Below are 57,671 nucleotides of genomic sequence, written 5' to 3'. Positions count from 1 at the left end.
ACCGCGGAGGACCGCCGCCACGGCATCTCCCTGTTCGCCGTCGACACCAAGTCCGAGGGCTACTCCGTCGGCCGCAAGCTGGACAAGCTGGGCCTGCGCACCTCCGACACCGCCGAGCTGGCCTTCGTCGACGTCAAGGTGCCGGTCGAGGACCTGCTCGGCGAGGAGAACAAGGGCTTCTACTACCTCGGCCACAACCTGGCCTCCGAGCGCTGGGGCATCGCCTTCGGCGCCTACGCGCAGGCCAAGGCCGCCGTCCGGTTCGCCAAGCAGTACGTGCAGGAGCGCACCGTCTTCGGCAAGCCGGTCGCCCACTTCCAGAACACCAAGTTCGAGCTGGCCGCCTGCCAGGCCGAGGTGGACGCCGCCGAGGCCGTCGCCGACCGCGCGACCGAGGCCCTGGACGCCGGCGAGCTGACCCCCGCCGAGGCCGCCAGCGCCAAGCTGTTCTGCACCGAGGTCGCGCACCGCGTCATCGACCGCTGCCTCCAGCTGCACGGTGGCTACGGCTACATGAACGAGTACCCGATCGCCCGCCTGTACGCGGACAACCGCGTCAACCGCATCTACGGCGGCACCAGCGAGATCATGAAGACGATCATCGCCAAGGACATGGGCCTGTAAGGTCCACGACATCCCTGGCCTATACAACTGACCCCATGAGTCAGGCACTACAGGAGCTCCTCGATCTGCTCGACCTCGAGCAGATCGAGGAGAACATCTTCCGCGGCCGGTCCCGCCCCGCCGTCGTCCCCCGGGTCTTCGGCGGGCAGGTCGCGGCGCAGGCACTGGTCGCCGCCGGACGCACCGTCCCCGCGGACCGGCCCGCGCACTCCCTGCACGCGTACTTCCTGCGCCCCGGCGACCCCGGCGCGCCGATCGTCTACAGCGTCGACCGGATCCGCGACGGCCGCTCCTTCACCACCCGCCGGGTGGTCGCGGTCCAGCACGGCAAGCCGGTCTTCCACCTCTCGGCGTCCTTCCAGACGTACGAGGAGGGCCTGGACCACCAGGCCCCGATGCCGCCCGCACCGGACCCGGCCACGCTGCCCACCTCCGAGGAACGGCTGCGCGGTTACCCCCACCTCGCCCCCGAGGTCGTGGACCGCTTCCTCCAGGCCCGCGCCGCCGTCGACCTGCGCTACGTCGACGAGCCGCCCTACGGCCGCTTCGGCGAGCCGCGCGAACCCCACTCCCAGGTGTGGTTCCGCACCAACGGCAAGCTCGACAGCGATGTCGACGACCCCCTGCTGCACGTCGTCCTCGCCACGTACGTCTCCGACATGACGCTCCTGGACTCCGTCCTCCTCGCCCACGGGCGCGGCGGCTGGGCCGTCGGCGACGTCGTGGGCGCCTCCCTGGACCACGCGATGTGGTTCCACCGCCCGTTCCGCGCCGACGAATGGCTGCTCTACGACCAGCAGTCCCCGTCGGCCCACGGCGGCCGCGGCCTCGGCCAGGCCCGCATCTACACCCAGGACGGCCGTCTCGCGGTGTCGGTCATCCAGGAGGGCGTGGTCCGGGTCCCCCGGTGACGGGTGTGCGCCCCGGGTCGCCCGGGGTGCTGATGTGAGGGCGCGGGTCTAGGCTGAGTGAGTGAAAGCCGCACGCACGGCACGCCCGGCCGACCAGGTCCGGTAGCACGGACCGAGGCCGCAGCGATCGCCCGCGAACCGCTGGGTGACCTGGAGGCGTCGGCGGTCGAGCCCGTGCTCCTCACACATGTGCGGTGATGCCCGAAGACCCTGCCGCAACGTTCACTTGCGGCTGCGGCCATCAATTCCCGCGCCTCCTCGGCGGGGACGCGGGGGACGATGGAGCGAAAGGTACTCTCATGCGAACACAACGCGCGAAGCGCGTCTTCGCGGCGTCCGCGGCCGGTCTGATGATGGCCGGCGGAGTCGCGCTGGGCACAGCCGGCACCGCTTCGGCGTCCGCGCCCGTCCAGGAGCAGAGTCACAGCAGTTACTGCGGCGACTACTACTACTGGGACGACGACTGTTACGACGGTCGTGGCGGCAACGGCGACCACGACGACCACGACGACCGCGACTGGCGTGGCGACCACGACGACCACGACAACTGGCGTGGCGGCAACGGCGGCAACGGCGACCACGACTACTACGACGACCACGACGACGGCCGCGGCGGCAACGGCGACCACGACGACGGTCGTGGCGGCGACGGCGACCACGACAGGCACTGAGACGAGGACTGATACGACAGCGACGAGAACGCGATGTGCGGCCGCCTCGGTGGCCGCACATCGCGCCGTCCCGAAGGTACGGAGCCGTCAACCGGCCCGTGCCGGCCGGGGACCGGGCTACGCCCGCCCCGCCTCCGTCAGCCCCGCCTCCGCCAGCAGGTACGCCGTCATCGGGTCGTAGTGGCGGGGGCTGACCACGTGGTCGTCGAGGGGGACCGTCACCTGGACGGTGCCCTCCGCCTCCGCGAGGAACAGGGCCGGGTCGTTGCAGTCGGCGTAGCCGACGGAGTCGACGCCGTACTGTCCCGCGGCACCCGCCCAGCCGTGGTCGGCGACGACCAGGTCGGGCAGCGGACGGCCCTCGCGCTCCAGGGCGGTCAGGACGGCCCTCATCGGTTCGCCGGAGTGCGTGTGCCACAGGGTGGCGCCGTGTTCCAGGACCGCCACGTCCGCGAACTGCATCACATAGCCCTCGTCCGTGGTCAGCCCGTCCGGGATGACCACGATCTCGCAGCCGGCCGCCCGCAGCGCGGCGGCCGTGGCGCGGTGCACGTCGAGCAGGCCGCCGGGGTGGCCGGTGGCGAACAGCACCCGCTGCTTCCCGTCCGCCGCCTTGCGCAGCCGCCCGGCCATGCGCTCCAGACCGGCGACGGTCAGCTCGGGGTCGATGGTGTCCTGGCCGTACCGGTGCTCGGGATCGTCGCTGACGCCGACCCGCTCCGCCATCACCGCGAGCACGTCCTGCTCGTCGCTCCAGCGGTCGCCGAGTTCCAGGCCGAGCCAGTAGTGGCGGTCGCCGTTCGCCAGCTTGCGGTAGTGGGAGAGGTTGTTCTCGCGCGGCGTGGCGACATCGCCCGCGATGCGGGTGGCGACGAGGTGGGCGAGGAGTTCGGCGCGGCTGGGCGTCCCGGGTATCGGCATGCCCACCATTGTGGAGCAGCGGCCTGGGGGCGTCCTCGGCATATCGCACGCTGGGACGTGCGTCACCTACTCGGACGACCCGGTACGGATACCCGGAGCGGCAGGCCCGGGCCGTGGGTGCGGCGGCTCAGGTCCGGCGCAGCGCGAACCACAGCTCCATCCGCACGTCCGGGTCGTCCAGGTCGGTCTCCAGCAGGGCCGCGCACCGTGCGATCCGCTGTCGCACGGTGTTGCGGTGCACGGCCAGGGCCACCGCCGTGCGGTCCCAACCGCCGTGCAGGGACAGCCAGGTGCGCAGCGTCTCCGTGAGGGCGGGGGAGGCCGCGATCGGCGCGAGGAGCGCGCGGGCGTGGGCGTGGGCGTCGTGCGGGTCGACGAGGTCGGCGAGGGCGGCGGCGCGGGAGCCGTGCCGGACCAGCGGGGCGCGGGTGGCGCGGGCCCGGGCCAGGGCGCGGGCCGCCTGGGTGTCGGCGGCCGGCCAGTCGCGCGGGGCGACGGCCGCGCTGACGCCCAGGGTCCAGCCGGGCAGTGCCGGAAGGATCCGGTCCGCCGGCACCAGCACCCGTACGACCCCGCCGTGCGGATCCACCAGCGCCGACCCCAGCGCGGCGCCCAGCGCGGAGGCGGCCAGGGAGTCCGGCGCCGCCCCGTCCGGCTCGGCGTGCACCACCCGCCACCGGTCCCCGCCGAGCAGCGGCGCCACGTCCTCGGGCGGACTGCCCAGCAGCAGCCGCACGAGTGCGGAGGAGCGGGCCGCGCCGGTGCCGCTCTGGTGCTCGCCGGTGAGGAGCGAGAGCAGCACGGCGGCCACCGACGCGATGGTGTGGTCCCCCGGACCCCGCTGCGGGGCGGCGACCCCGAGCACGAACCCCTGGCCGCCCCCGAGCGCGTAGGCGGCCAGGCCGGTGCCGGCGGCTGCGTCGGTGGCGGAGGCGGGACGGCCGGTGTCGGGACGCACCACCCTCGCCAGTTCCGCCAGTGCCGCCCGCACCTCCTCGCCCTGGTCCCGCCCCGCCGCCGCGAGCTCCGCCCCCTCCGGGCCGTAGAGCACCGCCCGGCCGCCCAGTCTGCGGGCCAGCTGGTGCAGGACGGACGGGACCGGGTCGGGGCGGGCGGCGGCGGTGGCGAGGCTCTGCTGGGCCTCCGTCACCCGGCGCAGCTCGGCCAGGCGGGCTTGGGCCATCAGCTGCCAGACCGCGCGGGCCACGCCCGAGAAGGTGGTCCGCGGCGGCACCTCCAGCAGCGGCAGTCCGTGCGTCTCGCAGGCCTCGACCAGCGCCGCCGGCACCGTGTCGTGCACCGGTGCCACACCGAAGCCGAGCGCCGCGCCGCCCGCCGCCGCGATCCGGGAGACGTAGGCGTCGAAGTACTCCGCGCCCGCCCCCCGGGGGATGTGCACCCCCGCCGACAGCAGCAGCTCCCCGCCCAGCAGGTACGGGTACGGGTCCGCCATCTCCGAGGTGTGCGCCCCGTGGACGACGATGCCGGGACCGTCCGGCCCGGCGATCCGGCGCAGGCCGAGGTCCTCGCGCGCCAGGAGGGCGTCCAGGGGTACGGGGGGAGTGGGCGGCGTGGACGGGACCGCGGGATCCGGCATGGTGGACGTTTCCTCCATCCCGTTCGTTCGGAATGGATGAAACGTACACTTCGCAGTCGCTTTCCGGCCACCTAGGGTCGGGTCGGACCGGCAGTCCACGGGTACGGGCGGATGTCCCCGTGACGAGCGGCCGGACACCTTCCCCTGCACGACACGCCACTGACAGTGCCCGAAGGAGGCCCCCATGGCCGTCGACTACCTGGTCATCGTCGTCTATCTGGCCGCCATGCTGGCCATGGGCTGGTGGGGCATGCGCCGCGCCAAGTCCAAGAGCGAGTTCCTGGTGGCCGGCCGCCGCCTGGGCCCCGCGATGTACTCCGGCACCATGGCCGCCATCGTCCTCGGCGGCGCCTCCACCATCGGCGGCGTGGGCCTCGGCTACCAGTACGGCCTCTCCGGCGCCTGGATGGTCTTCACCATCGGCCTCGGCCTGCTCGTCCTGAGCGTCTTCTTCTCCGCCCGCATCGCCCGCCTGAAGGTCTACACCGTCTCCGAGATGCTCGACCTGCGCTACGGCGGCCGGGCGGGCGTCATCTCCGGCGTGGTCATGTGGGCGTACACCCTGATGCTCGCGGTCACCTCGACCATCGCCTACGCCACGATCTTCGACGTCCTCTTCGGCATCGACCGCACCCTGGCGATCGTCCTCGGCGGCTCCATCGTCGTCGCGTACTCCACGCTCGGCGGCATGTGGTCCATCACGCTGACCGACATGGTGCAGTTCGTCGTGAAGACGATCGGCGTGCTGCTCCTGCTGCTGCCCATCGCGGTGGTCAAGGCGGGCGGCTTCAGCGAGATGAAGGCGCAGCTGCCCACCGGGTACTTCGACCCGCTGGGCATCGGCGGCGAGACGATCTTCACCTATGTGCTGATCTACACCTTCGGCATGCTGATCGGGCAGGACATCTGGCAGCGCGTGTTCACCGCCCGCAGCGACCGCACCGCCCGGTGGGGCGGCACCGTCGCCGGCACCTACTGCCTCGCCTACGCCGTCGCCGGCGCCGTCGTCGGCACCGCCGCCAAGGTGCTCTACCCGAAGCTCGCCAGCCCCGACGACGCCTTCGCCACCATCGTCAAGGACGAACTGCCCATGGGCGTGCGCGGACTGGTGCTGGCCGCCGCCCTCGCCGCCGTGATGTCGACCTCCTCCGGCGCGCTGATCGCCTGCGCCACCGTCGCCAACAACGACATCTGGTCCCGGCTGCGGGGCATCGTGCGCCCGTCGGGCGAACAGCACGACGAGGTCAGGGGCAACCGCGCCTTCATCCTCCTCATGGGCCTCGCCGTCATCGGCACGGCGATCGCGCTGAACGACGTCGTCCAGGCGCTGACCGTGGCCTACAACCTGCTCGTCGGCGGGCTCCTCGTGCCGATCCTCGGCGGCCTGCTGTGGAAGCGCGGCACCGCGCAGGGCGCCCTCGCCGCCGTCGCCGTCGGCGGGCTGGCCGTCATCGGCCTGATGGCCGGCTACGGCATCCTCGCCAACGAGCCCGTCTACTACGGCCTGCCGGCCTCCCTCGCCGCCTACGTCGCCGTCTCCCTGGCGACCCGGCCCACCGACGAGGCCGTGCTGGCCGCCTGGCGCGAACGCGTCGCCGGACGCGCCCCCGCATCCGAATCCGTGTCCGAACCGGTCTCCGCCGCCCAGTAGCATCACCAGGGCAGGCAGTACATACGCGACGAAGCGTAGGAAAGAAGGCAGCACCCCATGAGCAGCAACGAGACGCCCCGCGGCCCCGTCGACTCCTCCCGCGTCCCGCGGTACGCCGGTCCCGCGACCTTCGCCCGGCTGCCCCGCCTCGACGAGGTCGGCCGCGCCGACGTCGCCGTGGTGGGCGTGCCGTTCGACTCGGGAGTCTCCTACCGGCCGGGCGCCCGCTTCGGCGGCAACGCCATCCGCGAGGCGTCCCGGCTGCTGCGCCCCTACAACCCGGCCCAGGACGCCTCCCCCTTCGCCCTCGCCCAGGTCGCGGACGGCGGCGACATCGCCGTGAACCCGTTCAACATCAACGAGGCCGTGGAGACGGTCGAGGCCGCCGCCGACGACCTGCTCGGCACCGGCGCCCGCCTGATGACCCTCGGCGGCGACCACACCATCGCGCTGCCGCTGCTGCGCTCGGTCGCCAAGAAGCACGGCCCCGTCGCCCTGCTCCACTTCGACGCCCACCTGGACACCTGGGACACCTACTTCGGCGCCGAGTACACCCACGGCACCCCGTTCCGCCGGGCCGTGGAGGAGGGCGTCCTCGACACCTCCGCCCTCTCCCACGTCGGCACGCGCGGCCCGCTGTACGGCAAGCAGGACCTCACCGACGACGAGAAGATGGGCTTCGGCATCGTCACCTCCGCGGACGTCTACCGCCGCGGCGCCGACGAGGTCGCCGACCAGCTCCGCCAGCGCATCGGCGACCGCCCGCTGTACATCTCCATCGACATCGACTGCCTCGACCCGGCCCACGCCCCCGGCACCGGCACCCCCGAGGCCGGCGGCATGACCTCCCGCGAACTGCTGGAGATCCTGCGCGGACTGGCCTCCTGCAACCTGGTCTCCGCGGACGTCGTCGAGGTGGCCCCCGCCTACGACCACGCCGAGATCACCTCGGTGGCCGCGTCCCACACGGCCTACGAGCTGACCACGATCATGTCCCGCCAGATCGCCGCCGCCCGCGGGGGGAACGAGGAGGACGAGGGCAAGTGACCCACGACCACGACCTGGTGCTCCGTCCGACCGCCGCGCAGACGGAGGCGGCGCTCGACCCCCCTCCCGGCCGCAACGGCGGAGACCTGGTCGTGGAGACCCTGGCCGGGCTCGGCGCGACCACCGTCTTCGGCCTGCCCGGCCAGCACGCCCTCGGCATGTTCGACGCCCTGCGCCGCTCCGACCTCAGGTACGTCGGCCTGCGCGTGGAGAACAACGCCGCCTTCGCGGCGGACGCGTACGGCCGCATCACCGGTGAGGCCGCCCCGCTGCTGCTGTCGACCGGGCCGGGCGCGCTGACCTCCCTGGCCGCGCTCCAGGAGGCGGCCGCCGCCTCCGCCCCGGTCCTGGCGATCAGCAGCCAGGTCCCGACGGCGGGCCTGGGCGGGGGCCGTCACGGCTACCTGCACGAACTCCCCGACCAGTCGGCGTCGTTCCGCGGTGTGGTGAAGTCGGTGCACACGGTCCGTACGCACTCCCAGATCCCGTCCGCGATCGCCGCGGCCTGGAAGTCGGCGCTCACCGCGCCGCACGGTCCCGTGTGGGTGGAGATCCCGCAGGACGTGCTGCTCGCGGAGACGGTGCTGCCGGTGGTGACGGCGATGGACGCCACCCCGGACGAGCTGCCCCCGCGCCCCGAACTGACCGCGCTGGCCGCCCACCTGCTGGAGAACGCCGCCCGCCCGGCGGTCATCGCGGGCGGGGGAGTGGTCCGCGCGGACGCCTCCGGCAAGCTGAGGCAGCTCGCCGAGCGGATCCAGGCCCCGGTGGTCACCACCCCCGGGGGCAAGGGCGCGTTCCCCTGGAACCACCCGCTGTCGCTGCAGTCCTGGATGGAGGACCGGCACACGACGGACTTCCTGGAGGACGCGGACGTGCTCCTGGTGGTGGGGTCGGGCCTGGGCGAACTCTCCTCGAACTACCACACGTTCAGGCCGCGCGGCCGGGTGATCCAGATCGAGGCCGACCTCGGCAAGCTGGAGTCCAACCACCCGGGCGTCGGCATCCACGCCGACGCCCGCCTCGCCCTCCAGGCGCTGCTGGAGACGGTGGAACCGCGCGAGGACGCGTCCGCGCCGGAGCGCGTCCGCACGCTGCTGGCGAAGGTCGCCGAACGCATCGCCGCCCAGGAACTCACCCTGGAACAGCGGGTGCTGACGGCGGTCCGCCGCGCCCTGCCCGCCGACTCGCCGTCCTTCTGGGACATGACGATCCTGGCCTACTGGGCCTGGTCCGCCTTCGACGCCAAGGGCCCCAACCGCCTGCACTCCGCGCAGGGCGCCGGCGGCCTCGGCTACGGCTTCCCCGCCGCCCTCGGCGCGGCGGTGGCCGACCCCACCCGTCCGGTGCTCGCGGTCTCCGGGGACGGCGGCGCCCTGTACTCCGTCGCCGAACTGGCCACGGCCCGCCAGTACGGCCTCGACGTCACCTGGCTCATCGTCGACGACGGCGGCTACGGCATCCTGCGCGAGTACATGACCGACGCCTTCGGCGAGCCCACGGCGACGGAACTGACCCGCCCCGACTACGTGGCGCTCGCCGAGTCGTTCGGGGTCCCGGGGGTCCGTACGACCCCCGAGACCCTGGAACGGGACCTCGCGAAGGCCCTGACGACACCGGGCCCGTCCGTCGTCGTGCTCCCGGCGCTCCTGCGGATGTTCGCGCCGACGCACCTGGGCTGAGCCCGGCGGGATCAGCAGCCGCCCGGGCCTACCCCGTCGATCCGCCCGCCGAAGTCACCGAGGTAGCGGGAGCGCCAGTCGCCGTTGAAGACGTCCCGCTTCTCGACCGGCTGCCAGTTCACGAAGCAGGCCCGGGTGCTCGCCACGAACGAGCCGACGTGGTCGTGGAGGCGGGGCGGCATGTCGCGGTAGCCGCTGCGCGCGGTCCACTCCCAGTAGTCGCCGCCGAAGCCCTCCTTGCTCCAGAAGCACACCGACCCGTCGGGGCAGGACGGGGGCGCGGCCGGCGCGGCGGACGCCGCGTGGGCCGGCAGCAGGAGCGCGGTCAGGGCGAGGACGGCGGCGAGGGACCAGGAACGAGTCTTCACGGCACTCTCCGGTGAGGTGTCGGGGAACGGGATCGCCCCGGCGGACGTGCCGGGGCGGTTCCATGCTCGCGGCGGGGCGGGCCGGACCCGCCCGGACCGCCGCCCACACCACCGGATGGAGCGAACCGGAGGCTCGGCGGCGTACTTCCCGCCGAACGCCGGGCCCGGACGCGCGGGGCGTGCGCGCCCGGCGTCGCCGGATCGGCCCGGCTCACCTCGGGTGGCCGGCTTCCCCCCGCGCGCAGCATGCCGATCACTCGACCGGCTGCGGAAGCGGTCCGGTGCGCGAAGGGTTCCCTGAGGCCGCGGGTCTCCCGACCGGGTCGCCGTCGGACGCGGCGACCACCCTGGGCGCGGGGAGGCGGACGGCTTGCCCGGGGATTCCGCGTGGCGGACGTGCGGACCCTGCGTGACGAGCAGGAGCTGTCCTCCCTCGAGCCCCGGGGCGGGCCCGTGTCCGCCCCGGCGGGAAGCACGCCCCGACCGCCTCACCCCGGCAGCTCGCCCGCCACCCGAGGCCCCCGGCTACGCCAAGATCCCGCCGGGGCACCCCGCCCCGGCCGGGAACCGGTGGACGGGCCGCGGTCGCGGTGCCCGGCGGCCTCGCGCCGGGCACCGCGGGGACCGGTCCGTCACCAGATCGCCTCGACCCACTCCGGGTGGTCGATGAACGGGTTCCGGTTGTGCTGGTAGGAGTCGAAGATGACGTCGTTGCGGCGCTTCTCGAAGGAGCTCGGCGGGTCCTGCTCGTGCCACTGCTTCAGCACCGGGAGGCGGCCGTGGTACGGGGCGCTGCCGTTGGTGACGGAGTCGTTGGGCTCCAGGTCGGGCCAGCCGTCGGTGCCCTCGTAGCGCACGGCCATGTAGAGGACCATGCGGGCGACGTCGCCCTTGACCTCGTCGCGGGGCTCGAAGGAGTCCGAGTCGGTGAGGCTGCCGCCGCCGCCGGCGACCGCGCTGCCGCCGTTGTCGAAGTCCTTGTTGCCGCGGATCGAGTTGACCCGGACGTCCTCGGGGCGCAGGTGGTGCAGGTCGGTGCCGGGACCGGTGGACGTGCCGAAGTCGCCGTGGGACTTGGCCCAGACGTGCTCGCGGTTCCAGTCGCCGGTGTCACCGCCGTTGAGGGACTTGCTGCGGGAGACGCCCGAGTACAGCAGGATCACGTTGCCGCTGTTGTCCGGGTCCTGGTCGGTGACCTTCAGGGCGTTCCAGACGGCCGAGTACGACAGCTTCGTCTGGTCGCTGATGATCGTGTGCAGGGAGTCCTTGAGCGCCGGACCGGTCCTGCCGATCGCGTCGGCGTAGTAGGTGTCGTCGTACGCGGTGGTCGCGGCGCCGGCGGAGGGCGCGGTCAGTACGGGAACGGTGAGGCCGACCAGGGCGGCGGACGCGGCCAGGGCGACGGTCTTCCAGCGGCGGCGTATGGGGGTCACGGGCATGTGGGGGACGTCCGATCTACGCGAGTTGAAGGAACAACCGGCAGCAGCGTGACATGGACATGTATGCGCCAGGGTGAAGGCGAGGTGGCGGTCGTGTGTCGGTAAGAGGGGAACGGGCGTCACCGAGCCGCCCTACGGTGACGCCCATGCGCCTGAGAACCCTCCTCACCACCGCCACCGCCGCCCTCGCGGTGGCCGGCTGCCTGACCGCCGCCGCACCCGTGAGCGCCGCACCCGCGGGTGCCGCGCCGCGCCACGCCTGCTCGCCGTCCGTCTCCCTCGACCGCTTCTCCGACGCGCTGGACAAGACGACGCACGAGGGCGCCTTCGTCGGCAACCTCTCCGCGCTCGCCGTCGACGAGGCCGGCTCGCTCGCCGCCCTCTCCGACCGTTCCGCCCTGTTCCGGCTGGACGCCCGGACCCTCGAACCCGAGGGGGTCGTCCCGCTCGCCGACGAGAGCGGCGGCGCGCTCGACGCGGAAGGGCTGGTCGTCGACAGGGACGGCACGTACCTCGTCTCCTCCGAGACCGGGCCCTCGGTGCGCCGCCACTCCCGCGACGGGAAGGTCCTCGACCGGCTCCCCGTGCCCGACGCCCTCCGCACCGCCCCCGAGGGCCCCGCCCGGGCCAACGGCACCTTCGAGGGACTGACCCTCCTCCCCGGCGGCCGCACCCTGCTCGCGTCGATGGAGCACCCCCTCGCCGGGGACCCCGCCGACCTGGTCCGTTTCCAGACCTGGCAGCGCACCGCGCACGGCCGCTTCCGGCTCGGCGCCCAGTACACCTACCGGACCGACCCCGGCCTCGGCGTCTCCGAGGTCACCGCCACCCCCGACGGGCGCCTGCTCGTCCTGGAGCGCGGCTTCGCCTCCGGCGTCGGCAACACCGTCCGCCTCCACCTGGCCCACCGGCACCGCACCACGTTCGACAAGACCCTCCTCGCCGACCTGGCCGACTGCCCCTCCCTGGGCGCCCCCGCGAAGCAGCCCCAGCCCAACCCCCTCCTCGACAACATCGAGGGCATGACGGTCACGGGCCGCGCGAAGGGCCGCCTGAACGTCCTCCTGGTGAGCGACGACAACCAGAACGACGTCCAGACGACCCGCTTCTACGCTCTCCGCGTACGCCTCTGATCATTGCGGAGGGATGAAATCCGTTCCTGATCGCGTTGGTGCCTTCCGGCAGACCAGGTCGAACGGAGGGCACCGCGTGACACCGCAACGGGGATGGGCACGGCGACTGGCCGGATACGCGTGGCGGCACCCCAGGGACGTCGTCCTGGCCCTCGGCTCCTCCCTCGGCGGCATGGCCGTGATGGCGCTGGTCCCGCTGATCACCAAGGTGATCATCGACGACGTGATCGGCGACCACAGCCGCGCCATGGCCCCCTGGGCGGGCGCCCTGATCGGTGCCGCGCTCGTCGTCTACGTCCTCACCTACGTCCGCCGCTACTACGGCGGCCGGCTCGCCCTCGACGTCCAGCACGACCTGCGGACCGAGATGTACGGGACGATCACCCGGCTCGACGGCAGACGCCAGGACGAGCTGTCCACCGGGCAGGTCGTCGGACGGGCCACCAGCGACCTCCAGCTGATCCAGGGCCTGCTCTTCATGCTGCCGATGACCATCGGCAACCTCCTGCTGTTCCTGATCTCCCTGGTGATCATGGCGTGGCTGTCACCGGCGCTCACCCTCGTCGCCCTCGCCGTCGCCCCCGCCCTGTGGTGGATCGCCAGGCGCAGCCGCACCCGGCTGCACCCCTCCACCTGGTACGCGCAGGCCCAGGCGGCCGCCGTGGCCGGCGTGGTCGACGGCGCGGTCAGCGGCGTCCGCGTGGTGAAGGGCTTCGGGCAGGAGGACCAGGAGACCGGCAAGCTGCGCGAGGTCGGCCGGCGGCTGTACGCGGGGCGGCTGCGCACCATCCGGCTGAACTCCCGGTACACCCCCGCCCTCCAGGCCGTCCCCGCCCTCGGCCAGGTGGCGATGCTGGCGCTCGGCGGGTGGCTGGCCGTGCGCGGGAACATCACGCTGGGCACGTTCGTCGCCTTCTCCACCTACCTCGCCCAGCTCGTCGGCCCGGTCCGGATGCTCGCGATGGTCCTCACCGTCGGCCAGCAGGCCCGTGCGAGCACCGAGCGCGTGCTGGAGCTGGTCGACACCGAGCCGTCCCTGACCGACGGCACCAAGGAGCTGCCCGCCGACGCGCCCGCGACCGTCGAGTTCGACGACGTCTCCTTCGGCTACGACCCCGAGCACCCCGTCCTCGACGGCCTCTCCTTCGAGATCCGCCCCGGCGAGACCCTCGCGGTCGTCGGCGCCTCCGGCTCCGGCAAGTCCACCGTCTCCCTGCTCCTGCCGCGCTTCTACGACGTCACGCGCGGCGCGGTCCTCGTCGGCGGCCACGACGTGCGCGAGCTGACCGCCGAGTCCCTGCGGGCGGCGATCGGCCTGGTCCCGGAGGACTCCTTCCTCTTCTCCGACACCGTGCGCGCCAACATCGCCTACGGCCGCCCGGACGCCACCGACGAGCAGATCACCGCCGCCGCCCGCGCGGCGCAGGCCGACCGGTTCATCACCGAGCTGCCCGACGGCTACGACACCACCGTCGGCGAGCACGGCCTGACCCTCTCCGGCGGCCAGCGCCAGCGCATCGCGCTCGCCCGCGCGATCCTCACCGACCCGCGCCTGCTGGTCCTGGACGACGCGACCTCCGCCGTGGACGCGCGCGTCGAGCACGAGATCCACGAGGCGCTGAAGGAGGTCATGCGGGGCCGTACCACCCTGCTGATCGCCCACCGCCGCTCCACCCTCAACCTGGCCGACCGCATCGCCGTCCTCGACGCCGGCCGGCTCGCCGACATCGGCACCCACGACGAGCTCCAGCGGCGCTCGGCCCTCTACCGCCGGCTGCTCACCGACCCCGACGAGCTGGGTGCCGTCTCCCCGGGCCACACCCCGCCCGCCGGACCGCAGGAGGAGGACACCTCCGTCCGCGCGGAGCTGGACGCCGAGTTCGACGCCGAGCGCGGGGTCACGCCCCGGCTGTGGACGGGTGACCGCGAGCCCAAGGACACCGCCCTGTCCGGCACCCCGGCCACCCCGGAACTCCTCGCCCAGGTCGAGGCGCTGCCCCCGGCCACCGACGTCCCCGACGTCGACGAGGCCCGCGCCGTCCGTCCGGAGGACTCCTACGGCCTGCGCCGCCTGCTGCGCGGCTTCGGCCTGCCGCTCCTGGTCAGCCTCGGGCTCGTCGCCGTGGACGCCGGCATGGGCCTGCTGCTGCCGGTGCTGATCCGGCACGGCATCGACCAGGGCGTCACCCAGGCCGCCCTCGGCGCGGTCTGGGCCGCCTCACTGCTCGCCCTGCTCGCCGTGGTCGCCCAGTGGGCGGCGCAGACCGGCGAGATCCGGATGACCGGACGCACCGGCGAGCGCGTCCTGTACGCGCTCCGGCTGAAGATCTTCGCCCAGCTCCAGCGGCTCGGCCTCGACTACTACGAGCGCGAGCTGACCGGCCGGATCATGACCCGGATGACCACCGACGTCGACGCCCTGTCCACGTTCCTGCAGACGGGCCTGGTGACGGCGTTCGTCTCGGTGGTCACCTTCTTCGGCATCATGGTCGCCCTGCTGGTGATCGACGTGCAGCTCGCCCTGGTCGTCTTCGCCACGCTGCCCCCGCTGGTCGTCGCCACGTACTTCTTCCGCCGGGCCAGCGTGAAGGCGTACGAGCTGGCCCGCGAGCGCGTGTCCGTGGTCAACGCCGACCTGCAGGAGTCGGTGGCCGGGCTGCGGATCGTGCAGGCCTTCCGCCGGGAGCGGGACGGCGGCCGCCGGTTCGCCGAGCGCAGCGCGAGCTACCGCGGCGCCCGGGTCCGGGGCCAGTGGCTGATCTCGGTCTACTTCCCGTTCGTGCAGTTCCTGTCCTCGACGGCGGCCGCGGCGGTGCTGATCGTGGGCGGCGCCCGGGTCGACGACGGGACGCTGACGACCGGTGCGCTGGTGGCGTACCTGCTCTACATCGACCTGTTCTTCGCCCCCGTGCAGCAGCTCTCCCAGGTCTTCGACGGCTACCAGCAGGCGTCCGTCTCGCTCGGCCGCATCCAGGAGCTGCTGCGCGAGCCGACCTCCACCAGGACCGCCGACAAACCGCTCGACGTGCCGTCCCTGCGCGGGGAGATCGCCTTCGAGGACGTGCACTTCGCCTACGGGACCGGTGACGAGGCCGAGGAGGCGCTCGGCGGGATCGACCTGCGCATCCCCGCCGGACAGACCGTCGCCTTCGTCGGCGAGACCGGCGCCGGCAAGTCCACCCTGGTCAAGCTGGTGGCCCGGTTCTACGACCCCACCGGCGGCCGGGTCACCGTCGACGGCACGGACGTGCGGGACCTGGACATCACGGCGTACCGGCACCGGCTCGGCGTCGTCCCGCAGGAGGCGTACCTCTTCCCCGGCACCGTCCGCGACGCCATCGCCTACGGCCGCCCGGACGCCACCGACGCGGAGGTGGAGGCGGCGGCCCGCGCGGTCGGCGCGCACGAGATGATCGCCACCCTGGAGGGCGGCTACCTGCACGAGGTCGCCGAGCGCGGCCGCAACCTCTCCGCCGGACAGCGCCAGCTGATCGCGCTGGCCCGCGCCGAGCTCGTCGACCCGGACATCCTGCTGCTCGACGAGGCCACGGCGGCGCTGGATCTGGCCACCGAGGCCCAGGTCAACCAGGCCACCGACCGGCTGGCGGGCCGCCGCACCACGCTGGTCGTCGCCCACCGCCTGACCACCGCCGCCCGCGCCGACCGGGTGGTCGTCATGGACCACGGGCGGGTCGCGGAGGACGGCACGCACGAGGAGCTGCTGGCCCGCGACGGGCGGTACGCCGAGCTGTGGCGGACGTTCATCGGGCAGGCCGAGCCGGAGGAGCCGGTCGGCGCCTCCCGGTGACCTCCGTGCCGGGTGCGCAACCATCCGGCCTACGCCACGCGTCCGTACACCCGTACGCCGTTGGTCGCGGCAGGCGCGGTACGGGAAGGGACGACAGTGGGCAGTGGAGCGATACGCCGGCGACTCGCGCTCGGCCTGGCCGTGCTGACCGCCGCGGGGCTGCTCGCCGTCGCCGCACCGGGCGACGCGCACGCCGCCGCGCACTGCCCCGGACGCAAGGTGCGCACCCTGCCGTTCTCCACCGGCTCGGTGGTCGTCTACAAGCGCGGCGGCTACGTCTGCGCCGTCACCCTCGCCGGGAAGCCCGGCACCCCGCGGAAGATGTCGGTGAGCGTGCGGGCGCGCGGCGGCCGGGCGGTCGTCGACGAGGGCCGCTTCAAGTACCACGCCGGCCCGGTGACCGTGCACGCCGGACGCCGCTGCGTGTGGGTGAAGGGCGGGGTCGGGGGCGGGGCGGTCAGCTCCGGCTGGATCCTGTGCTGAACTCCCCGCCCGCACAGGGTTTTCCCTATGTCCCCTGGTGCTGCGGGGAGTCGGTCCGCTAGCTTCCGGCGCACATCTGTCTCACAGGGGAGTGCGCATGCGCAAGGCGCTCAGATGGCTGCTGGCGCTCGCGGTGCTCATAGGCACCATGAGCACGGCCGGGGCGGCCACCGCCGCCGAGCCGGAGGCCACCGGCACCACCGACATCAAGGAGAGACTGCTCTCCGTTCCGGGCATGAGCCTGATCGAGGAGAAGCCGTACACCGGCTACCGCTTCTTCGTCCTGAACTACACCCAGCCGGTCGACCACCGCAGGCCCTCGAAGGGCACGTTCCAGCAGCGGATCACGGTGCTGCACAAGGACGTCACCCGGCCGACCGTCTTCCACACCGGCGGCTACAGCGTCTCCACCACGCCCCGCCGCAGCGAGCCGACCCAGATCGTGGACGGCAACCAGGTCTCCATGGAGTACCGCTTCTTCACCCCGTCCCGGCCCGACCCGGCCGACTGGTCCAAGCTGGACATCTGGCAGGCCGCCAGCGACCAGCACCGCATCTTCACGGCGCTGAAGAAGATCTACCCCGAGAACTGGATCTCCACCGGCGGCTCCAAGGGCGGCATGACCGCCACCTACTACGAGCGCTTCTACCCGCGCGACATGGACGGCGTCGTCGCCTACGTCGCCCCCAACGACGTGGTGAACAAGGAGGACTCGGCCTACGACCGCTTCTTCGCCCGCGTCGGCACCGAGGAGTGCCGCGACCGGCTGAACGGGGTGCAGCGCGAGGCGCTGGTGCGCCGTGAGCCGCTGAAGGAGAAGTACGAGGCGTACGCCGCCGAGAACGGCTACACCTTCGACACCATCGGCAGCCTGGACCGGGCGTACGAGGCCGTCGTCCTCGACTACGTGTGGGGCTTCTGGCAGTACAGCACCCTGGCCGACTGCGAGCAGATCCCGGCGGACGCGGAGAACGCCACCGACGAGGAGATCTGGGACTCCGTCAACACCGTCTCCGGCTTCTCGTTCTACACCGACCAGGGCCTGAGCCCGTACACGCCGTACTACTACCAGGCGGGTACGCAGCTGGGCGCGCCGACGATCCGCTTCCCGCACATCGAGAAGAAGTACGTCCGCTACGGCTACCAGCCGCCGCGCAACTTCGTCCCCCGCTCGATCCCGATGGAGTTCGAGCCGTCGGCCATGCGGGACGTCGACCGCTGGGTCCGCCACAACGCGCGGCACATGCTGTTCGTCTACGGCGAGAACGACCCGTGGGGCGCCGAGCCGTTCCGCCTGGGACACGGTGCGCGTGACTCCTACGTCCTCACCGCCCCCGGCATGAACCACGGCGCCAACGTGGCCGGTCTGGCCGCGAAGGAGAAGGCGTTCGCCACGGCCCGCATCCTCGACTGGGCGGGCGTCGCCCCGAGCGCGGTCCGGGAGAACCCGGCGGCGGCCAAGCCGCTGGCGAAGTTCGACGCCAAGCTGGACAAGCGCGGCGTGGAGCACGAGCGGACGCTGCGCCCGTAGGGCGCGCCGACCGGGCGGCACTCCACCGGACGGGACTACACCGGGCGGGCGCAGCCCACCGGTGTCGTCCCGCCGAGCCGCACGTAGAGGGCCGTGGACGCCGGGCACTCCGACCGGCTGTCCACGGCCTTCGTCACCTTGTACTGCGGCTTCCGCTCGCCCGTGCCGTCGCACGCCGTCTCGCGGACCTTGCCGTCGCCCAGGTCGTGGACGCAGTCCCCGACGATGGTGCGCGGACCGCCCCCGCCGCCCGGATCGCCCGGGTGCGGCGGCTGGAGGTTGCGCATGCAGGCGTAGCCCTGCGGCACCGCGCCGTCGCCGTCCTCGTCGGAGGAGGGGCGCTGCTCGCTGATGTGCAGCACGAAGTCCGTGGTCGCCGGGCAGCGCGGCCCGTCGCGCACGGTGCCGTCGTGGCGGGCGACGACCCGGGCCGCGGCCCGTTCGCTCGCGCAGGACACCTCGGTGAAGCTGGTCCGGCCGAAGGAGCTGCACTCGTCGATCGCGAGGAACACCGCCCCGTACCCGGACGGCCGGGCCGGTGCCGGCGACGCGGTCGCCGTCCGCCGCTCGCCGGGGCGGTCCTCCCGCCCGGTGCCGCCGCCCGGTGCGCTCTGACAGCCCGTCAGCAGGGCCGCGAGCACGCACACCGCCACCGGATAAGTTCTCACCCGCATCGCCATCCCCCCGAACACCCCCGTCCAGCGTGACCCGCCGCAGCGGGCCACGCCAGACGGACGGGGTGCTTTGCGCATGTTGGGGACGGTGCGCCGGGTGTGCGGCGTACGCGGGCTACGACCGCGTCGGTACGCGCGGCGGGGTCACCGGTACCGCAGCCCGTGCCCGACGGGATACAGCACCGTCGCCGGGTCGTCCGCCCGCTGCACCGGCACCGGCAGCGTCCCGCGCGGATCCACGCGGCCCGCGATCACCCGTGCCGCCGCCCGCAGTTCGACGTCGGTCCAGGAGTACGCCGCGAGGTACGCCGGGACGCCGGGCAGGTGGGCCACGTCGTACGGGTTGCGGATCGCCACCGCCACCACCGGCCGGCCGGTCGCCAGGAGCTGCTCGACCAGCGTCTTCTGGCGGCTGCCCGCCGTGACGTTGTACGTCCCGACGACCACCGCGTCCGCGTCCCGCGCCGCCGCCACCGCCGCGGCGACGGTCGCGGCGGACGGCGCGGTGCCGGTGGACAGGGCGGTGGCGGTGAAGCCCAGCCCGGTCAGCGCGTCCGCGAGCACACCGGTCGGCGGCCCGGTGGTACCGGACGGCGAGGCCGGATCGGCGCCGACCACCAGCAGCTTCGGCTGCCTGCGCCGGGACAGCGGCAGCAGGCCGCCCTCGTTGACCAGCAGGGTGGTGGTGCGTTCGGCGACCCGGTCGGCCGCGGCCAGGTGCGCGCGGGTGCCGACGGCGCGGTCGACGCCGGCGTGGCTGACGTAGGGGTCCTCGAACAGGCCCAGCTTCGCCTTCAGCCGCAGGACGCGCAGGATCGACTCGTCGAGCCGGTCCTCGGTGAGCTCGCCGTCCCGGACGGCCCGCAGCACCGCGTTCCAGGCGACGTCCAGGGAGGGCGGGTTGAGGAGCTGGTCCACGCCCGCCTTCAGGGCCAGCACCGGCACCCGGTCGTCGCCGTACTTGGTGCGCACGCCCTCCATGCCGAGGGAGTCGGTGACCACGACCCCGTCGTAGCCGAGCTCCTCGCGCAGGATGCCGGTGAGGATCGGGCGGGAGAGGGTGGCCGGGTCCTCGGAGCCGTCGAGCGACGGGACGACGATGTGGGCCGTCATGATCGAGTCGATGCCCGCGGCGATCGCGGCCTCGAACGGCGGGGCGTCGAGCCGCTCCCACTCCTCGCGGGTGTGGTGGATGTACGGGAGCTTGGCGTGGCTGTCGTCGACCGTGTCGCCGTGCCCGGGGAAGTGCTTGGCGGTCGCCGCCACCCCCGAGTGCTGGTACCCGGCGACCTCGGCGGCCACCAGCCGCGCCACGGCGCCCGGTTCGGATCCGAAGGACCGGACGCCGATGACCGGGTTGGCCGGGTCGACGTTCACGTCGGCCACCGGGGAGTAGTTCTGGCGGATGCCCAGGGCGCGCAGTTCGCGCCCGGCGATCCGGCCGAGGGTGCGGGCGTCGGACCGCGAACCGCCCGCGCCGACGGCCATCGCGCCGGGGAACAGGGTGGCGGGCTCGCCCACGCGGGCCACGATGCCGTGCTCCTGGTCGGTGGAGACCAGCACCGGCAGCCCGCGCGGCAGACCGAGGGACGCCTTCTGGATGCCGTTGGACAGGTCGGCGATCTGGTGCGGCTCGCGGGTGTTGTGCGCCCAGGCGAAGTAGATGATGCCGCCGACCCGGTACTTCTCGAGCAGTTCGGCGGCCGTGCGGACGCCGATCTCCCGGAGGTTGGCGTCGACGTCGGCCTGGTCCGGGTCGGTGGCGGAGTGGCCGTAGACCCGCATCACGAACAGCTGGCCGACCTTCTCCTCGAGCGTCATCCGGGAGACGAGGGCGCGCAGCCTTCTGTCGTCGGGGGCGGAGGGACCGGCGGCGCGGGCGGTGCCGGCGGCCGCCAGGGCGGTGGTGACGCCCGCCGTCGCGGCGAGGACGGTGCGTCTGGACGGACGTGCGGTGTTTCCCGTGCTTCCCGTGCTGCTGTCGGGCACGTGCGCTCCTTTGGGAGGTGATCCGCGGGGACCGGGGATCCACTGAAGGAAACTGCCAGGAGGTCACCAATATCCGGGAAGTTTCTGCCAGTCAAGGGAATGCACAGTAACCGGGGAGGGGCCGTCATCGGCGCAGTCGGAGGGGGGCGCGCCGATGACGGCGTGCTGCCGGCCGCGGCACGGCGGAGAGGGTAGGTCAGCGATCGCAGCCAGCAGCGAGGGCCGACACCGCACCACGGAGACTCATCCGGCAGCCTGCACATGGGACGGGCGGGGGCCCGGACGGGTTCCCCGCTCCCGGCGGATTTCCCGAAGTCGGGACCGGGGGTTCGGCTGGGGTCAGCGGGGCGTGTGCGCCGAGACCTCGGGCCAGTGCGCGCGCAGCGTGCGGACCGTCTCCGCGATCGCCGGGCGGCGGGCCGCGCCCGTGCGCCACAGCGCGTACAGCCGCCGTACGGGCAGGGGGTCGAGCGGCACCTCCACCACCCCCTCGGGCAGCGGGCCGCGCCCCAGCCGGGGGATCAGCGCGACGCCGAGCCCGGCCGCGACCAGGGCGACCAGGGTCGGGTTCTCGTCGGCCTGGTGGACGATCTCGGGTTCGTGCCCGGCGGTGCGCAGGGTGCGCACCAGCCACTCGTGACAGACCCGCCCCGGCGGCTGGCAGATCCACCGCTCGCCTCCCAGCTCCTCCCGCCGCACCGCCGTGCGCCCCGCGAACGGGTGCCCCTCGGGCACCAGCAGGTCGCACAGGTCGTCCCCGATGACCGCCTGCTCCACGCCCGCCGGGGCCGGCAGCGGGGCGATGTCCCAGTCGTGCGCGACGACCAGGTCGACCGCGCCCTTGGCCACCAGGTCCACGGAGAGGTGCGGGTCGATCTCGGTGAGCCGGGTGTCGAGCGCGGGGTGCCGCCGGGCCAGGTCGGCCAGCACCGGCGGCATGAGGCCGCGCGCCGCCGACGCGAACGCCGCGACGGTCAGCCGCCCGGCCGGCACCCCGCGCCGCTCCTCCAGCTCGGTCTCCGCCCGCTCCACGATCGCCAGCAGCTCCCGCGCGGCCGCGACGAGCTGGTGCGCCTCGTCGGTCAGCCGCACGCCCCGGCCCTCCCGCTCCAGCAGGACGGTCCGGGTCTCCCGCTCCAGCTTGGCGATCTGCTGGGAGACGGCGGAGGAGGTGTACCCGAGCGCCACCGCGGCGGCGCCGACGGTGCCGTGGACGGAGACGGCGTGCAGGGCGCGCAGACGCTGGAGGTCGAGCATGGACGGCTCCCCGATCGAGCAATCGATTAGCGGTGCTTCATCCAACCATGCAGGAATCGTCGCTGGTGCTGAAGCGTCGCGGGCGGCGACCCTCGACGCATGCGACCTTCCCACCTGCTGCTCGCCGTCCTCGTCAGCGCCGTCTGGGGCGTGAACTTCACCGTCATCGAGATCGGGCTCGACCACTTCCCGCCGCTGCTCTTCTCCGCCCTGCGCTTCCTGGTGGCGGCGCTGCCCGCGGTGTTCCTCGTGGGGCGGCCCAAGGTGGCGTGGAAGTGGGTCGTCGGGGTGGGACTGGCGCTGGGGGTGGCCAAGTTCGGGCTGCTGTTCGTCGGCATGGACGCGGGGATGCCGGGCGGGCTGTCCTCCCTGGTGCTCCAGGTCCAGGCGGTGTTCACGGCCCTGTTCGCCTTCGCCCTCCTCGGCGAACGCCCCTCCCGCGTCCGCCTGGTGGGCATGGCGGTGGCGCTGGCGGGGATCGGCGTCGCGGCGGTCGACGAGGGCGCCTCGGGCCCGCTCGGCGGCTTCGCCCTGGTCGTCGCGGCGGCGGCCTGCTGGGGCGTCTCGAACATCCTGACCCGCAGGGCGGCGCCCCCGGACGCCCTGAACTTCATGATCTGGGTGAGTACGGTGCCGGTGCTCCCGCTGCTGGCCCTGTCGCTCCTGCTGGAGGGCCCCGAACGGGACCTCGAGGCGCTGGCCGGCCTGGACTGGCGGGGCGCGGGCACGGTGCTCTTCGTCGCCTGGATCGCCACGGTGTTCGGCTTCGGCGCCTGGGGGTGGCTGCTGCGCCGCCACCCCGCCTCCACGGTCGCGCCCTTCTCCCTGCTGGTGCCGGTCTTCGGGATGTCGTCGGCCGCGCTGTTCCTGGGCGAGGCGGTGACCCCGCTCCGGTGGTGCGCGGCGGCGCTGCTGGTGGGCGGCGTGGCGATGGCGTCGGTGACGCGGCGCCCCCCGGCCCCTTCGGTCCCCGCCGCGGACGCCCCGGCGCCGGAGGCGGCCGCCGGCCGGTCGTGAGGGGCGCGTGCGGCGCCGGGAAACCCGTTCGACGGCGCGGGGCGGGTACGGAAGACTTCCCGGCGTTCCACGAAGGCCGGCCCGGGTGGCCGCGGAGGGAGGGCACACGGTGGGTTTCGTCCTGGAAGGTCCCGTTCTCCAGGGGGCGTCGGTGCGGCTGGAGCCGCTGGAGCACCGGCACGCGGCCGACCTGGCCCTGGCGGCGGAGGAGGACCGGGACACCTACGCGTACACCTGGGTGCCGAGGGCCGGCGAGGTCGGCGCCTACGTCGACGCGCAGCTCGCCCGCGCGGCGACCGGCCGGCTGGCCCCCTACGCGCAGGTCTCGCTCGCCACGGGCCGGGCGGTGGGCGCCACGTCGTACTGGGAGCCCCGCTCCTGGCGGGACGACGACCGGCTCGACGCGATCGAGGTCGGCTTCACCTGGCTGGCCCGGTCCGCCCAGGGCACGGGCCTGAACGCCGAGTCCAAGCTCCTCCTCTTCGGCCACGCCTTCGAGCAGTGGGGCGTCGCGCGCGTCGACCTGAAGACGGACGCCCGCAACACCCGTTCCCGCACGGCGATCGAGCGCACGGGCGCCCGCCTCGAGGGCGTGCTGCGCAACTGGTCCCGCTCCTGGGCGCCGGGCGAGGAGGGCCGGCTGCGCGACTCCGCGATCTACTCGATCACGGCCGGGGAGTGGCCGGAGTGCCGGCGCCGGCTGGAGGAGCGGGTGACTGCGGGCACGGCGAGAACGGCGTGACCCGGGGCGCCGCGCACCCCGGCCGGGCAAGGGGCGCCCGACGCGCCGGCCACGGACCCGGGGCGTGGTGTTTCCGGTGGCGGGCCGGGACTGTGGTGCTCCCGCCGGGGAGCCGGGGGGCGTGGTGCGCCCCGGTGGTGGGCCGAGGGTGCGGTGCTCCCGGCGGGGAACCGAGGGCCGTGGGGCTTCCCGGAGGTGGGCCGGGGGCTGTGGTGTGCCCCGGAGGTGGGCCGGGGCCGTGATCCTCCCGGCGGGAACCGGAGCCGTGGTGCTTTCGGCGGCGGGGCGGCGTGTGGTCGCCCTACGGTGACGGCCCGTGGGGGGCGGTCGATGCGGTGCGGCCGGTCAGTGCTCTTCCGGCGCGGGCGCGCCGTCGCGCAACTCCGGCGTGCTCGCGCCGACGTGGAACACCGCGAGCAGGCACAGCAGCCCGCCGACCACCAGGGCCGTCGCGCCCGAGGTCGCGCCGGCCACCAGCCCCGCACGCACGTTGCCCAGGTGGGGACCGGCCTGTCCGACGATCGTCTCGGCGGCCGTGACCCGGCCCAGCAGGGCGTCGGGTGTGCGGGTCTGCACGATCGTGGTGCGGGAGAGCACCGACAGGGCGTCGGCCGCGCCGGCCAGGACCAGCAGCCCCAGGCCCGCCCACGGGCTGCTCGTGAGGCCGAACGCGGCCAGCGCGGCACCCCAGGCGCCCGCGCCCCAGAGCATGACGAGGCCGGGCCGGCCCCGGTGGGTCACCGCACCGGAGAGCGCGGACGCCAGGACGCCGCCGACCGCGAGTGCCGACAGGAACAGGCCGAGCGTGCGCGGATCGCCGCCGAAACGCTCCTCGTTGACCAGCGGGAAGAGACTGGTGGGCATCGACAGGACCGTCGCGGCGAGGTCGGTGGCGAGCGCGCCGCGCACCACCCGGTGGCCGGCCATGAAGCGCAGGCCGTCCAGCACCCCGTGCAGACCGGCCCGTGACGGCTCCCCCTCGGGCGGCAGCGCGGGCAGACCGAACGCGCCGTAGAAGGAGAGGAGGAAGCTCAGCGCGTCGATCAGGTAGCAGACGCCGATGCCGAACCAGCCGAGCAGCAGGCCCCCGAGCGCGGGGCCGACGAGCATCATCGCCTGGCCGGTGACCTGGTTGAGCGCGAGCCCGGCGGCCACCTGCTCCTTGGGCAGCAGGCGCGGGACGAACACCCCGGCCGCGGGAGCGCCGACCGCCGCGCAGGCGGACTGCGCCGCGACCAGCGCGAGCACCCCGGCCACCGGTACGTGCCCGGTGAAGCCCTGGACCGCGAGCAGCAGCGAGCAGACCGCCTGGCCGACCGTCGCGCCCAGGTAGATCCGGCGCCGGTCGCCCCGGTCGGCCCAGGCCCCGGCGAACAGCCCGAAGCAGACCATCGGCAGCGCCTGCGCGAGGCCCACCGCACCGCTCCAGGCCGCGCTGTGCGTCATCTCCCAGACCTGGTACATGACGGTGACCATGGTCATGAAGCTGCCGAGCACGGACACCGTCCGCCCGATCAGCAGCCGCCGGAAGACCGGGGACGTGCGCAGGGGCCGCACGTCGAGCAGGGTGCGGGTGAGGCTCATGACGGGACGGCGGGGAGGGGCGCGGGCTGAGGCACGCGCGGACGCTACCCGCTCGTGCGCGGCCCGGGCGAGTGAATTTCCGGCGCGGGTCCCGCCCGGCGGTCCGCTCCGGCGGCGCCGGTGTGTCAGACCGACTCGTTGAGGAGGCGGGCGAGGTGTTCGCGGCCGGGGGCGAGGAGGCCGGGGAGCGGGGCGGCGTCGGCGTACCAGCGCTTCTCGTACTCCCAGCACAGCCAGCCGTCCCAGTCGTGGCGGGAGAGGACCTCCACGCAGTCGGCCAGGGGGAGGACGCCGGCCCCGAGGGGGAGCGGGGTCGTGTCGTCGGCGGAGGCGATGTCCTTGACCTGGACGTAGCCGAGGTGGGGGGAGAGGGCCGCGAAGCTCTCCACGGGCTGCTCGCCGCCGAGCCAGGTGTGCATCACGTCCCACAGGGCCCCCACCCGGCGGTGGCCGACCAGGCCGAGGACCCGCATCGCGTCGGCGGCGGTGCGGTGCGAGTCGTGGGTCTCCAGCAGGATGCGGACGTCGAGGTCGGCGGCGTACTCGGCGGCCGTGCCCAGCCGGCGGGCGGCCGTCGCGTCCGCCTCCTCGGGGCTCTGCCCGGGGGCGCCGCCCGGGAAGACGCGGACGAAGGGGGCGCCGAGGTCGCGGGCGAGGTCGAGCAGGGCGCGGACCTCGGTGAGGACCGGGTCGTCGTCGCCCGGCGCGGCCACCCGGGCGTACCCGGCGACGCCCAGCACCTCGACCCCGGCCGCCTCGAACGCGGCGGCGGCGTCGGCGCGTTCCGCGGGGGTGAGGCCGGGGTGCACCGGTTCCTCGGGGTGGGCGCGCAGTTCGACGCCGTGGTAGCCGTGTTCGGTCGCGAGGCGGAGCACGTCGGCCAGGGGCAGGCCGGGGACACCGAGGGTGGAGAACGCCAGCTTCATGGGGACGAACCTACCCGCGTCCCCCGGGGCGACTCCCCCTCGTCCCGCGGATGTCGCGCGCGGGCCCGGGCGGAGGAGCGACACCGTGACCGGTGCGCCCGTCCCGCCGGCGCCCCCGTCCCGCCGGTGCGTCCGGGCGGCCGCGTGTCCTGCCGCGAGCGGGTGCTTCGTGGTCGCGCCGTGCCGCCGACGTGCTCAGGGCGGCTGTCACGCCCCTCTCGCCGCCGTGCCCACTCCGCGGGCGCGCCCGCGAGGCCGCCGTGCCCGCCGCCGTGGCGCCACCGCCGGCACCCCGCCGCCTGTGCACCGCCGCCGGCGCGAGGCGGTGGACCGGCGGGCACGGCACCGCGGCGGACGTGGTGCGGCGGCGGGACGTGTGCGGCGGCCGACGCAGCGCCGGGCGCGACGCGTCCCCCGGCGGTGCCGGGCGCGGCCTACGCCCGCGGCGCCCCGCTGGACCCCCGCACCATCAACTCCCCCCGCACCGATGCGACCCCGCCCGGCGGCGGCTCCTCGCGGCCCATGGCGATGCGCCCCGCCCGGGCCCCCGCCTCCGCCAGCGGCAGCCGTACCGTCGTCAGTGCCGGCACCGCGTCGATGCTGAACGGGAGGTCGTCGAAGCCGGCGACCGAGACGTCCCGGGGAATGCTCAGGCCGGAGTCCCGCAGGGCGGCGCACGCACCCAGCGCGACGGTGTCGTTCGCGGCGACGACGGCCGTCAACGACGGGTCCCGGCGCAGGAGTTCCAGCGTGGCCTCGTAACCGGACCGGCGGTCGTAGCGGCCGTGGACGGTCCAGCGCGGGTCCTCCTCGATGCCGTGCGCGGCGAGTGCGGCCCGGTGTCCCTCGAGGCGGTGACGCGTGGTCGTGCGCTCCTCGGGACCCGCGATGTAGCCGAGCCGACGGTGGCCGAGGCCGATCAGGTGCTCGGTCAGTTCCCGGCCGCCCCCGCGGTTGTCGAAGGTCAGCGCGATCGCCCCGGCCTCCGGCGCCGGCGGCCGGCCGCACAGCACCACCCGGGTCCCCGCGTCCGCCAGCTTGCGCAGCTTCGCGTCCATGGCCGCCTTGTGCGGCGCGTCCTCGATCGCACCGCCGGTCAGCACGACCGCCGCCGCCCGCTGCCGCTGGAGCAGGGTGAGGTAGGTCAGTTCGCGCTCCGGGGAGCCGCCCGTGTTGCAGACGACCGCGAGTCTCTCCCCGCCCGCGCGCCCGCCCGGCCCCCCGATCTCGGACTGGATCGCGCTCGCCATGATCCCGAAGAACGGGTCGGCGATGTCGTTCACCAGGATGCCCACCAGGTCGGAGGTGGCGGCGGCCAGGGCGCTCGCGGGGCCGTTGAGCACGTAGTCCAGTTCGTCCACGGCCTTCAGCACCCGCTCGCGGGTGGAGGCGGCCACCGGGTAGTTCCCGTTGAGCACGCGGGACACCGTCGCGGGGGAGACCTGCGCGCGAGCCGCCACGTCCGCCAGGGTCACCGTCATGTCCTCGTCCTCCGCCTCGCGCGTCCCGCCGTACGCCGTCGTGTGCCGTCCTACGCCGCCGTACACACCCACACCCACACCCGTGGTTCCGAACGGACCCACACCCGTGTTCCGAGCAGACCTTACGGCCATACGCCCGATCGTTCGCCCCCTCGAACAAGTCCGGACCGCCGCGGTCTTGTCCGGACCGGCGTTCAGAGGCTAGCTTCTGTCTACATAGAAAGCGCTTGCTGTCACGTTCACCAGTCACCGCGCACCCTTGCCGGGCGCCGGAGGGGCGGCTGGACGTACGCGGCGCGCGAACCGCGTACGAAGGGAACGACGTGACACGCAAAACGGTGCGTATCGCCATGAACGGTGTGACCGGACGCATGGGCTACCGCCAGCACCTCGTCCGCTCCATCCTGGCCCTGCGCGAACAGGGCGGCCTCGACCTCGGCGACGGCACCGTGCTGTGGCCCGAGCCGATCCTGGTCGGCCGCCGCGAGCACGCGCTGCGGGCGCTGGCCGAGCGGCACGGCCTCGACCACGTCTCCACCGACCTGGACGCGGTCCTCGCCGACGACACGGTGGACGTCTACTTCGACGCCCAGGTCACCTCCGCCCGCGAGGACGCCCTCAAGAAGGCGATCGCCGCGGGCAAGCACGTCTACACCGAGAAGCCCACCGCCACCGGCCTCGACGGCGCCCTGGAACTCGCCCGCCTGGCGAACGCGGCCGGCATCAAGCACGGCGTCGTCCAGGACAAGCTGTTCCTCCCCGGCCTGCTCAAGCTCAAGCGCCTCATCGACGGCGGCTTCTTCGGCCGGATCCTCTCCGTGCGGGGCGAGTTCGGCTACTGGGTCTTCGAGGGCGACTGGCAGGACGCCCAGCGCCCGTCCTGGAACTACCGCGCCGAGGACGGCGGCGGCATCGTCGTCGACATGTTCCCGCACTGGGAGTACGTCCTGCACGAGCTGTTCGGCCGCGTGAAGTCCGTCCAGGCCCTCACCGCCACCCACATCCCGCAGCGCTGGGACGAGAACGGCAAGCCCTACGACGCCACCGCCGACGACGCCGCCTACGGCGTCTTCGAACTCGACGGCGGCGCCATCGCCCAGATCAACTCCTCCTGGGCGGTCCGCGTCAACCGCGACGAGCTGGTGGAGTTCCAGGTCGACGGCACCGAGGGCTCCGCGGTCGCCGGGCTGCGCAACTGCCGCGTCCAGCACCGCTCCGCCACCCCCAAGCCCGTCTGGAACCCGGACATCCCCGCCACCGAGGTCTTCCGCGACCAGTGGCAGGAGGTCCCCGACAACGGCGAGTTCGACAACGGCTTCAAGGCCCAGTGGGAGCTGTTCCTCAAGCACGTCTACGCCGACGCCCCCTACCACTGGGACCTGCTGGCCGGCGCCCGCGGCGTCCAGCTCGCCGAACTGGGCCTGAGGTCCTCGGCCGAGGGCCGCCGCCTCGACGTACCGGAGATCGCGCTGTGACCATCCGACTGCCCGACGAGCACGGCCGGCTGCGGACCTACGAACCCCGCACCGAACCCCTCGCCCTCACCCCCGGTGCCCCCTTCACCTCCCGTACGGTCTTCTCGGCCGCGCACGTCGTCGCCGACCCGTACGCCGACACCACCCCCGACTCGCCCGCCGCCGTCGACTGGGACGCCACCCTCGCCTTCCGCCGCCACCTGTGGTCCCACGGCCTGGGCGTCGCCGAGGCCATGGACACCGCCCAGCGCGGCATGGGCCTGGACTGGGCGGGCGCGGCCGAGCTGATCCGCCGCTCCGCCGCCGAGGCGAAGGCGACCGGCGGCCGGATCGCCTGCGGCGTCGGCACCGACCAGATCACCTCCGGCACGCTCGCCGAGGTGCGGGCGGCCTACGAGGAGCAGCTCGCCCTCGTCGAGGAGTCGGGCGCGCAGGCCATCCTGATGGCGTCCCGCGCGCTCGCCGCGACGGCGAAGGGCCCCGAGGACTACCTGGAGGTCTACGGACACCTGCTCCGCCAGGCCACCGAGCCGGTGATCCTGCACTGGCTCGGCCCGATGTTCGACCCGGCGCTCGAGGGCTACTGGGGCTCGTCCGACCTCGACGCCGCCACCGGCACCTTCCTGGAGGTCATCGCCGCCCACCCCGACAAGGTCGACGGCATCAAGGTCTCGCTGCTGGACGCCCGACGGGAGGTCGACCTGCGCCGCCGCCTGCCGAACGGGGTGCGCTGCTACACCGGCGACGACTTCAACTACCCGGAACTGATCGCCGGCGACGAACAGGGCTTCAGCCACGCCCTGCTCGGCGTCTTCGACCCGCTCGGCCCGCTGGCCGCCGAGGCGGTCCGCGTGCTGGACACGGGCGACACCGACGGCTTCCGCACCCTCCTCGACCCCACCGTGGAGCTCTCCCGCCACCTCTTCCAGGCCCCCACCCGCTTCTACAAGACGGGCGTGGTCCTCCTGGCCTGGCTGGCGGGACACCAGAGCCACTTCACGATGGTCGGCGGCCTGCAGTCGGCCCGCTCCCTGCCGCACTTCGCCCGCGCCTACGAACTCGCCGACGGCCTCGGCCTGTTCCCCGACCCCAAGCTCGCCGAGGAACGGATGAGGACCTTGCTGCACCTGTACGGAGTGACCCCGTGACCGCCGACCTCGCGCGCTTCAGCATCAACCAGATGACGGTCAGGCAGCTGTCGCTGCCGGACCTCGTCGCCGCCTGCCGGGACCTGGGCGTCCCGGGCGTGGGCCTGTGGCGCGAGCCCGTCCAGGCGTACGGCGTCGAGGAGGCGGCCGAGCTCGTGCGCGACGCGGGCCTGGCGGTGACCACCCTGTGCCGGGGCGGCTTCCTCACCGCCGTCGACCCCGGCGAGCGGGCCGCCGCCCTGGCCGACAACCGCCGAGCCGTCGACGAGGCGGCCACGCTCGGCACCGACACCCTGGTCCTGGTCTCGGGCGGCCTGCCGGCCGGCTCCAAGGACCTGCGCGGCGCCCGGGAACGCATCGCGGACGCGCTCACCGAACTCGGCCCCTACGCCGAGGAGCACGGGGTGAGACTGGCCATCGAGCCCCTCCACCCCATGTTCGCCTCCGACCGCTGCGTGGTCTCCACCCTCGCCCAGGCCCTCGACCTCGCCGAGCGCTTCCCCGCCCACCAGGTCGGCGTCACCGTCGACACGTACCACATCTGGTGGGACGACACCGCGCCCGCGCAGATCGCCCGCGCGGGCGCCCAGGGCCGCATCCACACCTTCCAGCTCGCCGACTGGACCACCCCGCTGCCCGAGGGCGTCCTCAACGGCCGCGGCCAGATCGGCGACGGCGCGATCGACATGCGGGAGTGGAAGGGGTGCGTGGAGGCCGCCGGGTACACCGGCGCCATCGAGGTCGAGCTGTTCAACGACGCGCTGTGGGCCCGGGACGGGCGCGAGGTGCTCGCCGAGACGGCGGCGCGGTTCGTGGAGCACGCGGCGTAGCGACCGCGCGGAGAGCCCCCGGGAGGCGCCCGTACGGAGGCCTGTGCGGAGGCCCGTGCGTACGGAGCGCAAGCCGTGCGGTGCCGGACCGGACGCCGACGTTCGCCGGCACCGCACGATGCTTCCCCCCTGTTCCCCGCGGTGCACAGCCCCCACTGTGCACGCGCACCAGCATGCGGCACCCGGGCGTCCGCATCCTTGACGGTCCGTGCAGGGATCTTGTCGATTCCCGCAGGACCCGGCGTCACGGGGGGTACCGGCCCGTGTGGTGGTGCCGGTGGTCCGTCGGCGTCATCCCGTACGCGCGGCGGAAGACGCGGCTGAAGGTGGCCGGGTCGGTGAAGCCCCACCGCGCGGCGATGGACCGGACGGAGCGGCCCCGCAGCCGGGGGTCGGCGAGGTCGCGGCGGCAGCGCTCCAGGCGGCGGCGGCGGATCCAGCCGGCCGGGGCCTCCCCCTCCGCCGCGAACAGCTGCTGCAGGTGGCGCACCGAGATGCCGTGCGCCGCCGCGACGGTGGCCGGGGACAGCGACGGGTCGCCCAGGTTCCGGTCGATGAAGTCCCGGATCCGGGCGTGCAGGGCCCTCCGGCGGGACTCCGGGGGCAGCGCGTCCTCGGAGTCCAGGCAGCCGCCGAGCACGGAGGCGAGCAGGTCCGTGGTCACCGAGGCCAGCGCGGGTGCGTCGTCCTGCGTGAACTCGTCGGCCCGCCGGGCGGTGTCGGCCAGCCAGCGGTACAGCGTGCCGCCCATGCCCCGGTCCACCGGGACCGGCACGGCCAGCAGCCGCCGGACCGCGCGGGGCGGCAGCGGTAACCGGGCCCGGGGAACGCTGACGACCACCGTGGTGGACCGCTCCGACGTCCTGTTGATCCGGACGTCGTAGGGGAGGCTGCTGTCGGCCACCATGAGGTGACCCGCCCCGAACACCGACTCCTTGCCGTCCTGCGCCATCCCGCCGTCGCCGGTGAGATGACAGTTGATCTGGTAGACCTCGGGGTCGAACCGCCGGATGGTCCGCGGGGTGCGCACGGTGTCCAGCTGCGGCAGGTCCAGCTCGGCGATCTGCAGCTCGCCGAGCGGCAGGACCCGCATCACGGCCCGGAAGTCGTCGCTGCGCTCACTGCGCAGCAGGTTGGGGACGTGCGTCCGGGTGGCGACGTCCTGCCACAGGTCCCACCGCTCGGCGGGCGGCACGGTCTCGGTCCGGAACTCCTGCACCAGCATCGCCCACGGCCCTCCACGCGTACCGGACGGCTGTTTCCTGCCCGGAGGACATCGTAGGGAACCGGGCCGGAAAAAATCCGGAGAGACCGTGCAACCCTCCGCGCACTTCGCCGGTCGTACTGTGCGTCAGGACTTCTGGAGGGGGACCCGGGGGGGCTTGAGGGGTTCTGACGGGGGAGGGAACCGAGGGGGCCCGGTCGACGGACCGGCCCCCTCGAAGTTTCAGGGTTTCAGAAGAAGACGCCGCAGCGCAGCAGCACGTTCGCGTACGGCCGTGCCTCGCCGGTGCGGACGACGAGCCGCGCGCCGGCCGTCAGCTCCTTGAGCCGCTCGTGCGGCACCAGCTCCAGCCCGGGGAAGTGCCCCGCCAGCAGGTCCGCCGCCGCCGGATTGGCCTGCCGCACCTCGGCCGCCGCCGTGGCGCCCTCGACCACCAGCTCCTCCAGCAGCCCTTCGACCACCTCGGCGAAGGACGGCACCCCGGCCCGGAAGGCCAGGTCCACCACCTGCGGCCCGTCGGGTACCGGCAGGCCGACGTCGCACACCACCACCCCGTCGCCGTGCCCGAGCCCGGCCAGCGCGCCGGAGAGGTGGCGGTTGAGGATTCCGCGCTTCTTCACAGCGCCGCGACCTCCTGCGCGGTCGGGAAGGAGGCCTGCGCGCCCTCCTTGGTGACGGTCGCCGCCCCGACCCGGGCCGCGTACGCCGCCGCCTCGGCCAGGGACGCGCCCGCGCCGAGCCGCCAGGCCAGCGCGGCGGTGAACGCGTCACCCGCACCGGTGGTGTCCACGGCGCGCACCTTCACGGACGCCACGCGCGAGACCCCGTCCGACGAGGCCACCAGGGCGCCCTCCCCGCCCAGCGTCACCACCACCGAGCGCGGGCCCTTCGCCAGCAGCAGCCGCGCCCAGTCCTCCGGCTCCTCGCCCCCGCGCGCCTCGCCCAGGATCACCCTGGCCTCGTGCTCGTTGACGATCAGCGGGTCGCAGGCCGCCAGCACCTCGGACGGCAGCGGGCGCGGCGGCGAGGGGTTCAGCACGAACCGGCTGCCCGGAGCCAGGTTCCGCACCACCTCCACCACCGTCTCCAGCGGGATCTCCAGCTGCGCGGAGACCACCCGGGAGGCGTGGAAGAGGCTCGCCGCCGCGCGCACGTCCGCCGGCGCCAGCCGGCCGTTGGCGCCCGGTGAGACGACGATGCTGTTGTCCCCCGACGGGTCCACGGTGATCAGCGCGACCCCGGTCGGCGCCCCGCCCACCAGCACGCCCACCGTGTCCACCCCGGCCGCCCGCTGCGAGTCCAGCAGCAGCCGCCCGTGCCCGTCGTCGCCGACCCGGGCCAGCAGGGCCGTACGGGCCCCGAGCCGGGCGGCCGCGACCGCCTGGTTCGCTCCCTTGCCGCCCGGGTGGACGGCCAGGTCGGAGCCCAGCACCGTCTCCCCGGCGCCCGGCCGGCGCTCGACGCCGATCACCAGGTCGGCGTTGGCCGATCCGACGACCAGGAGGTCGTAGTCGTTCATGAAGTGGCTCCCCACGTGAATCGTGCGGGGGCGGGCGGTCGCCGTGACCGCCCGCCCCCGGTCCTGTCGCCGGTGTCAGCCGCCGAAGCCGGCCACGTTCTCCTTCGTGACCACCTTCACCGGGACCTTCACCGTCTCGCTGACCTTCTCGCCCTCCGCCGCGCGCAGCGCGTTGTCCACCGCGATCCTGCCGAGTTCCCTCGGCACCTGCGCGACGGACGCGTACAGCGTGCCCTCCTGGACCGCCCTGAGGCCGTCCGGCGTGCCGTCGAACCCGACGACCTGGACCGACTTGCCGGCCTTGGAGCCGAGCGCCTTGATCGCGCCGAGCGCCATCTCGTCGTTCTCGGCGAACACGCCGTCGACGTCCGGGTGGGCCTGGAGCAGGTTGGTCATCACGTCGAGGCCCTTGGTGCGGTCGAAGTCGGCGGGCTGCTTGGCGACCACCTCGATGCCCGGGTAGTCCTTCAGGCCCTCGGCGAAGCCCGCGCCGCGCTCCCGGCTGGCGGAGGTGCCGGCCTGGCCCTGGAGGATCACGATGGTGCCCTCGCCGCCCAGCTTCTCGGCGAGCGCCTTCGCGCCCAGCCGGCCGCCGGCGACGTTGTCGGAGGCGACCAGGGCGGCCGTCTCGGCCCCGTTGACGCCCCGGTCCACGGCGATCACGGGGATGTCGGAGTTGTTGGCGGAGCGCACCGAGGGGCCGGCCGCGTCCGAGTCCACCGGGTTGACGACGATCGCGCCGAGGCTCCCGCTGGTGAAGTTCTGCAGGTGGTTGGCCTGCTGGGAGGCGTCGTTCTGCGCGTCCGTGACGGTCAGGTCCACGCCCCGCTTCTTCGCCTCAGCCTCCGCGCCGTCCCGGATCTGCACGAAGAACGGGTTGTTCAGGGTCGACAGGGACAGGCCGATCCTCTCGTTCCTCGCCGCCGGGGAGCCGTTGTGCAGGAAGGACATCGCGCCGACGACCGCCGCCGCGACCACCGCGGCCAGGACGTAGGTCGCCGCCTGCTTCCCGCGGTTCCCCCCGCCGGACGTGCCGGCCGCCGCCGGGGTGGCCCCCGCCTTGCGGCGCAGCGTGTCGAGGAGCACCGCCAGCGCGATCACGACGCCGATGACGACCTGCTGCCAGAACGCCGACACCGACAGCAGGTTCAGGCCGTTGCGCAGCACCGCCAGGATCAGCGCGCCGATCAGCGTCCCGGACGCCTTGCCGGTGCCGCCCGCCAGCGAGGCGCCGCCGATGACGACCGCGGCGATCGCGTCCAGCTCGTAGCCCTGCGCGGCCTGCGGCTGCGCGGAGGACAGCCGGGCGGCGAGCACGATGCCCGCGGCGGCGGCGAACAGGCCGGACAGCGCGTAGATGGCGAGCTTCTGCTTCTTCACCCGCAGCCCGGACAGCCGGGCCGCCTCCTCGTTGCCGCCGATGGCGTACATGGAGCGGCCGATGTACGTCCGGCCCAGGACGAACGCCGTGAGCAGCCCCAGGGCGACCATCACCAGCACCGGTACCGGCAGCCAGCCGCCGAGGGTGTCGCCGAGGTGCGAGACGGAGTCCGGGAAGGCGATCGGGGAGCCCTGCGAGATCACCAGGGACAGACCGCGCGCCACCGACAGCATGGCCAGCGTCGCGATGAACGACGGCAGTTTCCCGTACGAGACCAGGAAGCCGTTGACCAGGCCGCAGGCGATGCCGGTGGCGACGGCCAGGAGCACCGCGAGGACGACCGGGACGCCCTGTGAGGTGGCGCTCCAGGCCAGCACGGTGGCCGAGAGGGCGGCGACCGAGCCGACCGACAGGTCGATGCCCGCGGAGACGATCACGAAGGTGACGCCGAAGGCGAGGATCGCGGTGACCGCCGCCTGCACACCGATGTTGAGCAGGTTGTCGGCCGTCAGGAAGTCGCCGGACAGCGCCGACATGGCGATGACCAGGACGATGAGCGCGGTGAGCGCCCCGTTGTCGAGGAGCAGGCGGCGCAGGCCGCCGCCCGAGGCGCCACCCGCGCCCGTCGAGCTCTTGAGCGTGTCAGCGGCCACGGGGGGCCTCCTTGTCGGTCGTGCCGTCGTCGGTGTCGTCGGTGTCGGCGGTGTCGGTGGTGTCGGCGGGGGTGCCGACGGCGAGCGCCATCACGGCGTCCTGGGTCGCCTGTTCGGCGGGGAGCTCGCCCGCGATCCGCCCCTGGGCCATCACCAGCACCCGGTCGCTCATGCCGAGCACCTCGGGCAGGTCGCTGGAGATCATCAGGACGGCGGCGCCGGCGGCGGTGAGCTCGTTGACGAGCTGGTAGATCTCGACCTTGGCGCCGACGTCGATGCCGCGCGTGGGCTCGTCGAGGATGAGCACCTTGGTGTCCGCCAGCAGCCACTTGCCGATGACGACCTTCTGCTGGTTGCCGCCGGAGAGCGTGCGCACGTGCTGCCCGAGGCCCGCCATCCGCACGCCGAGCTGTTCGGCGATCCGGGCCGCCGCCGCGCGCTGCCCCTTGAGGTCGACGAGCCCCGCGCGGGTGGCGGACCGGAGGGTGACCAGCCCGAGGTTCTCCTCGACGGAGGCGTCCAGGACGAGTCCCTGGCCCTTGCGGTCCTCGGGGACCAGCCCGATGCCCGCCGCCATGGCGGCGTTCACGTCGTGGCGGCGCAGCGCGCCGCCCGCGACCTCCACGCTCCCCCGGTCGTAGGGGTCGGCGCCGAACACGGCCCGCACGACCTCGGTGCGGCCGGCCCCGACCAGGCCCGCGATGCCGACCACCTCCCCGGCGTGCACCTCGAAGCTCACGTCGTGGAACACGCCGTCGCGGGTGAGTCCCTCGACCCGCAGCAGCGCCTCGCCGGTCTCCGGCCGCATCCGCGGGTACTGCTGCTCGATCGACCGCCCGACCATGAGCCGGACGAGCTCGTCCTCGGGCGTGGAGGCGGGCACCTGCCCGACGCTGCGGCCGTCCCGGATGACGGTGACGCGGTCGCCCAGGGCGGCGATCTCCTCCAGGTGGTGCGTGATGAACACGATGCCGACGCCGTCCTCGCGCAGCCTGCGCACGATGGCGAACAGCTTCTCGACCTCCTCGGAGGTCAGCACGGCGGTCGGCTCGTCCATGATCAGCACGCGCGCGTCCAGGCTGAGGGCCTTGGCGATCTCGACCATCTGCAGGCGCGCGATGCCCAGTTCGCGCACCCGCGCGCGGGGCGGGACGTTGACGCCGACGCGCTCCAGGAGGACGGCGGCCTCGGCCTCCATCGTCTTCCGGTCGATCATCCCGAAGCGGCGCGGCTGCCGCCCCAGGAAGATGTTCTCGGCGACCGTCAGGTCGGGGACGAGGTTGAACTCCTGGTAGATGGTGGCGATCCCGAGCCGCTCGGAGTCCTGCGCACCGTCGATGCGCACCTCCTCGCCGCCGGCCAGGATCCGGCCGGCGTCGGGCGTGTAGGCGCCGGAGAGCATCTTGATCAGGGTGCTCTTGCCCGCGCCGTTCTCGCCGAGCAGCACGTGCACCTCGCCCCGGCGCAGGTCGAAGTCGACGCCGTCGAGGGCGACCACGCCCGGGAAGGTCTTGCGGATGCCCTCGATGCGCAGCAACTCGTCCGGGTCGCTCACGACGTACTCCTTCGTACGGGGGACGGGGGTGGTGCGGGATCCGGCTCGCCGCACGAGCGGCGGACGACGAGCCGGGCGGGGAGGGTGACGGACTCGCCGGGCCGGCCCTCGACGCGGTCGACCAGCGCGCGCACGGCGGCCCGCCCCAGCTCACCCGTGGGCTGGGCGATCGCGGTGACCGGAGGGTCGGTGTGCACGAACCAGCGGATGTCGTCGAACGCGGCCAGCGCGATGTCGTCGGGCACCCGCAGCCCGCGCGCGCGGACGGCGTCCAGCGCGCCGAGCGCCATCAGGTTGTCGGCGGCGAAGACCACCTCGGGCGGCTCGGGCAGGTCGAGGAACCCCTCGGTGACCCGGCGCCCGCTCTCGGCCTGGAAGTCGCCCTGGCCGATGTAGGCCTCGGGGAGTTCCAGTCCGTGCTCGCGCAGCGCCGCGCGGAAGGCGTCCACGCGTTCCCGGCCGGTCGTGGTGGCCGCCGGGCCCGCGATGATCGCCAGCCGCCGGTGCCCGAGCCGGTGCAGGTGCGTCACGAGGTCCCGCACGGCCGCCTGCCCGTCCGACCGTACGACCGGCACGTCCACGCCCGGGATCCACCGGTCGACGAACACCATCGGCGTGCCCGCGCGGGCGGCGTCCAGCATGCGCGGCGAGCCGCCGTCGGTGGGGGAGACGAGCAGTCCGTCGATGCGCCGGTCCAGCAGGGTGGTGACGTGGTGGTCCTGGAGGTCGGGCCGCTCGTCGGCGTTGCCGATGATCACGCTGTAGCCGAGCGCGCGGGCCTCCTCCTCGACGGAGCGGGCCAGCTCGGTGAAGTACGGGTTCATGACGTCGCTGATGACCAGCCCGAGGGTGCGGGTCTGGTCGGTGCGCAGCGACCGGGCGACGGCGTTCGGGCGGTAGCCCAGCGCCTCGACGGCGGCCAGCACGCGCGTACGGGCGTCCGGGCTGACCGACGGGTGGTCGTTCAGGACACGCGACACCGTGGCGACGGACAGCCCGGCCGCGGCGGCGACGTCCTTGATGCTCGCCATCGCCGTTCCACCTCCTCGTGGAATCGATTACACGAGGGATTGGAAACGATTACACGGAGGATGGCAAGGGGCTGAGGGATGGCCGAAACCGAATCGTGACCGGGGTGGGTCGCGCCTCCGACGCCCTGAGCGGCACCCGCCTCGCACCACACGTACTCGCCCCGGTTGCCCTCCCTCGCCAGCGGCTGCCGGCCCCACACGTCGGCGCAGGCCCGCACCAGGGCCAGGCCCCGGCCCTCCTCCAGTTCCTCCACCCGCTCGAACGACGCCGGCGGTTCCGGCGGTTCGGGGTCCGCGTCCCACGCCCCGATCCGCAGCGTGCCCGGTGGCGACCAGCTCACGCGGAGGGCGGCGGGACCCTTGGTGTGGCGCACGGCGTTGGAGACCAGCTCCGCCGCGAGCAGTTCGGCGACGTCGACGAGGCGGATCAGTCCGTGGACGGTCAGGATCAGGTGCAGGGTGCGGCGACTGACGGTGACGGCGCGGAGGTCGTGGGGGGTGCGGAGGGAGTACTCCCACGGTTCGTTTTCGGGCATGCGTAACTCCGTTTCGAGCAGGGAGAGTCGGGAGTGGCCCCGGTGTCATTGCCGCAGTCGTCGTGGCAGGACGGAGCGGTGCGCTTCCGGTGCCCCGGTGTTTCGCACGGTGTGCGTCGCATCACTGACGGTAGGGATAAATATTTAAGTTCCGCAAGCCGGTCGCGTACTCTGACCCTCGAACGAGTCGCTCCGAAGGGCGCGTTGGGAGAAGCGGACGATGGTGCTGAGGAGCGAGCCGACAGGGCGCCAGATGCGCCTGGCGGTCGAACTGCGCAGGCTTCGTGACGCGGCAGGCCTCACCGCCCGTGAGGCGGCGGCACTGCTCGGGGTGAGCGCCCCGCAGATCAGCCAGATCGAGGCCGGTCTCGCGGGCCTGAGCGAGAAGCGCCTGCGCCGCCTCGCGGCTCACTACGTCTGCGCGGACGAGGCGTTCGTGGACGCCCTCGTGGCGATGGCGACGGATCGGACGCGCGGCTGGTGGGAGGAGTACCGGGGCCTGTTGCCCACGCCGTTCCTCGACCTCGCCGAACTGGAGCACCACGCCACGTTCCTGCGTGAGGTCCAATTCCTGTACATCCCCGGTCCGCTCCAGACGGAGGACTACGCTCGCGCTGTCTTCGCCTACCGGATTCCCGAACTCCCGCAAGAAGAGCTCGAGGCGCGGGTCCGGCACCGGATGCAGCGGAAGACCATCTTCGAAGGGCCCGCTCCGATGCCGTACGAAGCAGTCGTCCACGAGGCCGCGTTGCGCATCATGGTGAACGACCGGGCCACTTCACGGGCCCAACTTGCCCATCTCCTTGAGTTCTCCGCATCCGAGCACGTCACCGTCCGTGTCATCCCCTTCGATCTGGAGGGCTTCGCCGGCGCCGCGAGCGCCATGACGTACGCGGGAGGTTCCGTGCCCAGACTGGACACTGTGGTACGCGACGGCCCGCATGGTGCGGCCTTCATCGACTCGGAAGCTCAGCTCACCGCGTTTCGAACGCTCTTTCATAAAGTGGAGGCCGTGTCGCTCGCCCCGGAACGGTCGCGCGACTTCATCCACAGGTTGGCGAAGGAGCTGTGAGGCACTCCATGGACATCCCCGAGAACTGGCGGAAGTCGTCCTACTCCGGCCCCGGCGACGGTGACTCCTGCGTGGAAATCGCGTGCAGTCCCGTCCGTATAGCCATACGTGACTCGAAGGACCCCCACAGAGCCACCCTCACCTTCCCCATCCCCACCTTCACCCTCTTCCTCGAAGCCCTCAAGAAGCACCCCCGCCCCTGAGGTCCCCGAGGCCCCACCCCCTGTCACACCCCACCGGTACCGTCGGATCATGACCACGCAGTCCGCAGCGGCCCCCGGCGAACGCCGGCTCGCCGTGCTCGAAGGCGTCCTGGAACGGATCACGTACGCCAACGAGGAGAACGGCTACACGGTCGCGCGCGTCGACACCGGCCGGGGCGCGGGCGACCTCCTCACGGTCGTCGGCGCGCTGCTCGGCGCCCAGGTCGGCGAGTCCCTGCGGATGGAGGGCCGCTGGGGCTCCCACCCGCAGTACGGCAAGCAGTTCCACGTGGAGAACTACACGACCGTCCTGCCGGCCACCGTCCAGGGCATCCGCCGCTACCTCGGCTCGGGCCTGGTCAAGGGCATCGGACCGGTCTTCGCCGACCGCATCACCCAGCACTTCGGCCTGGACACGCTGAAGATCATCGAGGAGGAGCCCGAGCGGCTCATCGAGGTCCCCGGCCTCGGCCCCAAGCGCACCAAGAAGATCGCCGACGCCTGGGAGGAGCAGAAGGCGATCAAGGAGGTCATGCTCTTCCTCCAGACCGTCGAGGTCTCCACCTCCATCGCGGTGCGCATCTACAAGAAGTACGGCGACGCCTCGATCTCGGTCGTCAGGAACCAGCCGTACCGGCTGGCCGCCGACGTCTGGGGCATCGGCTTCCTCACCGCCGACAAGATCGCCCGGTCGGTGGGCATCCCGCACGACAGCCCGGACCGGGTGAAGGCGGGCCTGCAGTACGCCCTGTCGCAGGCCACCGACCAGGGCCACTGCTACCTCCCGGAGGAGAAGCTGATCGCCGACGCGGTCAAGCTGCTCCAGGTGGACACCGGCCTGGTCATCGAGTGCCTCGCCGAGCTGGCCGCCGACCCCGGGGACGGCGAGGACCCCGGGGTCGTCCGGGAGAAGGTCCCCGACCCGGAGGGCGGCGACCCCGTCACCGCCGTCTACCTCGTGCCGTTCCACCGCGCCGAGCTGTCCCTCTCCGCCCAGCTGCTGCGCCTCCTCCGCTCCGACGAGGACCGGATGCCGGGCTTCCGTGACGTGGCCTGGGACAAGGCGCTCGACTGGCTGAAGGGGCGGACGGGAGCCGACCTCGCCCCCGAGCAGGAGGAGGCCGTCAGGCTCGCGCTGACCGAGAAGGTCGCCGTGCTCACCGGCGGGCCCGGCTGCGGCAAGTCGTTCACGGTCCGCTCGATCGTGGAGCTGGCCCGCGCGAAGAAGGCGAAGGTCGTGCTGGCCGCCCCGACCGGCCGCGCCGCCAAGCGCCTGGCGGAGCTGACCGGTGCCGAGGCCTCCACCGTCCACCGCCTGCTGGAGCTCAGGCCCGGCGGCGACGCCGCCTACGACCGGGACCGCCCGCTGGACGCCGACCTGGTGGTGGTCGACGAGGCCTCCATGCTGGACCTGCTGCTCGCCAACAAGCTGGTCAAGGCGGTGCCGCCGGGCGCTCACCTGCTCTTCGTCGGCGACGTCGACCAGCTGCCCAGCGTCGGTGCGGGCGAGGTGCTCCGCGACCTGCTCGCCGACGGCAGCCCCGTCCCCGCCGTCCGCCTCACCCGCGTGTTCCGCCAGGCCCAGCAGTCGGGCGTGGTGACCAACGCGCACCGGATCAACGCCGGGCGGCCCCCGGTCACCGACGGCATGAAGGACTTCTTCCTCTTCGTCGAGGACGACACCGAGGAGGCCGGCCGGCTCACGGTGGACGTCGCGGCCCGGCGCATCCCGGCGAAGTTCGGCCTGGACCCGCGCCGGGACGTGCAGGTCCTCGCCCCCATGCACCGGGGCCCGGCCGGCGCGGGCACCCTGAACGGACTGCTCCAGCAGGCCATCACCCCTGCTCGCCCGGACCTCGCCGAGAAGCGGTTCGGCGGCCGGGTCTTCCGCGTCGGCGACAAGGTGACCCAGATCCGCAACAATTACGAGAAGGGGGAGAACGGGGTCTTCAACGGCACCGTGGGCGTGGTCACCTCACTCGACCCGGTCGAGCAGCGTCTGACGGTGCTGACCGACGAGGACGAGGAGGTGCCGTACGAGTTCGACGAGCTGGACGAGCTGGCGCACGCCTACGCCGTGACCATCCACCGTTCCCAGGGCAGCGAGTACCCGGCGGTCGTCATCCCGGTGACCACGGGCGCCTGGATGATGCTCCAGCGCAACCTGCTGTACACGGCGGTCACGCGGGCCAAGCGGCTGGTCGTCCTGGTCGGCTCCCGCAAGGCGATCGGGCAGGCGGTGCGCACGGTCTCGGCGGGCCGCCGGTGCACGGCCCTGGACTTCCGCCTCGCCGGTCCCCGGCCCTCCGGTTCCCGTCCCCCCGCCGCACGCCTCTCCGGGGCCGGGGCCACCGCTGTGAGCGGTCCGTCACCAAAAAATGATCGATCAAATGAGTCGTGAAGGTCACAGAGCCCTTCCGGATGACGGACAGAGGGGGCAGGATGGGCAAGTTGGCGGCACTGAGTGCCGCCGATAGGCCCGATGGTCGACCCCGAGTGCACTCTCCTGAGCCAAGTGGGGGATGGTAGAGACAGTCAGGGCACCTCGAAGATGAGGCACAACGTCGGTGAGGGAAGACGTGAGCGACAACTCTGTAGTACTGCGGTACGACGGCGGCGAGTACACCTACCCGGTGGTCGACAGCACCGTCGGTGACAAGGGCTTCGACATCGGAAAGCTCCGCGCTCAGACCGGTCTGGTGACGCTGGACAGCGGCTACGGCAACACCGCCGCCTACAAATCCGCGATCACCTACCTGGACGGCGAGGCCGGCATCCTCCGGTACCGCGGCTACCCCATCGAGCAGCTGGCCGAGCGCTCCACCTTCCTGGAGGTCGCCTACCTGCTGATCAACGGCGAGCTGCCGACGGTCGACCAGCTCACCACGTTCAAGAACGACATCACGCAGCACACCCTGCTGCACGAGGACGTCAAGAACTTCTACAAGGGCTTCCCGCGCGACGCCCACCCGATGGCCATGCTGTCGTCGGTCGTCTCGGCGCTGTCCACCTTCTACCAGGACAGCCACAACCCGTTCGACGAGCAGCAGCGCAACCTCTCCACCATCCGCCTGCTCGCCAAGCTCCCGACGATCGCGGCCTACGCGTACAAGAAGTCGGTCGGCCACCCGTTCGTCTACCCGCGCAACGACCTCGGCTACGTCGAGAACTTCCTGCGCATGACCTTCTCGGTGCCCGCGCAGGAGTACGAGCTCGACCCGGTCGTGGTCTCCGCGCTGGACAAGCTGCTGATCCTGCACGCGGACCACGAGCAGAACTGCTCGACCTCCACGGTCCGCCTGGTCGGCTCCTCGCAGGCGAACATGTTCGCCTCGATCTCCGCCGGCATCAACGCCCTGTGGGGCCCGCTGCACGGCGGCGCCAACCAGTCGGTGCTGGAGATGCTGGAGGGCATCCGCGACTCCGGCGGCGACGTCGACTCCTTCATCCGCAAGGTGAAGAACAAGGAGGACGGCGTCCGCCTGATGGGCTTCGGCCACCGGGTCTACAAGAACTTCGACCCGCGTGCCAAGATCATCAAGGCCGCCGCGCACGAGGTGCTGTCCGCCCTCGGCAAGTCCGACGAGCTGCTGGACATCGCGCTGAAGCTGGAGGAGCACGCGCTCTCCGACGACTACTTCGTCTCGCGCAGCCTCTACCCGAACGTCGACTTCTACACCGGTCTGATCTACCGGGCCATGGGCTTCCCGACCGAGATGTTCACGGTCCTGTTCGCCCTCGGCCGCCTTCCGGGCTGGATCGCCCAGTGGCACGAGATGATCAAGGAGCCGGGTTCCCGCATCGGCCGCCCGCGCCAGATCTACACGGGTGTGGTCGAGCGCGACTTCGTCCCGGTCGAGGAGCGCTGACCCCAGCGCCGCGAGCCGCATCGCCGGGCCCCGTGCACGCAGGTCGTGTGCGGGGCCTTCCGCATGGGCGGGAAGGCGGAAGGGCCGGAGAGGACCGGAGGGCCGGAAGAAGGCCGAAGAAGCGGAAGGCGCCCCGGCTGCCGGTCCCCCCACGGGCCGACGACCAGGGCGCCTTCCCATGTCCCGGTGCGGATTCCCCCCACGGGATCCGGCCGGGCGTCTGTGAGGACAGCGCCTGAATCGCTGTGTGAGCGCGTACGGGTAGCCCCCGCCGCCCACGACGGTGTGCGGTCTGCCGGGACAGCACACGTTCGGGAGGGCCGCTCAAAGCTCCCCGGCGGGTACATGCCCCGGCAACGCAATCTCTGGGAAAGTCCCCCAAGACATCCCCAGATGCCAGGAAGCGCCCCCCAAGACGCTGCCCGACATCGCCAACTTAGACCTTCGAACCCCTTCGATGGTTACGTTCAGATCACTGTGATCTGCGTCTCTTGCATATGTCCGTTAAGTGCGCAAGAGCCCAGATGCCACTCACGGGACTCAAGCGTAAGGATGATGCGCGAGCCTTGTGAAGAGCTTATGTGAGGGGCGTACCGGACTCCAGGGGTACGTCCCAACTTGAGACCTCAATGAAATGACCGCAGCCGCAGGCTGTTCGTCACCACGAAGACCGAGGAGAACGCCATCGCCGCCCCGGCGATCATCGGGTTCAGCAGCCCGGCCGCGGCCAGCGGCAGCGCGGCGACGTTGTAGCCGAAGGCCCACACGAGGTTGCCCTTGATCGTGGCGAGGGTCCGGCGGGACAGCCGGATCGCGTCCGCGGCCGCCCGCAGATCACCGCGCACCAGGGTCAGGTCGCCCGCCTCGATCGCCGCGTCCGTGCCGGTGCCCAGGGCGAGACCCAGATCGGCGACGGCGAGCGCGGCCGCGTCGTTGACGCCGTCACCCACCATGGCGACGACGCGCCCCTCGGCCTGCAGCCGCCGTACGACGTCGGCCTTGTCCTCGGGCAGCACCTCGGCGATCACCTCGTCGACGCCCACGGCCCGGGCCACCGCCCGGGCCACCGCCCGGTTGTCCCCGGTCAGCAGCACCGGGGCGAGCCCCAGTGCGCGCAGCTCGCGCACCGCCTCGGCGCTGGTCTCCTTGACCGTGTCGGCGACGGCGAGGACACCGCGCGCCGCCCCGTCCCAGCCGACCACGACGGCCGTGCGCCCGCCGCCCTCGGCCTCCTCCACCGCCCGGGCCAGCTCCGGCGGCAGGTCCGCGAAGAGCCGCCCCACGGCCACCTCGTGGCCCTCCACGCGCCCGCGCACGCCCCGGCCGGGGACGTTCTCGAAGGACTCGACGGCCGGCAGCGCCCCGGCGCGTTCCTCCGCGCCGGCGGCGACCGCCCGGGCGATCGGGTGCTCGGAGGCGTGCTCCAGCGCGCCGGCGAGGCGCAGCACCTGCTTCTCGTCGGCGCCCCCGGCGACGTACACCTCCTGCAGGGTCATGCGTCCGGTGGTGACGGTGCCGGTCTTGTCCAGGACGACGGTGTCGACGCGGCGGGTGGACTCCAGGACCTCCGGGCCCTTGATGAGGATGCCGAGCTGGGCGCCGCGTCCGGTGCCGACCATCAGCGCGGTCGGGGTGGCGAGTCCGAGGGCGCAGGGGCAGGCGATGATCAGGACGGCGACGGCCGCGGTGAACGCGGCCACGGTGTCGCCCGTGGAGCCGAGCCACACCCCGAAGGTGCCGACCGCGATCAGCAGCACCACGGGGACGAAGACGGCGGAGACGCGGTCGGCCAGCCGCTGCACCCGGGCCTTGCCGTTCTGCGCGTCCTCGACCAGCTTCGCCATCCGCGCGAGCCGGGTGTCGGCGCCGACCCGGGTGGCCTCGACGACCAGACGGCCGCCCGCGTTGACCGTGGCGCCGGTGACGGTGTCGCCGACGGTGACGTCCACGGGGACGGACTCGCCGGTCAGCATGGACGCGTCCACGGCGGAGGAGCCCTCCACCACCGTGCCGTCGGTGGCGATCCTCTCCCCGGGCCGTACGACGAACCGGTCGCCGACCCCGAGCCGCTGGGCCGGGACCCGCACCTCGCGCCCGTCGCGCAGGACGGCCACGTCCTTGGCGCCCAGCTCCGTCAGCGCCCGCAGGGCCGCTCCCGCGCGCCGCTTGGAGCGGGCCTCCAGGTAGCGGCCGAGCAGGAGGAAGGCGGTGACGCCGGCGGCGACCTCGAGGTAGACGGTGGAGGCGCCGTCGGTGCGCGAGACGGTGAGGTCGAAGGGGTGCCGCATCCCGGGCATCCCCGCGTCCCCGAGGAACAGCGCCCACAGGGACCAGCCGAACGCGGCGAGCGTGCCGACGGAGACCAGCGTGTCCATGGTGGCCGCGCCGTGCCGGAGGTTGGTCCAGGCGGCCCGGTGGAAGGGCAGCGCGCCCCAGACCACGACGGGCGCGGCGAGGGTGAGCGAGAGCCACTGCCAGTTGTCGAACTGCAGGGGCGGGACCATGGCCAGCAGGACGACGGGGAGGGCGAGGAGCGCGGAGACGGACAGGCGCCGGCGCAGGGCGGCCGACTCGGCGTCCTCCTGCGCGGCGGGCGGCCCGCCCTGCGGGGCGGGTGGTTCCTCCGCCGGGGGCGCGGGCTCCTCGGCGGTGTAGCCGGTCTTCACCACGGTGGCGATCAGGTCGGCGACCTCGACGCCCGGCGGGTAGGTGATCCGGGCCTTCTCCGTCGCGTAGTTCACCGTGGCGGTGACGCCGTCCATGCGGTTGAGCTTCTTCTCGACGCGGGCCGCGCAGGAGGCGCAGGTCATCCCGCCGATGAGCAGCTCGACCTCCGGGTCCGCCGGCTGTCCGCCGGCCGGGGCCTCAGTGGCGGTGGTGGTGCTGGTCACGTCCGTCGCTCCGGGGAAGGTGGTGTCCGGGACTCGGGGCTCCGGGCCGGCGGCGTGCCGGACCGCGAGGGCCGGGTGGCCGGCACGGCCCGGTGCCCGCCGTACGGTGCCCCGGTCCGGTCTCAGGCCTCGCCGACGAGTTCAAATCCGGCCTCGTCCACGGCGGCGCGTACCGCCGCCTCGTCGAGCGGGGCCGCGGAGACGACGGTCACCTCGCCGGTGGAGGCGATCGCCTTCACCGAGCTGACACCGGGGATCTCGGAGATCTCGCCGGAGACGGCGCCCTCGCAGTGGCCGCAGCTCATCCCGCTCACCTTGTAGACGGTGGTGACGGAACCCTGGGTGTCGGTCGGGGAAGTCATGGCGTTGCTCCTCATCGAGGCGTCGAGGCGTAGGGGGTCGAGGGGCCCTCGGGGGTGCCAGGGGCCATGCATACCAGATTATACCCCTAGGGGGTATTAATCCACGACCAGCGGGTCGAGGTAGCGGAAGAGGACGTTCTTCAGCTCCCGGACGTACGCCTCGCGCTCGGCGCCCTCGTGGGCGAGGACCAGTTCCAGGCCGGCCTTGTAGATCCCCACGCACACCTGGGCGGTGCGGCGCACGTCGGCGGGCGGCGTGTCCGGCAGGAACGGGGTGAGGAGTGCCTCGACCCGGGCGATCAGGGTGGCGTGCAGCGCGTCGTGCTCCTCGGCCATGCGGCCGGGGATGTCCGGGCCGTGCATCAGGGTGAAGAAGACCGGGTGGCGGCAGTTGAAGTCGATGAACCGGTCGACGGCCGCCGCGACGGCGTCCTCGAGAGGGGTGGTGGGGTCGATCGGGGCGAGGGCCTCGCCGTAGGTCTCCCGCATCTCGTGCATCAGCCGGCTGCCGAGCTCGATCGCGATCGCTTCCTTGTTGGGGAAGAACTGGTACAGCGTGCCCGGCGAGACGCCCGCCTCGCGGGCTATGGCGTTGGTGCTGGCGGCCGTGTAGCCGGTCGAGCAGAAGACGGAGGCGGCCGCCTCGAGCAGCTGGGTGATGCGGCGCTCGCCGCGCGCCTGCCGGCGGACGGGTCGCTCGTCGGCCGCCTGCTGCTTCCCGGGTTTCCCTGTCTTCTCGGGCACGCGTCATCCCCAGCTCTCGGCACGCGATTGACAAACGCGAGCGGTCGCTCACATTCTGGTGGAACGCGAGCGATCTCTCGTGTTTGCCAGTCTATGGCAACGGCACAGCCGTGCCTCCTGCCCGCGCGCCCCGGAACACGGACCCGGGGCGCGCGGGCAGGAGGCACGGTCCACGGTGAAGGGGACAGCGCAGGATGGCCGAAGTCAACACTCCACCCCGTCCCGGGGGCTGGACCCGCTTCGTCACCGCCCGGCCACGGCTCACCCTGCTGGCGGCCCTCGTGCTCACCGTGCTCGCCGTGCTGGCCGGCAGCGGGGTCGCCGACCGCATGGGCAGCGGCGGCTGGGAGGACCCGGACGCCGAGTCCTCCTACGCGACCCGGGCGCTCGAGCGCGAGTTCCCCGACTCCCAGCCCAACCTCCTGCTGCTCGTGGACGCGGGGGACGCCTCGGTGGACGATCCGGCCGTCGCCGCCGAGGCCGGGCGGCTCACCGAGCGCCTGGCCGCCGAGCGGGGGGTCGCCGGCGTCGGCTCCTACTGGCGGTCCGGCTCGCCCGCCCTGCGCGCCGAGGACGGGCACGAGGCACTGATCGCCGCCCGCCTCACGGGCGACGAGACGGCCGTGAACCAGACCCTGGAGCGCATCACACCCTCCTTCCGCGGCGAGCACGGCGTGGTCGAGGTCAGTGTCGGCGGCCCGGTCGCCGTGCGGCACGAGATGCAGACGATCATCCAGGAGGACCTGCTGCGGGCCGAGCTGATCGCCCTGCCGGTCACCCTCGTCCTGCTGGTGATGGTCTTCGGCAGCGCCGTGGCGGCCCTGCTGCCGCTCGGCATCGGCATCGTCGCGATCCTCGGCACCAACGCCGTCCTGCGCGGACTCACCGAGTTCACCGACGTCTCGGTCTTCGCGATGAACCTCACCACCGCCCTCGGGCTCGGCCTGGCGATCGACTACGCGCTCTTCCTCGTCCGCCGCTTCCGCGAGGAACTGTCCACCGGCGCCGACCCCCGGACGGCCGTCGGCACCACGCTGCGCACGGCCGGCCGCACCGTGCTGTTCTCCGCCCTCACGGTCGCGGTGTCCCTGGCGGCGATGCTGCTCTTCCCGCAGTACTTCCTGCGGTCCTTCGCCTACGCGGGGATCGCCGTGGTGCTGCTGGCCGCGGCGGCCGCGCTGATCCTGCTCCCGGCCGCGCTGGTGCTCCTCGGCCACCGGGTGAACTCCCTCGACCTGCGGCGCCCGTTCCGCCGCGGCCGGCCCGCGCGGCCCGCCGCCGAGGAGGGTGCCGGCTGGGGACGCACGGCGGCGCTGGTGATGCGCCGCGCCCCGTCCTTCGCCCTGGGCACCACGGCCGTGCTGGTCCTGCTCGGTCTGCCCTTCCTGGGCGTGAGGTTCGGTACGGCGGACGACCGCCAGCTGCCCTCCACCGCCGAGTCGCGCGTGGTGCAGCAGCACATCCGCGACGGCTTCCCGGGCAGCCCCGGCGGCGGCCTCGAGGTGCTCGCCGAGGGGCGCGCGACCCGGGCGCAGTACGCCGCCTACGAGGAGCGCGTCGCCGGCCTGCCCGAGGTGGTGCGGGTCGACGGGCCGGTGGTGAAGGGCGACACCGCCTACTTCACGGTGCTGCCCAGGGGTGAGGCCGTCGACGAACCCGCCCAGCGCCTGGTGGACGACCTCCGTGCGGTGGACGCCCCCTTCGACACCGAGGTGACGGGCGCGGCGGCCGTGCTGGTCGACTCCAAGGACGCCATCGGCGAACGCCTCCCCGCGGCGGCCGTCTTCATCGTGATCGTCACCCTGCTCCTGGTGTTCCTGCTCACCGGCAGCGTGCTGATACCGGTCCAGGCGGTGGTGCTCAACGCCCTCAGCCTGACCGCGATGTTCGGCGCCGTGGTCTGGGTCTTCCAGGACGGCCACCTCTCCGGCCTGCTCGGCTTCACCAGTCCCGGCTCCATCGAGACGACCCTCCCGGTCCTGATGTTCTGCGTGGCCTTCGGCCTCTCCATGGACTACGGCGTGTTCCTGCTCTCCCGCATCAAGGAGGAGTACGATCACACCGGCGACCACGAGCAGGCGGTCCGGCACGGGGTGCGGCGCACGGGCGGGCTGATCACCGCGGCGGCGGTCATCCTGGCGGTGGTCATGGTGGCGATCGGCACCTCGCGCGTCACCAACACCAAGATGCTGGGTCTGGGCATCGCGCTGGCGGTGCTGATGGACGCGATGATCGTCCGCAGCCTCCTGGTCCCCTCGGTCATGCGCCTCACCGGCCGCGCGACCTGGTGGGCGCCGGGCCCGCTCCGGCGGTTCCACGAGCGGTTCGGGCTGAGCGAGGGGGAGTCCGTGCGCGGGGCGGGCCAGACCGCTGGAACCGAGGACTCCGCCGTGGCCGGGGAGGCCGTCGCGGCCGGGGAGGCCGCCGCGGACGAGGCCGCCCGCGACAAGGCGGAGGCCCGGGGATAGCGTTCCGCCGACAGCGGTGGGCGCAGGGAGAGGAACCGGCCATGCGGGCGGTGGTGTTCGAGCGGTACGGGGAACCGGCCGAGGTACGGGAGGTCGCGGACCCGGAAGCCGCGGAGCACGGAGTCGTGGTCCGCGTCGAGGCCACCGGCCTGTGCCGCAGCGACTGGCACGGCTGGCAGGGCCACGACCCGGACATCACGCTGCCGCACGTCCCCGGCCACGAACTCGCCGGCACCGTCGAGGCGGTCGGCGCGCGGGTCACCCGGTGGCGCCCCGGCGACCGGGTCACCGTCCCGTTCGTCTGCGCCTGCGGCGGCTGCCCGGCCTGCGCGGCCGGCGACCAGCAGGTGTGCGAGCGGCAGACCCAGCCCGGCTTCACCCACTGGGGCTCCTTCGCCCAGTACGTGGCGCTGGACCACGCCGACGTGAACCTGGTCGCCGTCCCGGAGGACCTGTCCTTCGCGACGGCCGCCTCCCTCGGCTGCCGCTTCGCCACCGCCTACCGCGCGGTCGTGCAGCAGGGCCGGGTGGCGGCGGGGGAGTGGGTGGCGGTGCACGGCTGCGGCGGGGTGGGCCTGTCCGCGGTGATGATCGCGGCGGCGTCCGGCGCGCGGGTCGTCGCGGTGGACGTGTCCCCGCAGGCCCTGGACCTGGCCCGGACGTTCGGCGCGGCGGAGTGCGTGGACGCGGCGGCGGCGCGGGACACGGCGGCGGCCGTCCGCGACCTCACCGGCGGCGGCGCCCACCTCTCCCTGGACGCCCTCGGCTCACCCGCCACCTGCGCCGCCTCCGTGGACGGCCTGCGCCGCCGGGGCCGCCACGTCCAGGTCGGCCTGCTGCCCTCGCCCACGGGCACCACCCCGGTCCCGATGGCCCGCGCCATCGCCCTCGAACTCGAGCTCCTCGGCAGCCACGGCATGGCCGCGCACGCCTACCCGCCGATGCTGGACCTGGTCCGTGCGGGCGCGGTCCGCCCCGACCTCCTGGTGACGCGGACCATCGGCCTGGACGCGGCCCCGGCGGCCCTGACGGCCCTGGGCACGGCCCCCGGCGCGGGCGTGACGGTCATCGAGCCGTGGCGCTGAGGGCGGCCCACTCCCGGTCGAGGATCGCCATGAGCACCTCGTCGGTCCACTTCCCGTCCCGGAACGCGGCCTCCCGCCGGACGCCCTCGACCACGAAGCCGATCTTCTCGTAGACGTGCAGGGCGCGCGGGTTGTCGCCGTAGGCCTCCAGCTGGATGCGGCGCAGCCCGAGGCGCTCGAAGCCGTGGCCGACGATGAGCCGGGTGGCCTCGGTGCCCAGCCCCCGGCCGCGGCCGCGCGGCCCGATGAGGGTGCGGAAGGTGCAGCTGCGCGCGTCCGGGTCCCACTCGTTGAGGACGACCTCGCCGACGAGCTCCCCGGTGGCCCGGTCGGTGACGGCGAGGTCGAGCCGGTCGGGCTGCGCGGACCGGGAGCCGTACCAGGAGCGCAGCGACTCCGGGGTGATGACGACGGAGGGGTCGAAGGTGAAGCGGACGACCTCCGGGTCCTGGATGATCTTCCCCATCGTGTCGGCGTCGGCCTCCGTGAAGGGGCGCAGCACGGTCCGGTCCCCGATGAGGGTGGGTTTGTCGGCGAAGTCCATGGCCGCACTGTGCCCCACCCGGGCGGTGGGGCACAGCCGTTTTTCCAGGGGGTCCGCCGGGACCCGGGGGTCAGCCGCCCCCGCGGCCCCGGTTGCCGGGCCGGGAGGCCACCCAGGCCCGGACCGTGTCCGCGTACCAGTAGGGCCTGCCGCCCTCGACGTGGTCCGGCGGGGGCAACAGGCCGTGCTTGCGGTAGGAGCGCACGGTGTCCGGCTGCACCCTGATGTGCGCCGCGATGTCCTTGTAGGACCACAGCCGTCGGTCGGTCATGGGTCGCACCTCCTCGCGCGCACCGCGGCGACGGCCGGGGGTGGCCGTCAGGGGGAGCCGGGTGCCGCGCCGGCGATCACAAGCGTCGTGCCCGGTGAACGACGCCGGACGGGAGCGGGGCGGGGGATGTGCGCGGCTGTGACGGAAGGCCCGTCCACCCGTGACACGCGTGACGGAACCGGGGTGTTTGTGACACCGCCGGGACGGCGGCACCATAATCTGGTCCGTATGTCCGGACAAAACATTGACAGGGTTTCACGTCCGGGCTAGAACCGGGGAGAGCCGTGTGGTTCGCGCGGTCCGTACGGAAAGGAGCGTGTCGGCTCCCGGGCGGAGGTGCGTTTCGTGTTGATCGGTGATGTCGTGTACGCGCCCCGGAACGTCCCGGCCCAGATCGCCTCCGGCGCGGGAGGCCGCTTTGCTTTGGCAGGAGCGAAGTGCGAGCGACGACTCCCCGCCCGCTACGGCCCCGCGCCGGAGGTCCCGTCCCCGCCACTCCCGCATGTGTCTACGCGGAGACCGAAACGACCGACACTGTGTCGGGCGCGCCCGGAGGCCCGGGCCTGGTGGGATGTGTCCGTGGCCGGGACCGTGGCACGGCCGTCGCGGTCACGGCGCACGAGCTGTACGAACGGCACGTCCCCACCCGTCGCCGCCATCTTCAGAAGGAGCTCTCGGTCATGACGAAGATCGTCAACCACTGGATCGGCGGGAAGACCGCCGAAGGCGCCTCGGGTACCTACGGTCCGGTGACGAACCCGGCGACCGGCGAGGTCACCACGAAGGTCGCGTTCGCCTCCGTCGAGGAGGTGGACGCCGCGGTCGCCGCCGCCAAGGAGGCGTACGCGTCCTGGGGCCAGTCCTCCCTGGCCCAGCGCACCTCGATCCTCTTCAGGTTCCGCGCGCTGCTCGACGCGCACCGCGACGAGATCGCCGGGCTGATCACCGCCGAGCACGGCAAGGTGCACTCCGACGCCCTCGGCGAGGTCGCGCGCGGCCTGGAGATCGTCGACCTGGCCTGCGGCATCAACGTGCAGCTGAAGGGCGAGCTGTCCACCCAGGTGGCCAGCCGCGTCGACGTGGCGTCCGTCCGCCAGCCGCTCGGCGTGGTCGCGGGCATCACGCCGTTCAACTTCCCGGCCATGGTGCCGATGTGGATGTTCCCCCTCGCCATCGCCTGCGGCAACACCTTCGTGCTGAAGCCGAGCGAGAAGGACCCGTCGGCCTCGGTGCGCCTCGCCGAGCTGCTGGCCGAGGCCGGGCTGCCCGACGGCGTGTTCAACGTCGTGCACGGCGACAAGGTGGCCGTCGACCGCCTCCTGGAGCACCCCGACGTCAAGGCCGTCTCCTTCGTCGGCTCCACCCCGATCGCCCGCCACATCCACACCACCGCCTCCGCCAACGGCAAGCGCGTCCAGGCCCTCGGCGGCGCCAAGAACCACATGCTGGTCCTCCCGGACGCCGACCTGGACGCGGCGGCCGACGCGGCCGTCTCCGCCGCCTACGGCTCGGCGGGCGAGCGCTGCATGGCGATCTCCGCGGTGGTCGCCGTCGGCGCGATCGGCGACGAGCTGGTGGAGAAGATCCGCGAGCGCGCCGAGAAGATCAAGATCGGCCCCGGCGACGACCCGACGTCCGAGATGGGCCCGCTGATCACCAAGGCCCACCGCGACAAGGTCGCCTCCTACGTGCGGGGCGCGGCGGACGAGGGCTGCGAGGTCGTCCTGGACGGCACCGGCCACACCGTCGAGGGGTACGAGGACGGCCACTGGATCGGCCTCTCCCTGCTCGACAGGGTGCCGACGACCGCCAAGGCCTACCAGGACGAGATCTTCGGCCCGGTGCTGTGCGTGCTGCGCACCGAGACGTACGAGGAGGCCCTGGACATCGTCAACGCCTCGCCGTTCGGCAACGGCACCGCGATCTTCACCCGGGACGGCGGCGCCGCCCGCCGCTTCCAGCTGGAGGTCGAGGCCGGCATGGTCGGCGTGAACGTCCCGATCCCGGTCCCCGTCGGCTACCACTCCTTCGGCGGCTGGAAGGACTCCCTCTTCGGCGACCACCACGTCTACGGCAACGACGGCACGCACTTCTACACCCGCGGCAAGGTCGTCACCACCCGCTGGCCCGACCCGGCGGACGCCCCGGCCGGCGTCGACCTGGGCTTCCCGCGCAACCACTGAGCGTCACCGAACTCCCTCAGGGGGCCGTCCGTTATGCGGACGGCCCCCTTTTTTTGCGGGTCCCCCCTGCGGTTACCGCAGGAAGACAAAGCCGCTTCCTCAGCGCCCTGTTGTGTCCTGATGGTCATGAACAAGGCTTGCGAGCAACGAATTCCGTAGGCAAAGACCCATTGACGTCACGGTTTCCGTCGGATTCCATTCTGCGCAACCGGGAGCGGACACACGACGTACGACCTGATCCGCCGGAGGCGATAGCGCTCCCGGCCGTCACCTCTTGTCGCACGAGTCGATCGGAACCACCGCATGACCGACACGCTCCGCCCCGCCGAGACCGCCGTCCCCCCGGCCCCGGCGGACCCGGACAGTCCCCGGAAGCTCAAACGGTCCATCGGGGTCGTCGGCGGCACCCTCCTCACCCTCTCGTGCGTGACGCCGGCCTCGACGCTGTTCGTGGTCGTCCCCGACCTGTTCGGCTCCCTGGGCACCGCCACCGCCCTCACCATCGCCGTCGGCTCGCTGCTCTGCGTCGCCGTGGCGTTCTGCTACTCGGAGCTGGGCACCCTCGTCCCCAGCGCGGGCGGCGAGTACGCGATGGTCTCCACGCTCGCCGGCCGGCTGGCGGGCTGGCTGGTCTTCGTGCTGTCCCTGCTGGTGGTGATGATCGTCCCGCCGGTGATCGCGATGGGCACGGCCGACTACCTCGCCCCCATCGCCCACCTCGACCCGTCCTGGACCGGCGCCGCCGTCATGCTGCTCGCCACCCTCGCCGGCCTGCTGGACCTGCGCGCCAACGCCTGGATCACCGGCGTCTTCCTGGTCCTGGAGGTCATCGCGGCGGCCGTGGTGGCGGTGCTGGGCTTCGCCCACGGCGAGCGCGGCCTCGACAGCCTCGCCTCCATGGAGGTCGCCGGCGCCGACGGCCGCCCGGACGCCGTGACCGCCCTGCTGGTCGTCTCCGGGCTCGCCATCGCCCTGTTCATCACCCAGGGCTTCTCCACGGCCGTCTACCTCTCCGAGGAACTGGAGAACCCGCGCCGCAACGTCGCCCGCACGGTGCTGGCCACCCTCGGCATCTCCGCCGTCATCATCCTGGTCCCGGTCGTCGCCATCACCCTGGGCGCCTCCGACCTCGCCGCGCTGACCGGCGGCGACATCTCCGCCATGGTCACCGCCTGGTCCAACTCCGCCGTCGGCACCTTCGTCAGCCTCTGCGTGGCGCTCGCGATCGTCAACGCCGGCATCGTCATGGTCATCCAGAACTCGCGCGTCCTGTTCGCCTCCGCCCGCGACAAGGCCTGGCCGGAGCCGGTGAACGCCGTCTTCTCCCGGCTCGGCCGCTTCGGCTCCCCCTGGGTCGCCACCCTCGCGGTCGGCGTCCCCGGCGCGGTCCTGTGCTTCGTGAACCTGGACACCCTGTACGGGGTCACGGGCGTCTCCGTCACCGGCATGTACCTGCTCGTCGCCGCCGCCGCCCTGCTCTCCCGCCGCGGCGCCCACCGCCACGCCCGCGCCTGGCGCATGCCGCTGTGGCCCGCCGTACCGGCCCTGCTGATCGTGGTCCTGGGCTACGTCCTCACCCAGCAGGAGCCGGAGCACCTGCTGTGGACCGGCGGCATCACCGCGGTCGCCACCCTCTACTGGGCCCTCTACCTCCGCCCCCGCGCCACCACCCGCTGGCTGGTGACCCTGCCGGAGGACGCGCGGTCGTAGGCGCCGCCGTACCACGGACGCGGTACACGGCGGCGGCTCCGTACGCCGCCGGGAGGGGACCGGGTTCGGTCTCCGGTCGGCATCACCCCGACAGGTTCGCCCCGTACGGTTGACGCATGGATCTTCGACTGCCCGGAGCGCGGTGGCCGCGGTCACGGCGGCCGCGACGGATCACGGCCGCCGCGGCCGCCGTCGTCGTGCTCGCCGGTGCCGGTACCTGGACCGCCGTCGCCTCGGACGACCCGCCCGCGGTCCACCGCGCCGACCGGGTCATGAGCGTGGGCGACGGGGTGCGGATCGACACCTCGTACTTCACCGCCGGACCCGACGGCCGCCGCCCCGCCGTCCTGCTCGGGCACGGCTTCGGCGGCAGCAAGGACGACGTGCGGCAGCAGGCCGAGGACCTCGCGCGCGACGGGTACGCCGTCCTCACCTGGTCCGCGCGCGGCTTCGGGAAGTCCACCGGGAAGATCGGGCTGAACGACCCGGAGGGCGAGGTCGCCGACGTCTCCCGGCTCCTCGACTGGCTGGCGGACCGGCCCGAGGTCGAGCTCGACGGACCCGGCGACCCGCGCGTCGGCATGGCCGGCGCCTCGTACGGCGGCGCCGTCGCCCTCCTCGCCGCCGGGCACGACGACCGGGTCGACGCCGTCGCCCCGGCGATCACCTACTTCGACCTCGCCGACGCGCTCTTCCCGAACGGCGTCTTCAAGAAGCTGTGGGCGGGCGTCTTCGTCGCCTCCGGCGGCGGCTGCGAGCGGTTCGAGCCCGCGCTGTGCGCGATGTACGAGCGGGTCGCCGAGTCCGGCACCCCGGACGCGCGGGCCCGTGAGCTGCTGGAGGAACGCTCGCCGTCCGCCGTCGCCGACCGCATCGACGTGCCGGCCCTCCTCGTGCAGGGCCAGTCCGACTCCCTCTTCCCGCTCGGCCAGGCCGACGCCGCCGCGCAGGCGATCCGTGCGGGCGGAGCCCCCGTCGGCGTCGACTGGATCGCGGGCGGGCACGACGGCGGCGACCCGGAGACGAGCCGCGTGCAGCAGCGCGTGCGCGCCTGGTTCGACCGGTACCTGAAGGACGACGAGGGCGCCGACACCGGCCCCGCCTTCCGCGTCACCCGCACCGGGGGCGTCGACTCCACCGACGGCGAGGCACAGCTGCGCGGCGCGAGCGCGGACCGCTACCCGGGCCTGGGGGACGGCGGCAGGTCCTTCCCCCTCACTGGACGCGAGCAGAGCTTCGCCAACCCGGCCGGCGCCAGTCCGCCCGCCGTCTCCGCGCTCCCCGGCCTCGGCGGCTCCGGCGGCCTGGCCCAGCTGTCCTCCCTCGGCGTCGGGGTGTCCCTCGACTTCCCCGGCCAGCACGCCCGCTTCGAGTCCGCCC

The 57,671-nt window shown here is 73.3% G+C and carries 45 protein-coding genes and 2 pseudogenes (2 of these 47 cut by a window edge); 25 read left to right on the top strand and 22 right to left on the bottom strand.

What is annotated here, in order from left to right:
• From FHS37_RS25000 to FHS37_RS24990, 3 genes are all read left to right on the top strand, one after another.
• On the top strand, window positions 1–624 hold the 3' portion of the coding sequence (locus FHS37_RS25000; protein ID WP_184825071.1) for an acyl-CoA dehydrogenase family protein. It extends 534 nt beyond the left edge of the window; only the last 624 of its 1,158 coding nucleotides appear in the window; its start codon lies off the left edge, out of view; its stop codon occupies window positions 622–624.
• 35 nt (window positions 625–659) lie between these two features.
• A complete protein-coding gene (locus FHS37_RS24995) occupies window positions 660–1,535 on the top strand; it encodes an acyl-CoA thioesterase (protein WP_184825068.1) in 876 nt (291 codons plus the stop codon).
• Between the two features lie 299 nt (window positions 1,536–1,834).
• Window positions 1,835–2,206: a hypothetical protein gene (locus tag FHS37_RS24990; RefSeq protein WP_184825066.1), complete on the top strand. Its 372-nt coding sequence runs from the start codon at window positions 1,835–1,837 to the stop codon at window positions 2,204–2,206.
• 117 nt (window positions 2,207–2,323) lie between these two features.
• Here the strand turns inward: FHS37_RS24990 and FHS37_RS24985 are convergent, their stop codons facing one another.
• Window positions 2,324–3,127, bottom strand: coding sequence for a phosphatase (locus FHS37_RS24985; RefSeq protein ID WP_184825064.1), 804 nt, complete (start codon window positions 3,125–3,127; stop codon window positions 2,324–2,326).
• A gap of 127 nt (window positions 3,128–3,254) precedes the next feature.
• On the bottom strand, window positions 3,255–4,724 hold the full coding sequence (locus FHS37_RS24980) for a PucR family transcriptional regulator (protein WP_184825062.1): 1,470 nt from the start codon (window positions 4,722–4,724) through the stop codon (window positions 3,255–3,257).
• Between the two features lie 184 nt (window positions 4,725–4,908).
• Here FHS37_RS24980 and FHS37_RS24975 point away from each other — a divergent pair, with 184 nt between their 5' ends.
• From FHS37_RS24975 to FHS37_RS24965, 3 genes are read left to right on the top strand one after another with little or no spacing between them, the layout of a single operon-like run.
• Window positions 4,909–6,375: a sodium:solute symporter family protein gene (locus FHS37_RS24975; protein ID WP_184825060.1), complete on the top strand. Its 1,467-nt coding sequence runs from the start codon at window positions 4,909–4,911 to the stop codon at window positions 6,373–6,375.
• Between the two features lie 57 nt (window positions 6,376–6,432).
• A complete protein-coding gene (gene speB, locus FHS37_RS24970; RefSeq protein WP_184825058.1) occupies window positions 6,433–7,422 on the top strand; it encodes an agmatinase in 990 nt (329 codons plus the stop codon).
• A complete protein-coding gene (locus FHS37_RS24965; protein ID WP_184825056.1) occupies window positions 7,419–9,104 on the top strand; it encodes a thiamine pyrophosphate-binding protein in 1,686 nt (561 codons plus the stop codon). The genes speB and FHS37_RS24965 overlap by 4 nt, the downstream gene beginning before the upstream one ends.
• Window positions 9,105–9,115: 11 nt before the next feature.
• Here the strand turns inward: FHS37_RS24965 and FHS37_RS24960 are convergent, their stop codons facing one another.
• Window positions 9,116–9,472 carry a peptidase inhibitor family I36 protein gene (locus tag FHS37_RS24960; protein WP_184825054.1) on the bottom strand — a complete coding sequence of 119 codons (357 nt, stop codon included), beginning with the start codon at window positions 9,470–9,472 and terminating at the stop codon, window positions 9,116–9,118.
• A 632-nt stretch (window positions 9,473–10,104) separates the two neighbouring features.
• Window positions 10,105–10,911 (bottom strand): endonuclease I family protein, encoded by an 807-nt coding sequence (locus FHS37_RS24955; protein ID WP_184825052.1) that lies wholly within the window; start codon window positions 10,909–10,911, stop codon window positions 10,105–10,107.
• Between the two features lie 146 nt (window positions 10,912–11,057).
• Between FHS37_RS24955 and FHS37_RS24950 the strand changes: the two genes are divergently transcribed.
• The 4 genes from FHS37_RS24950 (at window position 11,058) to FHS37_RS24935 (ending at window position 17,866) form a co-directional block, all read left to right on the top strand.
• Complete coding sequence (locus FHS37_RS24950) at window positions 11,058–12,044, top strand: esterase-like activity of phytase family protein (RefSeq protein WP_184825050.1); 987 nt, start codon at window positions 11,058–11,060, stop codon at window positions 12,042–12,044.
• A gap of 76 nt (window positions 12,045–12,120) precedes the next feature.
• Window positions 12,121–15,852: an ABC transporter ATP-binding protein gene (locus tag FHS37_RS24945; protein WP_184825048.1), complete on the top strand. Its 3,732-nt coding sequence runs from the start codon at window positions 12,121–12,123 to the stop codon at window positions 15,850–15,852.
• 96 nt (window positions 15,853–15,948) lie between these two features.
• The gene (locus FHS37_RS24940) at window positions 15,949–16,335 is read left to right on the top strand and encodes a hypothetical protein (RefSeq protein ID WP_184825046.1); all 387 of its coding nucleotides are present in this window, start codon (window positions 15,949–15,951) and stop codon (window positions 16,333–16,335) included.
• A gap of 97 nt (window positions 16,336–16,432) precedes the next feature.
• Window positions 16,433–17,866, top strand: a complete 1,434-nt coding sequence (locus FHS37_RS24935; protein ID WP_184825044.1) for a S28 family serine protease — start codon at window positions 16,433–16,435, stop codon at window positions 17,864–17,866.
• Between the two features lie 35 nt (window positions 17,867–17,901).
• Here FHS37_RS24935 and FHS37_RS24930 read toward each other — a convergent pair whose 3' ends face one another.
• From FHS37_RS24930 to FHS37_RS24920, 3 genes are all read right to left on the bottom strand, one after another.
• The gene (locus FHS37_RS24930) at window positions 17,902–18,540 is read right to left on the bottom strand and encodes a hypothetical protein (protein WP_373304200.1); all 639 of its coding nucleotides are present in this window, start codon (window positions 18,538–18,540) and stop codon (window positions 17,902–17,904) included.
• Window positions 18,541–18,684: 144 nt separating this feature from the next.
• Window positions 18,685–20,529 carry a glycoside hydrolase family 3 protein gene (locus tag FHS37_RS24925; protein WP_184825040.1) on the bottom strand — a complete coding sequence of 615 codons (1,845 nt, stop codon included), beginning with the start codon at window positions 20,527–20,529 and terminating at the stop codon, window positions 18,685–18,687.
• A gap of 339 nt (window positions 20,530–20,868) precedes the next feature.
• Window positions 20,869–21,786, bottom strand: a complete 918-nt coding sequence (locus tag FHS37_RS24920; protein ID WP_184825038.1) for a LysR family transcriptional regulator — start codon at window positions 21,784–21,786, stop codon at window positions 20,869–20,871.
• A gap of 99 nt (window positions 21,787–21,885) precedes the next feature.
• Here FHS37_RS24920 and FHS37_RS24915 point away from each other — a divergent pair, with 99 nt between their 5' ends.
• Both FHS37_RS24915 and FHS37_RS24910 read left to right on the top strand, forming a co-directional pair.
• On the top strand, window positions 21,886–22,803 hold the full coding sequence (locus FHS37_RS24915; RefSeq protein ID WP_184825037.1) for an EamA family transporter: 918 nt from the start codon (window positions 21,886–21,888) through the stop codon (window positions 22,801–22,803).
• A gap of 109 nt (window positions 22,804–22,912) precedes the next feature.
• Window positions 22,913–23,545, top strand: a complete 633-nt coding sequence (locus FHS37_RS24910) for a GNAT family N-acetyltransferase (protein WP_184825035.1) — start codon at window positions 22,913–22,915, stop codon at window positions 23,543–23,545.
• Between the two features lie 345 nt (window positions 23,546–23,890).
• Here FHS37_RS24910 and FHS37_RS24905 read toward each other — a convergent pair whose 3' ends face one another.
• From FHS37_RS24905 to FHS37_RS24895, 3 genes are all read right to left on the bottom strand, one after another.
• Complete coding sequence (locus FHS37_RS24905; RefSeq protein WP_184825034.1) at window positions 23,891–25,129, bottom strand: MFS transporter; 1,239 nt, start codon at window positions 25,127–25,129, stop codon at window positions 23,891–23,893.
• A gap of 125 nt (window positions 25,130–25,254) precedes the next feature.
• Window positions 25,255–26,055 (bottom strand): sugar phosphate isomerase/epimerase family protein, encoded by an 801-nt coding sequence (locus tag FHS37_RS24900; RefSeq protein ID WP_184825033.1) that lies wholly within the window; start codon window positions 26,053–26,055, stop codon window positions 25,255–25,257.
• A gap of 434 nt (window positions 26,056–26,489) precedes the next feature.
• Complete coding sequence (locus tag FHS37_RS24895) at window positions 26,490–27,536, bottom strand: LacI family DNA-binding transcriptional regulator (RefSeq protein ID WP_184825032.1); 1,047 nt, start codon at window positions 27,534–27,536, stop codon at window positions 26,490–26,492.
• Window positions 27,537–27,859: 323 nt separating this feature from the next.
• Here FHS37_RS24895 and FHS37_RS24890 point away from each other — a divergent pair, with 323 nt between their 5' ends.
• Genes FHS37_RS24890 through FHS37_RS24880 form a run of 3 tightly spaced genes read left to right on the top strand, consistent with a single transcriptional unit; the run spans window position 27,860 to window position 30,989 of the window.
• Window positions 27,860–29,011, top strand: coding sequence for a Gfo/Idh/MocA family protein (locus FHS37_RS24890; protein ID WP_184825031.1), 1,152 nt, complete (start codon window positions 27,860–27,862; stop codon window positions 29,009–29,011).
• Window positions 29,008–30,159 carry a dihydrodipicolinate synthase family protein gene (locus tag FHS37_RS24885; protein ID WP_184825030.1) on the top strand — a complete coding sequence of 384 codons (1,152 nt, stop codon included), beginning with the start codon at window positions 29,008–29,010 and terminating at the stop codon, window positions 30,157–30,159. The genes FHS37_RS24890 and FHS37_RS24885 overlap by 4 nt, the downstream gene beginning before the upstream one ends.
• Window positions 30,160–30,191: 32 nt before the next feature.
• Complete coding sequence (locus FHS37_RS24880; RefSeq protein ID WP_184825471.1) at window positions 30,192–30,989, top strand: sugar phosphate isomerase/epimerase family protein; 798 nt, start codon at window positions 30,192–30,194, stop codon at window positions 30,987–30,989.
• Between the two features lie 244 nt (window positions 30,990–31,233).
• Here the strand turns inward: FHS37_RS24880 and FHS37_RS24875 are convergent, their stop codons facing one another.
• The 7 genes and pseudogenes from FHS37_RS24875 to FHS37_RS24845 all read right to left on the bottom strand — a co-directional run.
• Window positions 31,234–32,214, bottom strand: coding sequence for an AraC-like ligand-binding domain-containing protein (locus FHS37_RS24875; RefSeq protein ID WP_184825029.1), 981 nt, complete (start codon window positions 32,212–32,214; stop codon window positions 31,234–31,236).
• Between the two features lie 230 nt (window positions 32,215–32,444).
• Window positions 32,445–32,834: a D-ribose pyranase gene (gene rbsD / locus FHS37_RS24870; RefSeq protein ID WP_184825027.1), complete on the bottom strand. Its 390-nt coding sequence runs from the start codon at window positions 32,832–32,834 to the stop codon at window positions 32,445–32,447.
• Window positions 32,831–33,733 carry a ribokinase gene (locus tag FHS37_RS39830; protein WP_184825025.1) on the bottom strand — a complete coding sequence of 301 codons (903 nt, stop codon included), beginning with the start codon at window positions 33,731–33,733 and terminating at the stop codon, window positions 32,831–32,833. The genes rbsD and FHS37_RS39830 overlap by 4 nt, the downstream gene beginning before the upstream one ends.
• Before the next feature lie 75 nt (window positions 33,734–33,808).
• Window positions 33,809–35,767 (bottom strand): ABC transporter permease/substrate-binding protein, encoded by a 1,959-nt coding sequence (locus tag FHS37_RS24860; protein WP_184825023.1) that lies wholly within the window; start codon window positions 35,765–35,767, stop codon window positions 33,809–33,811.
• Window positions 35,757–37,322, bottom strand: a complete 1,566-nt coding sequence (locus tag FHS37_RS24855; protein WP_184825022.1) for a sugar ABC transporter ATP-binding protein — start codon at window positions 37,320–37,322, stop codon at window positions 35,757–35,759. The genes FHS37_RS24860 and FHS37_RS24855 overlap by 11 nt, the downstream gene beginning before the upstream one ends.
• Window positions 37,319–38,353, bottom strand: coding sequence for a LacI family DNA-binding transcriptional regulator (locus tag FHS37_RS24850; RefSeq protein ID WP_184825020.1), 1,035 nt, complete (start codon window positions 38,351–38,353; stop codon window positions 37,319–37,321). Before FHS37_RS24850 ends, FHS37_RS24855 begins: the two co-directional genes overlap by 4 nt.
• Window positions 38,354–38,481: 128 nt before the next feature.
• Window positions 38,482–38,889 (bottom strand): annotated as a pseudogene (locus FHS37_RS24845) (ATP-binding protein); the annotation flags it as partial.
• Window positions 38,890–39,109: 220 nt separating this feature from the next.
• On the opposite strand from FHS37_RS24845, the gene FHS37_RS24840 reads away from it, so the two are divergent.
• From FHS37_RS24840 to FHS37_RS24825, 4 genes are all read left to right on the top strand, one after another.
• A complete protein-coding gene (locus tag FHS37_RS24840; protein WP_184825018.1) occupies window positions 39,110–39,961 on the top strand; it encodes a helix-turn-helix domain-containing protein in 852 nt (283 codons plus the stop codon).
• A gap of 8 nt (window positions 39,962–39,969) precedes the next feature.
• Entirely contained in the window at window positions 39,970–40,164 is a 195-nt protein-coding gene (locus tag FHS37_RS24835; RefSeq protein WP_184825016.1) for a DUF397 domain-containing protein, read from the top strand.
• A 49-nt stretch (window positions 40,165–40,213) separates the two neighbouring features.
• Complete coding sequence (gene recD2, locus FHS37_RS24830; RefSeq protein ID WP_184825014.1) at window positions 40,214–42,565, top strand: SF1B family DNA helicase RecD2; 2,352 nt, start codon at window positions 40,214–40,216, stop codon at window positions 42,563–42,565.
• Window positions 42,566–42,743: 178 nt separating this feature from the next.
• Window positions 42,744–44,033, top strand: a complete 1,290-nt coding sequence (locus FHS37_RS24825; RefSeq protein WP_184825012.1) for a citrate synthase — start codon at window positions 42,744–42,746, stop codon at window positions 44,031–44,033.
• Window positions 44,034–44,659: 626 nt separating this feature from the next.
• On the opposite strand, the gene FHS37_RS24820 is transcribed toward FHS37_RS24825, so the two are convergent.
• From FHS37_RS24820 to FHS37_RS24810, 3 genes are all read right to left on the bottom strand, one after another.
• A complete protein-coding gene (locus FHS37_RS24820) occupies window positions 44,660–46,924 on the bottom strand; it encodes a heavy metal translocating P-type ATPase (protein ID WP_184825010.1) in 2,265 nt (754 codons plus the stop codon).
• A 122-nt stretch (window positions 46,925–47,046) separates the two neighbouring features.
• Window positions 47,047–47,286: a heavy-metal-associated domain-containing protein gene (locus FHS37_RS24815; protein WP_184825008.1), complete on the bottom strand. Its 240-nt coding sequence runs from the start codon at window positions 47,284–47,286 to the stop codon at window positions 47,047–47,049.
• A 96-nt stretch (window positions 47,287–47,382) separates the two neighbouring features.
• A complete protein-coding gene (locus FHS37_RS24810) occupies window positions 47,383–48,030 on the bottom strand; it encodes a TetR/AcrR family transcriptional regulator (protein WP_184825006.1) in 648 nt (215 codons plus the stop codon).
• Between the two features lie 194 nt (window positions 48,031–48,224).
• Here FHS37_RS24810 and FHS37_RS24805 point away from each other — a divergent pair, with 194 nt between their 5' ends.
• Both FHS37_RS24805 and FHS37_RS24800 read left to right on the top strand, forming a co-directional pair.
• On the top strand, window positions 48,225–50,498 hold the full coding sequence (locus FHS37_RS24805) for an MMPL family transporter (protein ID WP_184825004.1): 2,274 nt from the start codon (window positions 48,225–48,227) through the stop codon (window positions 50,496–50,498).
• 41 nt (window positions 50,499–50,539) lie between these two features.
• Window positions 50,540–51,583, top strand: coding sequence for a zinc-dependent alcohol dehydrogenase family protein (locus FHS37_RS24800; RefSeq protein WP_184825002.1), 1,044 nt, complete (start codon window positions 50,540–50,542; stop codon window positions 51,581–51,583).
• On the opposite strand, the gene FHS37_RS24795 is transcribed toward FHS37_RS24800, so the two are convergent.
• Window positions 51,564–52,127, bottom strand: a complete 564-nt coding sequence (locus FHS37_RS24795) for a GNAT family N-acetyltransferase (protein WP_184825000.1) — start codon at window positions 52,125–52,127, stop codon at window positions 51,564–51,566. The genes FHS37_RS24800 and FHS37_RS24795 overlap by 20 nt on opposite strands.
• A 70-nt stretch (window positions 52,128–52,197) precedes the next feature.
• Window positions 52,198–52,398, bottom strand: coding sequence for a helix-turn-helix transcriptional regulator (locus FHS37_RS24790; RefSeq protein WP_184824998.1), 201 nt, complete (start codon window positions 52,396–52,398; stop codon window positions 52,198–52,200).
• A gap of 363 nt (window positions 52,399–52,761) precedes the next feature.
• On the opposite strand from FHS37_RS24790, the pseudogene FHS37_RS39825 reads away from it, so the two are divergent.
• The 4 genes and pseudogenes from FHS37_RS39825 to FHS37_RS24775 all read left to right on the top strand — a co-directional run.
• A pseudogene (locus tag FHS37_RS39825) lies at window positions 52,762–52,884 on the top strand (5-deoxy-glucuronate isomerase); the annotation flags it as partial.
• 194 nt (window positions 52,885–53,078) lie between these two features.
• Window positions 53,079–54,581 carry a CoA-acylating methylmalonate-semialdehyde dehydrogenase gene (gene mmsA, locus FHS37_RS24785; protein WP_184824996.1) on the top strand — a complete coding sequence of 501 codons (1,503 nt, stop codon included), beginning with the start codon at window positions 53,079–53,081 and terminating at the stop codon, window positions 54,579–54,581.
• Between the two features lie 303 nt (window positions 54,582–54,884).
• Entirely contained in the window at window positions 54,885–56,291 is a 1,407-nt protein-coding gene (locus FHS37_RS24780; RefSeq protein ID WP_184824994.1) for an APC family permease, read from the top strand.
• A gap of 116 nt (window positions 56,292–56,407) precedes the next feature.
• A protein-coding gene (locus FHS37_RS24775) for an alpha/beta fold hydrolase (RefSeq protein WP_184824992.1) crosses the window boundary here: on the top strand, window positions 56,408–57,671 show its start. It continues 1,391 nt past the right edge of the window; only the first 1,264 of its 2,655 coding nucleotides appear in the window; the start codon lies at window positions 56,408–56,410; the stop codon falls past the right edge of the window.

The sequence above is a fragment of the Streptomyces griseomycini genome (genome assembly GCF_014203535.1).
Taxonomy (GTDB): domain Bacteria; phylum Actinomycetota; class Actinomycetes; order Streptomycetales; family Streptomycetaceae; genus Streptomyces; species Streptomyces griseomycini.
Note: the sequence above shows the minus strand (reverse complement) of the source record. Positions and strands in the feature narration are given on the sequence as shown.

Bases quoted from the DNA above. Each gene is read 5' to 3' on its own strand.
- FHS37_RS24895 (WP_184825032.1), bottom strand. From the start codon at position 27,536: ATGACGGTGACCCTGGCGGACGTGGCGGCTCGCGCGCAGGTCTCCCCC.
- FHS37_RS24835 (WP_184825016.1), top strand. From the start codon at position 39,970: ATGGACATCCCCGAGAACTGGCGGAAGTCGTCCTACTCCGGCCCCGGC.
- FHS37_RS24955 (WP_184825052.1), bottom strand. From the start codon at position 10,911: ATGCCCGTGACCCCCATACGCCGCCGCTGGAAGACCGTCGCCCTGGCC.
- FHS37_RS24995 (WP_184825068.1), top strand. From the start codon at position 660: ATGAGTCAGGCACTACAGGAGCTCCTCGATCTGCTCGACCTCGAGCAG.
- FHS37_RS24880 (WP_184825471.1), top strand. From the start codon at position 30,192: ATGACGGTCAGGCAGCTGTCGCTGCCGGACCTCGTCGCCGCCTGCCGG.
- speB (WP_184825058.1), top strand. From the start codon at position 6,433: ATGAGCAGCAACGAGACGCCCCGCGGCCCCGTCGACTCCTCCCGCGTC.
- FHS37_RS24950 (WP_184825050.1), top strand. From the start codon at position 11,058: ATGCGCCTGAGAACCCTCCTCACCACCGCCACCGCCGCCCTCGCGGTG.
- mmsA (WP_184824996.1), top strand. From the start codon at position 53,079: ATGACGAAGATCGTCAACCACTGGATCGGCGGGAAGACCGCCGAAGGC.
- FHS37_RS24990 (WP_184825066.1), top strand. From the start codon at position 1,835: ATGCGAACACAACGCGCGAAGCGCGTCTTCGCGGCGTCCGCGGCCGGT.
- FHS37_RS24800 (WP_184825002.1), top strand. From the start codon at position 50,540: ATGCGGGCGGTGGTGTTCGAGCGGTACGGGGAACCGGCCGAGGTACGG.
- FHS37_RS24805 (WP_184825004.1), top strand. From the start codon at position 48,225: ATGGCCGAAGTCAACACTCCACCCCGTCCCGGGGGCTGGACCCGCTTC.
- FHS37_RS24915 (WP_184825037.1), top strand. From the start codon at position 21,886: ATGCGACCTTCCCACCTGCTGCTCGCCGTCCTCGTCAGCGCCGTCTGG.
- FHS37_RS24905 (WP_184825034.1), bottom strand. From the start codon at position 25,129: ATGAGCCTCACCCGCACCCTGCTCGACGTGCGGCCCCTGCGCACGTCC.
- FHS37_RS24840 (WP_184825018.1), top strand. From the start codon at position 39,110: ATGGTGCTGAGGAGCGAGCCGACAGGGCGCCAGATGCGCCTGGCGGTC.
- FHS37_RS24850 (WP_184825020.1), bottom strand. From the start codon at position 38,353: ATGGCGAGCATCAAGGACGTCGCCGCCGCGGCCGGGCTGTCCGTCGCC.
- recD2 (WP_184825014.1), top strand. From the start codon at position 40,214: ATGACCACGCAGTCCGCAGCGGCCCCCGGCGAACGCCGGCTCGCCGTG.
- FHS37_RS24875 (WP_184825029.1), bottom strand. From the start codon at position 32,214: ATGCTGGTGCAGGAGTTCCGGACCGAGACCGTGCCGCCCGCCGAGCGG.
- FHS37_RS24795 (WP_184825000.1), bottom strand. From the start codon at position 52,127: ATGGACTTCGCCGACAAACCCACCCTCATCGGGGACCGGACCGTGCTG.
- FHS37_RS24930 (WP_373304200.1), bottom strand. From the start codon at position 18,540: ATGCGGGTGAGAACTTATCCGGTGGCGGTGTGCGTGCTCGCGGCCCTG.
- FHS37_RS24985 (WP_184825064.1), bottom strand. From the start codon at position 3,127: ATGCCGATACCCGGGACGCCCAGCCGCGCCGAACTCCTCGCCCACCTC.
- FHS37_RS24980 (WP_184825062.1), bottom strand. From the start codon at position 4,724: ATGCCGGATCCCGCGGTCCCGTCCACGCCGCCCACTCCCCCCGTACCC.
- FHS37_RS24780 (WP_184824994.1), top strand. From the start codon at position 54,885: ATGACCGACACGCTCCGCCCCGCCGAGACCGCCGTCCCCCCGGCCCCG.
- FHS37_RS24935 (WP_184825044.1), top strand. From the start codon at position 16,433: ATGCGCAAGGCGCTCAGATGGCTGCTGGCGCTCGCGGTGCTCATAGGC.
- FHS37_RS24900 (WP_184825033.1), bottom strand. From the start codon at position 26,055: ATGAAGCTGGCGTTCTCCACCCTCGGTGTCCCCGGCCTGCCCCTGGCC.
- FHS37_RS24920 (WP_184825038.1), bottom strand. From the start codon at position 21,786: ATGCTCGACCTCCAGCGTCTGCGCGCCCTGCACGCCGTCTCCGTCCAC.
- FHS37_RS24975 (WP_184825060.1), top strand. From the start codon at position 4,909: ATGGCCGTCGACTACCTGGTCATCGTCGTCTATCTGGCCGCCATGCTG.
- FHS37_RS24790 (WP_184824998.1), bottom strand. From the start codon at position 52,398: ATGACCGACCGACGGCTGTGGTCCTACAAGGACATCGCGGCGCACATC.
- FHS37_RS39830 (WP_184825025.1), bottom strand. From the start codon at position 33,733: ATGAACGACTACGACCTCCTGGTCGTCGGATCGGCCAACGCCGACCTG.
- FHS37_RS24815 (WP_184825008.1), bottom strand. From the start codon at position 47,286: ATGACTTCCCCGACCGACACCCAGGGTTCCGTCACCACCGTCTACAAG.